Source organism: Phytohabitans maris (genome assembly GCF_031085175.1).
In the GTDB taxonomy this organism is placed as follows: Bacteria; Actinomycetota; Actinomycetes; order Mycobacteriales; family Micromonosporaceae; genus Phytohabitans; species Phytohabitans maris.
The window spans coordinates 55,861-112,293 of sequence record NZ_JAVHUY010000022.1; the positions used below are offsets into that span (position 1 = coordinate 55,861).

The 56,433-nt window shown below is 71.7% G+C and carries 53 protein-coding genes (2 of these 53 cut by a window edge); 33 read left to right on the forward strand and 20 right to left on the reverse strand.

The window, feature by feature from the left end; translation table 11 throughout:
• From RB614_RS23310 to RB614_RS23320, 3 genes are all read left to right on the forward strand, one after another.
• Positions 1–797, forward strand: the 3' portion of a protein-coding gene (locus RB614_RS23310) for an enoyl-CoA hydratase-related protein (protein WP_308714729.1). It extends 403 nt beyond the left edge of the window; only the last 797 of its 1,200 coding nucleotides appear in the window; its start codon lies beyond the left edge, outside the window; it ends in the stop codon at positions 795–797.
• A gap of 152 nt (positions 798–949) precedes the next feature.
• The gene (locus tag RB614_RS23315; protein WP_308714730.1) at positions 950–2,212 is read left to right on the forward strand and encodes a cytochrome P450; all 1,263 of its coding nucleotides are present in this window, start codon (positions 950–952) and stop codon (positions 2,210–2,212) included.
• Positions 2,213–2,224: 12 nt separating this feature from the next.
• Entirely contained in the window at positions 2,225–3,034 is an 810-nt protein-coding gene (locus tag RB614_RS23320) for an SDR family NAD(P)-dependent oxidoreductase (RefSeq protein WP_308714731.1), read from the forward strand.
• Between the two features lie 46 nt (positions 3,035–3,080).
• Here the strand turns inward: RB614_RS23320 and RB614_RS23325 are convergent, their stop codons facing one another.
• From RB614_RS23325 to RB614_RS23345, 5 genes are read right to left on the reverse strand one after another with little or no spacing between them, the layout of a single operon-like run.
• Positions 3,081–3,278, reverse strand: coding sequence for a ferredoxin (locus RB614_RS23325; RefSeq protein WP_308714732.1), 198 nt, complete (start codon positions 3,276–3,278; stop codon positions 3,081–3,083).
• Positions 3,275–4,480 (reverse strand): NAD(P)/FAD-dependent oxidoreductase, encoded by a 1,206-nt coding sequence (locus RB614_RS23330; protein ID WP_308714733.1) that lies wholly within the window; start codon positions 4,478–4,480, stop codon positions 3,275–3,277. Before RB614_RS23330 ends, RB614_RS23325 begins: the two co-directional genes overlap by 4 nt.
• Positions 4,473–5,240: a hypothetical protein gene (locus RB614_RS23335; RefSeq protein ID WP_308714734.1), complete on the reverse strand. Its 768-nt coding sequence runs from the start codon at positions 5,238–5,240 to the stop codon at positions 4,473–4,475. Before RB614_RS23335 ends, RB614_RS23330 begins: the two co-directional genes overlap by 8 nt.
• Complete coding sequence (locus RB614_RS23340) at positions 5,237–6,451, reverse strand: CoA transferase (protein ID WP_308714735.1); 1,215 nt, start codon at positions 6,449–6,451, stop codon at positions 5,237–5,239. Before RB614_RS23340 ends, RB614_RS23335 begins: the two co-directional genes overlap by 4 nt.
• 3 nt (positions 6,452–6,454) lie before the next feature.
• A complete protein-coding gene (locus tag RB614_RS23345) occupies positions 6,455–6,964 on the reverse strand; it encodes a VOC family protein (RefSeq protein WP_308714736.1) in 510 nt (169 codons plus the stop codon).
• A gap of 125 nt (positions 6,965–7,089) precedes the next feature.
• On the opposite strand from RB614_RS23345, the gene RB614_RS23350 reads away from it, so the two are divergent.
• The 6 genes from RB614_RS23350 to RB614_RS23375 all read left to right on the forward strand — a co-directional run bounded on the left by RB614_RS23350 (position 7,090) and on the right by RB614_RS23375 (position 14,343).
• A complete protein-coding gene (locus RB614_RS23350) occupies positions 7,090–8,319 on the forward strand; it encodes a cytochrome P450 (RefSeq protein ID WP_308714737.1) in 1,230 nt (409 codons plus the stop codon).
• Positions 8,320–8,392: 73 nt separating this feature from the next.
• Positions 8,393–10,570, forward strand: a complete 2,178-nt coding sequence (locus tag RB614_RS23355) for an acetate--CoA ligase family protein (protein WP_308714738.1) — start codon at positions 8,393–8,395, stop codon at positions 10,568–10,570.
• Complete coding sequence (locus tag RB614_RS23360; RefSeq protein WP_308714739.1) at positions 10,567–11,856, forward strand: CaiB/BaiF CoA transferase family protein; 1,290 nt, start codon at positions 10,567–10,569, stop codon at positions 11,854–11,856. The genes RB614_RS23355 and RB614_RS23360 overlap by 4 nt, the downstream gene beginning before the upstream one ends.
• Positions 11,853–12,770 carry an enoyl-CoA hydratase/isomerase family protein gene (locus RB614_RS23365; protein WP_308714740.1) on the forward strand — a complete coding sequence of 306 codons (918 nt, stop codon included), beginning with the start codon at positions 11,853–11,855 and terminating at the stop codon, positions 12,768–12,770. Before RB614_RS23360 ends, RB614_RS23365 begins: the two co-directional genes overlap by 4 nt.
• The gene (locus RB614_RS23370) at positions 12,767–13,486 is read left to right on the forward strand and encodes an enoyl-CoA hydratase/isomerase family protein (protein ID WP_308714741.1); all 720 of its coding nucleotides are present in this window, start codon (positions 12,767–12,769) and stop codon (positions 13,484–13,486) included. The genes RB614_RS23365 and RB614_RS23370 overlap by 4 nt, the downstream gene beginning before the upstream one ends.
• On the forward strand, positions 13,483–14,343 hold the full coding sequence (locus RB614_RS23375) for an enoyl-CoA hydratase/isomerase family protein (protein WP_308714742.1): 861 nt from the start codon (positions 13,483–13,485) through the stop codon (positions 14,341–14,343). Before RB614_RS23370 ends, RB614_RS23375 begins: the two co-directional genes overlap by 4 nt.
• 14 nt (positions 14,344–14,357) lie before the next feature.
• Here RB614_RS23375 and RB614_RS23380 read toward each other — a convergent pair whose 3' ends face one another.
• Positions 14,358–14,828 carry a MarR family winged helix-turn-helix transcriptional regulator gene (locus RB614_RS23380; RefSeq protein WP_308714743.1) on the reverse strand — a complete coding sequence of 157 codons (471 nt, stop codon included), beginning with the start codon at positions 14,826–14,828 and terminating at the stop codon, positions 14,358–14,360.
• A 253-nt stretch (positions 14,829–15,081) separates the two neighbouring features.
• Here RB614_RS23380 and RB614_RS23385 point away from each other — a divergent pair, with 253 nt between their 5' ends.
• The 6 genes from RB614_RS23385 (at position 15,082) to RB614_RS23410 (ending at position 20,332) form a co-directional block, all read left to right on the forward strand.
• Positions 15,082–15,657, forward strand: a complete 576-nt coding sequence (locus tag RB614_RS23385) for a hypothetical protein (protein WP_308714744.1) — start codon at positions 15,082–15,084, stop codon at positions 15,655–15,657.
• Positions 15,658–15,666: 9 nt separating this feature from the next.
• Positions 15,667–16,128 carry a nuclear transport factor 2 family protein gene (locus RB614_RS23390; RefSeq protein WP_308714745.1) on the forward strand — a complete coding sequence of 154 codons (462 nt, stop codon included), beginning with the start codon at positions 15,667–15,669 and terminating at the stop codon, positions 16,126–16,128.
• An 11-nt stretch (positions 16,129–16,139) separates the two neighbouring features.
• Positions 16,140–17,369 (forward strand): cytochrome P450, encoded by a 1,230-nt coding sequence (locus RB614_RS23395; protein WP_308714746.1) that lies wholly within the window; start codon positions 16,140–16,142, stop codon positions 17,367–17,369.
• A complete protein-coding gene (locus RB614_RS23400) occupies positions 17,366–18,457 on the forward strand; it encodes an NAD-dependent epimerase/dehydratase family protein (RefSeq protein WP_308714747.1) in 1,092 nt (363 codons plus the stop codon). The genes RB614_RS23395 and RB614_RS23400 overlap by 4 nt, the downstream gene beginning before the upstream one ends.
• A gap of 13 nt (positions 18,458–18,470) precedes the next feature.
• Positions 18,471–19,307 (forward strand): sugar phosphate isomerase/epimerase family protein, encoded by an 837-nt coding sequence (locus tag RB614_RS23405; RefSeq protein ID WP_308714748.1) that lies wholly within the window; start codon positions 18,471–18,473, stop codon positions 19,305–19,307.
• Between the two features lie 152 nt (positions 19,308–19,459).
• On the forward strand, positions 19,460–20,332 hold the full coding sequence (locus RB614_RS23410) for a PaaX family transcriptional regulator (protein WP_308714749.1): 873 nt from the start codon (positions 19,460–19,462) through the stop codon (positions 20,330–20,332).
• A gap of 9 nt (positions 20,333–20,341) precedes the next feature.
• On the opposite strand, the gene RB614_RS23415 is transcribed toward RB614_RS23410, so the two are convergent.
• The 7 genes from RB614_RS23415 to RB614_RS23445 form a co-directional block, all read right to left on the reverse strand.
• Positions 20,342–22,021, reverse strand: a complete 1,680-nt coding sequence (locus RB614_RS23415; RefSeq protein ID WP_308714750.1) for an AMP-binding protein — start codon at positions 22,019–22,021, stop codon at positions 20,342–20,344.
• Positions 22,022–22,116: 95 nt separating this feature from the next.
• Positions 22,117–24,363, reverse strand: coding sequence for a molybdopterin-dependent oxidoreductase (locus tag RB614_RS23420; RefSeq protein WP_308714751.1), 2,247 nt, complete (start codon positions 24,361–24,363; stop codon positions 22,117–22,119).
• A gap of 4 nt (positions 24,364–24,367) precedes the next feature.
• The gene (locus tag RB614_RS23425) at positions 24,368–26,041 is read right to left on the reverse strand and encodes an FAD-dependent oxidoreductase (RefSeq protein ID WP_308714752.1); all 1,674 of its coding nucleotides are present in this window, start codon (positions 26,039–26,041) and stop codon (positions 24,368–24,370) included.
• Positions 26,042–26,101: 60 nt separating this feature from the next.
• Entirely contained in the window at positions 26,102–26,914 is an 813-nt protein-coding gene (locus RB614_RS23430; RefSeq protein ID WP_308714753.1) for a PaaI family thioesterase, read from the reverse strand.
• The gene (locus RB614_RS23435; RefSeq protein WP_308714754.1) at positions 26,911–28,170 is read right to left on the reverse strand and encodes a beta-ketoacyl-[acyl-carrier-protein] synthase family protein; all 1,260 of its coding nucleotides are present in this window, start codon (positions 28,168–28,170) and stop codon (positions 26,911–26,913) included. The genes RB614_RS23430 and RB614_RS23435 overlap by 4 nt, the downstream gene beginning before the upstream one ends.
• Positions 28,171–28,235: 65 nt before the next feature.
• Positions 28,236–29,093 carry an SDR family NAD(P)-dependent oxidoreductase gene (locus tag RB614_RS23440; RefSeq protein WP_308714755.1) on the reverse strand — a complete coding sequence of 286 codons (858 nt, stop codon included), beginning with the start codon at positions 29,091–29,093 and terminating at the stop codon, positions 28,236–28,238.
• Positions 29,090–29,602, reverse strand: a complete 513-nt coding sequence (locus RB614_RS23445) for a nuclear transport factor 2 family protein (RefSeq protein WP_308714756.1) — start codon at positions 29,600–29,602, stop codon at positions 29,090–29,092. The genes RB614_RS23440 and RB614_RS23445 overlap by 4 nt, the downstream gene beginning before the upstream one ends.
• 152 nt (positions 29,603–29,754) lie before the next feature.
• Here RB614_RS23445 and RB614_RS23450 point away from each other — a divergent pair, with 152 nt between their 5' ends.
• From RB614_RS23450 to RB614_RS23460, 3 genes are read left to right on the forward strand one after another with little or no spacing between them, the layout of a single operon-like run.
• Entirely contained in the window at positions 29,755–30,966 is a 1,212-nt protein-coding gene (locus RB614_RS23450) for a TetR/AcrR family transcriptional regulator (protein ID WP_308714757.1), read from the forward strand.
• Positions 30,959–32,110, forward strand: a complete 1,152-nt coding sequence (locus RB614_RS23455) for a phosphotransferase family protein (protein WP_308714758.1) — start codon at positions 30,959–30,961, stop codon at positions 32,108–32,110. Before RB614_RS23450 ends, RB614_RS23455 begins: the two co-directional genes overlap by 8 nt.
• Complete coding sequence (locus RB614_RS23460; protein WP_308714759.1) at positions 32,107–32,634, forward strand: hypothetical protein; 528 nt, start codon at positions 32,107–32,109, stop codon at positions 32,632–32,634. Before RB614_RS23455 ends, RB614_RS23460 begins: the two co-directional genes overlap by 4 nt.
• 10 nt (positions 32,635–32,644) lie before the next feature.
• Here RB614_RS23460 and RB614_RS23465 read toward each other — a convergent pair whose 3' ends face one another.
• A complete protein-coding gene (locus RB614_RS23465) occupies positions 32,645–33,412 on the reverse strand; it encodes an enoyl-CoA hydratase/isomerase family protein (RefSeq protein ID WP_308714760.1) in 768 nt (255 codons plus the stop codon).
• Between the two features lie 186 nt (positions 33,413–33,598).
• On the opposite strand from RB614_RS23465, the gene RB614_RS23470 reads away from it, so the two are divergent.
• Positions 33,599–35,134 (forward strand): class I adenylate-forming enzyme family protein, encoded by a 1,536-nt coding sequence (locus RB614_RS23470; RefSeq protein ID WP_308714761.1) that lies wholly within the window; start codon positions 33,599–33,601, stop codon positions 35,132–35,134.
• 411 nt (positions 35,135–35,545) lie between these two features.
• Here the strand turns inward: RB614_RS23470 and RB614_RS23475 are convergent, their stop codons facing one another.
• Positions 35,546–36,751 (reverse strand): TetR/AcrR family transcriptional regulator, encoded by a 1,206-nt coding sequence (locus tag RB614_RS23475; protein WP_308714762.1) that lies wholly within the window; start codon positions 36,749–36,751, stop codon positions 35,546–35,548.
• A gap of 266 nt (positions 36,752–37,017) precedes the next feature.
• Here RB614_RS23475 and RB614_RS23480 point away from each other — a divergent pair, with 266 nt between their 5' ends.
• The 3 genes from RB614_RS23480 (at position 37,018) to RB614_RS23490 (ending at position 40,551) form a co-directional block, all read left to right on the forward strand.
• Positions 37,018–37,881, forward strand: a complete 864-nt coding sequence (locus RB614_RS23480; RefSeq protein ID WP_308714763.1) for a branched-chain amino acid ABC transporter permease — start codon at positions 37,018–37,020, stop codon at positions 37,879–37,881.
• 76 nt (positions 37,882–37,957) lie between these two features.
• Entirely contained in the window at positions 37,958–39,832 is a 1,875-nt protein-coding gene (locus tag RB614_RS23485) for a branched-chain amino acid ABC transporter ATP-binding protein/permease (protein ID WP_308714764.1), read from the forward strand.
• A complete protein-coding gene (locus tag RB614_RS23490) occupies positions 39,829–40,551 on the forward strand; it encodes an ABC transporter ATP-binding protein (protein ID WP_308714765.1) in 723 nt (240 codons plus the stop codon). Before RB614_RS23485 ends, RB614_RS23490 begins: the two co-directional genes overlap by 4 nt.
• 710 nt (positions 40,552–41,261) lie before the next feature.
• Here RB614_RS23490 and RB614_RS23495 read toward each other — a convergent pair.
• Complete coding sequence (locus tag RB614_RS23495; RefSeq protein WP_308714766.1) at positions 41,262–42,176, reverse strand: SDR family NAD(P)-dependent oxidoreductase; 915 nt, start codon at positions 42,174–42,176, stop codon at positions 41,262–41,264.
• Positions 42,177–42,225: 49 nt separating this feature from the next.
• A complete protein-coding gene (locus RB614_RS23500) occupies positions 42,226–43,386 on the reverse strand; it encodes an acyl-CoA dehydrogenase family protein (RefSeq protein WP_308714767.1) in 1,161 nt (386 codons plus the stop codon).
• 121 nt (positions 43,387–43,507) lie between these two features.
• Between RB614_RS23500 and RB614_RS23505 the strand changes: the two genes are divergently transcribed.
• The 5 genes from RB614_RS23505 (at position 43,508) to RB614_RS23525 (ending at position 48,976) form a co-directional block, all read left to right on the forward strand.
• Positions 43,508–45,163: a class I adenylate-forming enzyme family protein gene (locus RB614_RS23505; protein WP_308714768.1), complete on the forward strand. Its 1,656-nt coding sequence runs from the start codon at positions 43,508–43,510 to the stop codon at positions 45,161–45,163.
• On the forward strand, positions 45,153–46,325 hold the full coding sequence (locus RB614_RS23510; protein WP_308714769.1) for an acetyl-CoA acetyltransferase: 1,173 nt from the start codon (positions 45,153–45,155) through the stop codon (positions 46,323–46,325). The genes RB614_RS23505 and RB614_RS23510 overlap by 11 nt, the downstream gene beginning before the upstream one ends.
• A complete protein-coding gene (locus RB614_RS23515) occupies positions 46,322–46,750 on the forward strand; it encodes a Zn-ribbon domain-containing OB-fold protein (protein WP_308714770.1) in 429 nt (142 codons plus the stop codon). Before RB614_RS23510 ends, RB614_RS23515 begins: the two co-directional genes overlap by 4 nt.
• Positions 46,747–47,598 carry a MaoC family dehydratase gene (locus tag RB614_RS23520; protein WP_308714771.1) on the forward strand — a complete coding sequence of 284 codons (852 nt, stop codon included), beginning with the start codon at positions 46,747–46,749 and terminating at the stop codon, positions 47,596–47,598. The genes RB614_RS23515 and RB614_RS23520 overlap by 4 nt, the downstream gene beginning before the upstream one ends.
• 196 nt (positions 47,599–47,794) lie before the next feature.
• On the forward strand, positions 47,795–48,976 hold the full coding sequence (locus RB614_RS23525) for an ABC transporter substrate-binding protein (protein ID WP_308714772.1): 1,182 nt from the start codon (positions 47,795–47,797) through the stop codon (positions 48,974–48,976).
• A 239-nt stretch (positions 48,977–49,215) separates the two neighbouring features.
• On the opposite strand, the gene RB614_RS23530 is transcribed toward RB614_RS23525, so the two are convergent.
• Positions 49,216–49,794 carry a hypothetical protein gene (locus RB614_RS23530; protein ID WP_308714774.1) on the reverse strand — a complete coding sequence of 193 codons (579 nt, stop codon included), beginning with the start codon at positions 49,792–49,794 and terminating at the stop codon, positions 49,216–49,218.
• Positions 49,784–50,977, reverse strand: coding sequence for an SMI1/KNR4 family protein (locus RB614_RS23535; RefSeq protein ID WP_308714775.1), 1,194 nt, complete (start codon positions 50,975–50,977; stop codon positions 49,784–49,786). The genes RB614_RS23530 and RB614_RS23535 overlap by 11 nt, the downstream gene beginning before the upstream one ends.
• A 182-nt stretch (positions 50,978–51,159) precedes the next feature.
• On the opposite strand from RB614_RS23535, the gene RB614_RS23540 reads away from it, so the two are divergent.
• The 3 genes from RB614_RS23540 (at position 51,160) to RB614_RS23550 (ending at position 53,581) form a co-directional block, all read left to right on the forward strand.
• A complete protein-coding gene (locus RB614_RS23540; protein ID WP_308714776.1) occupies positions 51,160–52,332 on the forward strand; it encodes an epoxide hydrolase family protein in 1,173 nt (390 codons plus the stop codon).
• Between the two features lie 291 nt (positions 52,333–52,623).
• Complete coding sequence (locus tag RB614_RS23545; protein ID WP_308714777.1) at positions 52,624–53,067, forward strand: permease-like cell division protein FtsX; 444 nt, start codon at positions 52,624–52,626, stop codon at positions 53,065–53,067.
• A gap of 10 nt (positions 53,068–53,077) precedes the next feature.
• A complete protein-coding gene (locus tag RB614_RS23550; protein WP_308714778.1) occupies positions 53,078–53,581 on the forward strand; it encodes a permease-like cell division protein FtsX in 504 nt (167 codons plus the stop codon).
• Positions 53,582–53,639: 58 nt separating this feature from the next.
• On the opposite strand, the gene RB614_RS23555 is transcribed toward RB614_RS23550, so the two are convergent.
• Entirely contained in the window at positions 53,640–53,990 is a 351-nt protein-coding gene (locus RB614_RS23555) for a hypothetical protein (protein WP_308714779.1), read from the reverse strand.
• Between the two features lie 212 nt (positions 53,991–54,202).
• Here RB614_RS23555 and RB614_RS23560 point away from each other — a divergent pair, with 212 nt between their 5' ends.
• The 3 genes from RB614_RS23560 to RB614_RS23570 form a co-directional block, all read left to right on the forward strand.
• On the forward strand, positions 54,203–54,520 hold the full coding sequence (locus tag RB614_RS23560; protein ID WP_308714780.1) for a hypothetical protein: 318 nt from the start codon (positions 54,203–54,205) through the stop codon (positions 54,518–54,520).
• A gap of 213 nt (positions 54,521–54,733) precedes the next feature.
• Complete coding sequence (locus RB614_RS23565; protein WP_308714781.1) at positions 54,734–55,903, forward strand: ABC transporter substrate-binding protein; 1,170 nt, start codon at positions 54,734–54,736, stop codon at positions 55,901–55,903.
• Positions 55,904–55,997: 94 nt separating this feature from the next.
• Positions 55,998–56,433 carry the beginning of a carbohydrate ABC transporter permease gene (locus RB614_RS23570; RefSeq protein WP_308714782.1) on the forward strand. It continues 443 nt past the right edge of the window, so only the first 436 of its 879 coding nucleotides appear in the window; the start codon lies at positions 55,998–56,000; the stop codon falls past the right edge of the window.

Genomic DNA, 56,433 nt, shown 5'->3' on the forward strand with positions numbered 1-56,433 from the left:
CGGCCGGGCTCTCGCCGGACAGCGGCCTGTCGTGGATCCTGCCGAGGCTGGTCGGGCCCCGGCGGGCGGCCGAGCTCGTCCTGACCAACCGGACGCTGTCGGCGGACGAGGCGCTCGCCTGGGGCTTGCTGGGCAGCGTGGTCGAGCCCGGAGAGGCCCGCCGCGCCGCCGTGGACCTGGCCCGCCGGCTCGCCGCCGGACCGGACACCGCCCTGGCCAACTCGGTCCGGCTGCTGCGCGACGCGTTCGACCACAGCCTTGAAACGCAACTGGACCGCGAGGCGGCCGCCATCGCGGACGCGGCCGGCAGCCCGTCCGGCGTCGAGGGCATCGCGGCGTTCGCGGCCAAGCGGCCCGCCGACTTCGTCCGGCACCGCCGCCCGCGCGCGGCGGAGGCAGTCGACCCCGGCCGGACCGAGCCGCCCGAACCGGTGCGCCGCTGGCACGAGATGATGCGCGACCGCGACCTGAGCCCGGTCACGCCGATCCTGGCGGAGTCCGTCGAGTTCCGGTCGCCCGCCGTGCGCGCACCGCAGCGGGGCCGGGAGGCCACCACCCGCTACCTCGCCGCCGCGCTCGCGGTGCTCGGCGACGCGATCGGCTACCGGCGCACGTGGCTGGCCGCCGACTCCGCGGTGCTGGAGTTCGCGGCGGTGCTGGAGGGGGTCGAGATCCAGGGCGTCGACATCCTGCGGTGGAACGGCGACGGGCGGATCGAGGAGATCACCGTGCTGGTCCGCCCGCACAAGGCGCTGCGCTACCTCATCGACGCCATGGCGGCGCAGCTCGGCGGCTGAGAACGCCGCGAGGCCTTGCGCCACACGGCTCCATAATGTTTAGTCTGGTTAAAGACTAGGAGCGGGCGTGGGTGTCGAGCCGGCATCTGCGCCTCCCATCCGGGCCGGCCACTATCGGCAAAGGACGCCACTATCGGCAAAGGACGACAGTCATGACGCTGCCCACCGTCTCCGATCTCGCGGAGCAGGTCCTCCAGCTGTTCGCCGGCGACCCGCGGGCACTCGCCGACCCGTACCCGGTGTGGAACCGGCTCCGGGACGAGCTGCCCGTCACGCGGATCGGCGACGCGGTCGTGCTGAGCCGGCACAGCGACGTGAAGGCCCTGCTCGGCGACAACCACCACCTCTACAGCCGGGCCCGCACGAAGCACTCGGCGCGCTACGAACGGGCCCGGGAGACGTTCTCGCCACCCGGGCGGGCCGCTTTCGACCGGGTCCTCAACCACGAGTTCAAGCAGCTGGTCCGGCTCGACCCGCCGGACCACCCCCGGGTCCGCCGGGTGGTCACCCCGCCGTTCTCCGCGCGTGCCCTGAAAAGCGAGATGGCGGAGAAGATCCGCCAACGGGTCACCCAGGCGATGGACGACATCGCCGGCCGGCGTGGCGCCGTCGACTTCAAACAGGTGGCGTACACGCTGCCCCTGCGGGTCCTGGGCGACCTGCTCGGGATCCCGCTGCACGACCTGGACCGCATCCACTCCTGGGCGTTCCGGATCGCCGAGAACAAGCTGAACGCCGACTCGGAGGAGAAGTCGCTGGCCGCGGATGACGCCTACCGCAACCTGATGGGGTACATCGACGAGCTGGTGGAGCGGCAGGCTGGCACCGGAAGCACGACCGGGCTGGTCGCCTCGCTGCTGGAGGCGGAGTCGGGCGGTGTCGTGGACGGCGAGGAGGTGCGGGCCATGCTCGCACTGATGATCTTCGCGGGGCACGAGACGACCAGCAACCTGCTGGCGATCGGGATGATGAGCCTTCTGGAGCGCCGGGACCAGTGGGACCTGCTCGTCGCGGACCGGTCGAGGGCGCCGGCCGCCGTCGAGGAACTGCTGCGGTTCGTCACCCCGGCCCACTTCCTGCAGTACGTCGCCGCCCAGCGGCGCGAGCTCGACGGCGTGGTCATCGAGGCGGGCGACACGGTGATCGGCGTACTCGCCGCCGCCAACCGTGACCCCGCGGTGTTCGCCGAACCGGACCGGCTCGACGTGACAAGAGCCGACTCCCGGTTTCACGTCTCGCTCGGGCTGGGCCCGCACTTCTGTCTCGGCGCGGGGCTGGCCCGGATGGAGGCCGTCGCGCTCTTCGCCGCGATGGCCGAGCGTTTCCCCGAAGCGGGGCTCACCGACGAGGAGATCGTCTGGGGTGGACGGTCACTGCGCACGCCGATCCGCCTACCGATCCAAGCACAGCGCTAGAGAAGGGCTGACATGACGATGAGGATGATCGTGACCGGAGCGGCCGGTGGCATCGGGCGGGCCGTGGCGACGCTGGCCGCCCAGCGTCACGAGGGCTGCTCGCTGGCCCTGGTCGACCGGGACAAGGGTGTGCTGGACGAGGTCGCCGACCGGGTCGGCGCGTTGGGTGCCCGGGCCGTCGCCATCGCCGCCGATCTCGCCACTGTGGACGGTCCCGCCGACGCGGTGCGCGCCGCCGAGCAGGCGTTCGGCGGTGTCGACGCGCTGGTGAGCAACGCGGGCATCGGCGGCCTCGCCGCCCTCAAGGACATCGCGGCTGAAGACTGGGACCGCGTGTTCGCGGTGAACGCGCGCGCCACCTTGCTGCTCGCCCAGGCGGCGTACGGCTCCCTCGCCGCGGTGGGCGGAAGCATCGTCGCGACCACGTCCGTCTCGGCCCGCTTCCCGACGCCACCCATGGGCGCGTACAGCCCGGCCAAGGCGGCCCTGCTGATGCTCGTCAAGCAACTCGCGCTCGAATGGGGGCCGGCCGGGATCAGGGTCAACTGCGTGGCGCCCGGCCCGACGGACACACCGTTGACGTTCACCGCGTTCGGTGACCAGGAAAACCCGAAGGCGGTCGCCAACCGGGCGTTCCGCGAGTCGCAGATCCCGCTGCGCAAGATCGGCCGGCCGGAGGACATCGCGCGGGCCGTGCTCTTCCTCGCCGGCCCGGACGCGTCACACGTGACCGGTACGGAGATCACTGTCGACGGTGGACTGTCGCTGGCCCTGATGCCGGCCACCGGCACGGGAAAGACGCCGCGGCACAGCGCCGACTGACGCCGGAGCGCGTGCCGCCGCCCCGTCGACGGCACGCGCGTACCGGTCAGGCGTCCTCGTCGATCGTGATGACCGCGGCCGGACAGGCCATCATCGCGTTGCGGGCGGCGTCCTCGGCATCGGCCGCCGGGCTCTCCCGCAGCAACACGACAACGCCGTCGTCGTCCTGGTCGAACACCTGCGGCGCCTCCAGGACACAGGCACCGCTGGAGATGCAGGAGTCCCGCTCCGTCCTGATTTTCATGACTGCTCCTCGTTTCCTGACGTCGGTCTGCGGGCCGCGCCGGCGAAGGCCGGGACCAGGCGCCGGTGGGCGGTGAACGCCTTGGCGGAGTTCCAGGCCACCACGCCGGTGACCCGGCCACCGTGCTCGGCTCGGGCCACGAAACGGCCTTGGACGATGTCCCCTTCCACCGGCCGGAGCGTGGCGCCCGCCGGTACGAATCCCGCCACCTGGACGCGCACGTCGAAGTGGTCGGTCCAGAAATAGGGGGTCGGGGTGAAGGCGAGGCCGGCGCCGAGGATGTTGCGGGCCACCGCCTGGGCCTGCTCGGTGGCGTGCTGCCGGTGCTCGATCCGCATCGACCGGCCGAAGCCGTCGTGGTGCCAACGGGCGACGTCACCCACCGCCCAGATCCCGGGTGCGGCCTGGCAGCGCGGGTCGCAGCCGACGCCGTCGCCGGCGTCGAGCCCGTTGCCGGCCACCCAGTCGACCACCGGCCGGCAGCCGATCGCGACCAGCACCGCCGCCCCTTCCAGGTGCGTGCCGTCGGTGAGGTCCAGGCCGTCCGGCCGGCCTCCCGACCGGGTGATCCGCCGGACGCCGGCGCCGAGGCGGAGGTCCACGCCGTGCCCGGCGTGCAGGGCCAGCAGCCGCCCGGCGACCGCGGATCCGAGCCGGCCGGCCAGCGCGCAGGGGTCCGGGTCGACCACGGTCACCGGCACGCCGAGCCGGCGAGCGCTGGCCGCCACCTCCAGCCCGACGAAGCCGGCGCCGACCACGAGCAGCCGGCCGCCGCCCAGCAGGTCGTCGCGGAGCCGGAGCGCGTCGGTCATGGTGCGCAGCACGTGCACGCCGGGCAGCCGGTCACCGGCGAGCCGGCGCGGGGCGGCACCGGTGGCGATCACCAACTCGTCGTACGTGATGTCTCCCGCGACGTCCGTGCGGACCACCCGCCGCCGGCGGTCGAGGGCGACCGCCCGTACCCCGGTCAGATGGCGGAACCCGATGCGGGCCAGGCGTCCGGCCGGGAAGAGCGCCGCCCGCTCGGGCGCCCAGCTTCCGTCCAGGACCTGCTTCGACAGCGGCGGCCGGTCGTACGGGGGGCCGGGCTCCGCCTCCAGCACGGTCAGGGCACCGTCGAACCCGAAGCGGCGCAGGGCTTCGGCCGTGCTCAGCCCGGCGGCGGAGCCCCCGACGACGAGGACGTGCCGCGGGTCAGCCATCCGCCGCCCCGAACCAGTCCCACCGCCACGGCGCTATCGCGTGCATCGGCGACGCGAACAGGATCCGCTCGTGGCTCGACGACGTGTCCCACCCGGGCGCGGCTCGGCGTAACGCCGGCGTCGCCTCGACCGGGTCCCCCTCCAGGTGGACCAGGCGGACGAGCACGCCGGAGTCGTCGCCGCCGGACGCGGTGCCGAATCCGGCGCCGCTGGAGTGGAAGCTGTACGACGAGACACCCGCCACCGCGGGCAGGTCGAGCAGCGCCGGGACGATCTCGCGCTCGTAGCGGGCCAGCCAGGACACCGCCGCCGCGCTGCCCGGTCGCGCCACTCGGGACACCGTCAGGTGTACGCCGCGGTGCGGGCGCATGGGCACGACGTCGGGCGCGACCAGCGCGGCCGGGGCGGAGTGGGCCCGCACGGGGGTGAGGAAGCCGACCGGCCGCCGGTGCGTGTAGGCGAGCTCGGGCCGGCGTCCCCACCAGACGGCGCGCTGGTTGAGCTCCGTCCAGTCCTGTATGGACCGCTCCACGGGGTCGCGGAACCAGTACATGACGGCGTACTGGTACCCGGCCGCGGCCTCCTCGCCGGCGACGTACGGGGCGCAGTCGGGCGAGCACACCCACCGGTCACCCCAGAGCACGCCCGGCAGCGCCAGATTCTCCGGCAGGTGGTCGAGCTGGTGCCACGCGTTGTACTCCCGGTGCCGGGCGGGGTCGTCCAGCCGGGTCAGGGTGAGGAAACAGCGCCGGGCGGTCATCGGCTGACACCCGCCGCGCGCAGGCCGGCAAGCTCGGCGTCGTCGGCCGCCAGCCACTCGGCGAGGACCTGGTCGGTGTGCTCGCCGAGCACCGCGGCCGGCCCCGGTCGCGGCGGGTCCCAGCCGCGGATCCGCGCCACCGGGCGGGGGACCGGGTAGGTGCCGACGCCCGGGTGGTCCACCGCGTCGAACAGGCCGCTGGCGGCCACCGGCGAGTCGGGGCCGAGCTGGAGCTCCTCGACCCGGCGGTAGTCGCCCCAGAGCACGCGGGCCCGCTCGAGCCGGTCGACGGCGTCGGCCCGGACCCGCGCCGCGAACCAGGGGGCCAGGACCGCCGTGACGAGGTCGCGATGCGCGTACCGGTGCCGCTCGTCGGAGAAGTCGACGCCCAGCCGCTCCTCCAGCGCGGAGATGACCGCGGCCGCCTCGGTGACCTCCACCAGCCGCGCCCAGTGCCGGGCGGTGAGCGCGACGACCATGACCCGGTGCCCGTCCTTGGTGGCGAAGTCGCTGCCGTAGGCGCCGTACAGGTAGTTGCCCTCACGGACCCGGGTGCTCGCGTTGATCGCGGTGTCGGCCAGGAGTCCGAGGTGCGCCAGCGTGGTGACCGCGACGTCGGAGAGGTTGATCCGGATCAGCTCGCCCCGGCCGGTGGCACGGCGCTTCCGGTCGGCGGTGACGACCGAGAGCGCGGCGTGCAAGCCGGTGAGCAGGTCCCACGCCGGAAGGACGTGGTTGACCGGGCGCGTGGCGTCCACCGGGCCGGTGAGCCAGGGCAGGCCCACCTCCGCGTTGACCGTGTAGTCGACCGCTGGACGGCCGTCGGGCCGGCCGGCGATGTGCACCATGACGAGATCCGGCCGGACGCGGCGGAGCGTGTCGTAGTCGAGCCAGCGCCGGTCGACGGCGTTCGTGACGAGGATGCCGTAGCCGTCACCCGGCCGCGCGAGCATCCGGCGGACGACCGCCCGGCCCTCCTCCCGGCCGAGGTCCAGGCTCACCGAGCGCTTGTGCCGGTTGAGCCCCGCCCAGTAGAGGCTGCTGCCGTCGGGAGCGAGCGGAAGCCGGCGCGTGTCCGGCGCCCCGCCCAGCGGGTCGACCCGGACGACGTCGGCGCCGAGCTGGGCCAGCACCATGGTGCCCGACGGCCCGGCCACGAACGTGGACAGGTCGAGGACGTGCAGCCCGGACAGCGGGCCGGTGGAGACCACGGCTCACTCGAAGGGGGAGACGAAGGGTACGCCGGCGGCGGCCGCGGCCTCGGCGATCCAGCCGCCGATCTCGGCCGCGATCTCGTGCGAGACCAGTTCGATCCACATGCCGGGCGCTTGCGGGTTGTAGTGGAACGAGGCCCGGGTGATCCTGCCGTCCTCGGGCACGCCGGACAGCTCGCGCCGGTAGCCCTGGGCCTCCAGCGCCGCGGCGGCGGCCGTGAGGTCGTCGGTGTAGTAGCCCAGGTGGTGGATGTACCGGCCGCCGGTGAGGGAGAGGTACGGCCCGGCGTCGATCTGCTCCAGGAGCTCGACGAAGTGCGGCCCCCGCAGCGAGTACGTGAACCGGACGTGGCGGTCCCGCACGCCTTCGGGGCAGAGCAGCGGGGTCTTCGCCTCCTTCGGCGGCGCCCAGAGCAGACCGAGCGCGCCGCCCATCTGGACCATGGCTTTGTCCAGATCGTCGACGATCATGCCGGTGTGGTAGAGCCGCAGCAGTGGTCCGGTGCCCATCTCTCCTCCTCGGTCAAGAGTGATATTACACATCGCTAAGCATTCGCCAAACGCCGTTGACGTGCCAGAACCCCGGATGTACTAATAGTTAGTGAGGTTAAGCTTTGTGTCGGGGAGGAGCAGCCATGCTGGCGGTCCAGAGCCTGCTGGCGCAGGAGACGGAGCGCGACCCGCACGCGTACTACGCCTACCTTCGCGAGCACGATCCGGTCCACTACGACGAGGAGGCCGGGGCGTACCTGCTGACCCGCCACGAGGACGTCGGAGCCGCCTACCGCAACCCGGCGTTCTCCACCGCGAACTACCGCTGGCAGCTCGAACCGGTCATGGGGCGCACGATCCTGCAGATGGACGGCCGGGAGCACGCGAGCGTACGGGGGATGATGAGCCCCTCCTTCCGCGGCCAGGGCCTGCGGGCCTGGCTGCCGCTGATCGAGCGCACGGTCGGGGAGCTGCTCGACGACTCCCTTCGCACCACAGTGGACAGTCTGGTCGGCCGGATGGCGAAGGGCGGCGAGGTCGACCTGGTGCCGCGCTTCAGCCACCTGCTGCCGGTCTACGTGATCGCCGAAGTGCTCGGGCTACCCAGATCCGACCACGAGCTCTTCTACGGCTGGTACCAGGCGCAGAGCCAGTTCCTGTCCAACCTCTCCCGCGATCCGCGGGTCGAGCGCCGCGGAGCGCGGGCACTGAAGGAGCTTCGGGAGTACCTCGCGCCCCTCGTCGCCCGCCGCCGCGCCGAGCCGGGTGACGACTTCGTCTCGAAGCTGGCGCGGGCGGAGGTCGACGGCCGGCGGCTGACCGACGAAGAGGTGATGACGCACGCCACCCACCTGCTCAACGCCGGCTCGGAGACCACCGACCGCACCGTGACCAACCTGCTGAACCATCTGCTCACGGTGCCGGAGCGCTACGCGGCCGTACGCGACGACCGCTCACTCGTCCCGCGGGCGATCGGCGAGACCCTCCGGCTCACGCCACCCTCGCAGATGAACGGGCGGGTGACGACCGAGGACGTCGAGGTCCGCGGGGTGCGGATTCCGGCCGGCTCGTTCGTGCTGCTCGTCATCGCCTCGGCCAACCGGGACGAACGCAGGTTCGCCAACGCGGCGCGGTTCGACATGTACCGCGACGACCTCCGGCACGAGCAGGCGTTCAGCGGCGTCGGGGAGCACTTCGCGTTCGGGTTCGGGCGCCACTTCTGCCTCGGTGCGACGGTGGCCCGAAGCGAGCTGGAGATCTCGCTCAACGCCCTCCTCGACGCGTTTCCCGACATGCGGCTGGCGCCCGGCTTCGTCGCCGAGGAGCGCGGCCTCAAGATGCGCTCGCCGCGGGCGCTCCGCGTCGTCCTCTAGCCGCCTCATCGCCGCAAATATCGAGCCTAGCCAACACGCGCCGGAGCGGGGCGCGAGAGAGAGGAACCTGTCGATGGCAACGCTGGAGTACGACAAGCGCCGTGCCTTGGTGACGCCGGGCCGTCTGCGCCACCTCTTCGGCGCCCGGCGCCTGGCCGTCGTGGGCGCTTCCAGTACGTCCAGCTGGGCGCGGAACCTGGTGCGCAGCCTCAACGCCGCCGGCGGGCTCAAGGAACTCGTCTTCGTGCACCCGAAGTACCCGGAGCTCTTCGGCCAGGCCACCGTGCCCAACCTGCGCGACCTCGAGGAGCCGATCGACCTCGCGTTCCTGATGGTGGGCCCGAGCCGGGTCGACGAGATCATCGAGGACGCCGCGGCCGCCGGTATCCGCAACGCCGTCGTCCTGGCGGCGGGCTACGGGGAAACCGGCCAGGACGGGCGCGCGCGGCAGCTCGCACTGGCCGAGCACGCCCGGCGGCTGGACGTCACCGTGATGGGACCCAACACGATCGGCTTCATCAACGCGACAGCCGGCATCGCCCCCTGGGCCGTCGCCACCGAGCGTCCCCCGCTGAAGGGAACGGTCAGCGCCGTGTTCGAGAGCGGGTCGATGGCCCGCGCCACGCACGAGTTCGCCCAGGCCCACGGCGTCGGCGCGAGCCTCTGGGCCTCGGTCGGCAACTCCGCCGTACTCACCAGCCTGGACGTCCTGGAGTACCTCCTCGAGGACGAGCCGACCAGAGCCGTCGCGCTGTTCCTGGAGACGGTGGGCGAGCCCGACCGGCTGCTCGCGCTGGGCCGGCGCGCCCTGGAGCTCGACAAGCCGATCGTGGCCTTCAAAGCCGGCCGCACCGAGGCCGGCCAGCGCTCGGCCATGGCGCACACCGGTGCCGTCGCCACGGACGACGCCGTCGTCGACGCCCTCTTCCGGCAGGCCGGCATCGTCCGGGCGGAGAGCCTGGAGGAGCTGGTCAGCACCGTCGGGCTGTTCGGCCACTACCCCGAGCGTCCCAAGGGGCGGCGGATGGGCGTGGTCACCTCGTCCGGGGGCGGCTGCAACATCATCGCCGACCTGGCCGCCGCCAACGGCCTCGACCTGCCGGAGTGGGAGCGGTCGACCGTCGACGCGCTCGCCGAGCACCTGCCGCCGTTCGCCTCGATCCTCAACCCGCTGGACACCACCGGGTTCGGTCACGCGCGGGCCAGACCCCGCCCGACCAAGGCCGAAGACGACCTGATGGAGATCGCCGTCAAGGACAGCGGCATCGACTTCATGTTCACGATGATGACGCCGCTTCCCAGCAGCCGGCCGGAGGACCCGGCCTTCATCGAGAGCCGGCTGGAGATCCTCGGCCAGATCGTCCGCGATGCCCCGGTACCCCTGTTCCTCGCCTCCAACACCTGCCTGGACCTGCCCGACTATCCGCGCGGCCTGCTCGCCGGGGCCGGTCTCCACCTGCTGCCGGGCGCGGACCTGGCGCTGAAGTCCCTGGGCCACCTGATGCGCTGGGTGGACCTGCGCGCCAGCGTGCTCGCCGACGAACCCCCCGCCCGGGTATCGCCGGACGGCGGCTCGGGTCCGGCGCTGACCGGTACGTGGGCCGAGGACGAGGGGCGCGACCTGCTCACCGCCCACGGTGTGCCGATGGCGCCGGCCGTCCTGGTGACCGACCGGCGGGACGCCGCCCGGCTGGTCGCCGAGTGGGACGGGCCGGTCGCCATGAAGGTGTGCTCGCGCGAGATCGCCCACAAGTCGGACATCGGCGGCGTGATCCTCGGTGTCGGCAGCCCACCGGCGGCCGAGGCCGCGTTCGACCGCATCCTCGCCGCCGCCGCGACGCACGTGCCAGAAGCCACCGTCCGGGGTGTACTCGTCTCGCCGATGCGCACCGGGGGACTGGAGATGCTGATCGGCGTGACCAGCGATCCGACGTTCGGCGCGGTGCTCGCCGTGGGGCTGGGCGGGATCTGGGTCGAGGTGTTCAAGGACGTGAGCCTCCGGGTGCTGCCGGTGTGTCCGGGCACGGTGAAGGAGATGCTGCTGGAGCTGAAGGCGGCACCACTGCTGCGCGGCGTACGCGGCGTCGCGCCCGTCGACCTCGACGCGCTCACCGACGTCATCATGGCGGTGAGTCGCGCGGCGCTCGCCCTCGGCGACCGGCTGGAGACGCTGGAGGTCAACCCGCTGCGCGTCGACGGCGCCGTGGTGGAAGGGCTCGACGCGCTCGTCGTGACGGGGGACCGGGCATGAGCGGGAGTCGCGAGGCTACGGACATCGACCACGGCGGTGGGCGAGCGCCGAGCGACGGAGCGGGGGTAGGCAAGGGCCACAACCCGCGGGGTGCGCTCGCCGGCGTGCGGGTACTCGATTTCACCCGGTTCCTGCAGGGCCCGTACGCGACCCGGCTCTTCGCCGACATGGGCGCCGACGTGCTCAAGGTCGAGCGACCGGGTGGTGAATGGGACCGGCGGCTGCGGCCGGCGAAGGACGGGTTCACCGGGTTCTTCCACGGGCTCAACCGGGGAAAGCGGTCGGTGGCGATCGACATTTCCATCCCGGAGGGGCGCGACCTGGTCCTCGAACTGGCGCGCGAGGTGGACGTGGTCGTCGAAAACTTCCGGCCCGGGGTCCTCGACCGGCTCGGGCTGGGCTACGAGGCGCTCAAGGCCGTCAACCCGCGGATCATCTACGCCGGTGCCTCCGGCTACGGGCCGGGTGGCCCGCGCAGCGACGAGCCGATGTACGACATGGTCGCCCAGGCGGTCTCCGGCGTGTCGGACTTCATGCGCAGCCCGGAAGGGGTTCCCCGGCTCGCCACCCGGGCGATGGCCGACTCGGCGGGCGCGATGTTCCTGGCCATGGCGGTGGTCACCGCCCTGTACGTGCGGGAGCGGACCGGGCAGGGGCAGCGGGTCGACGCCAGCCTGGTCGGCTCCTGCCTCGGGATGCACACCGCCGAGGTGACCATCGCGCTGTACGAGAACCGGGTCCACCGGCCGCAGGGGCGGGTCACGTCGACCTCCGGTGCGTTCCGGTGCCGCGACGACCGTTGGTTGGTGATCGGTGCCACCGACCAGAAGCTCTGGCGCAACCTCACCCAGGCGCTCGGGCGGCCGGACCTGGTCGACGACGAGCGGTTCGCGTACGGCAAGATCCGCGAGGCCAACCGGGCGGTGCTCGAACCGATCCTGGAGGAGGTCTTCCGCACCGCCGACCGCGACGAGTGGGTGGAGCGGATGCGCGCGGCCGACGTGCCGGTCGCGCCGGTCCAGACCTTCCTGGAGGTCGCCGACGACCCGGATGTGCTGGCCAACGGGTACGTCGTGGAGCAGGACGATCCCGAGTGGGGCAAGGTCCGCACCGTCGGCCACCCGTTCCACATGAGCCTGACCCCCGGTGAGGTGGGGCCGGCGACGCCGGCCCTCGGCGAGAGCACCCTCGCCGAGCTGCGCCGGCTCGGGCGCACCGGCGAGGAGGCCGCGGACCTGCGGGCCCGCGGCGTGGTCGAGTTCCGGGAGGAGGGCGCGGCGGCATGAAACCCAAACGCTGGGGTACGCCGGAGAGCCTCGCGGCCGCCGACCAGCAGGTGCTCTACGACGTCGACCGGGCGGGCGTCGCGTACATCACGCTGAACCGGCCGGAGAAGCACAACGCGCTGAGCGTGCCGATGCGCGAGCGCGTCGCCGAGCTGGTCGCCGCGGCCGACGCCGACGACGACGTGCGGGTTCTGGTCTTCCGGGGCAACGGCAGGTCCTTCTGCAGCGGCAACGAAATCAACGAGGAGTGGGGGCAGCGGCGGCCGCACGAGCGCCGCCGGACCCTCGACGTGGGCTACCGGTACGGCGCCGACATGGCCTGGGGGCGGCTGGGCTTCAGCCAGGCGATCTCCCGGTCGGACAAGGTCACCATCGCTCAGGTCCACGGCTACTGCGCGGCGGCGGCGTACTTCATGATCGCCTGCAAGTGCGACCTCGTGGTGGCGGCCGCGGACGCCCGGATCGGGGCCCTGGAGGCGCGGTTCCTCGGCCCGGCGGGTGCGGTGGCCAGCGTGCACATCAACCGCATCCTGGGCATGAAGGCGGCCCGCCGGACCGGCTTCACCGCCAAGCCGATGAGCGGGACGGAGGCGTACGACCTGGGGCTGGTGTACCGGTGCGCACCGGTCGAGGAACTGCCCTCGGTGACCGGGGAGATAGCCCGCGACATCGCCGCCCGACCCGCGGGCGCGCTCGACTTCCTGGTGGCTCGGCTACGCGCCGCGGAGGGCCTGATGGATACCAGCGTTCCGGCGATCACCGGGCTGCTCGTCTCGCACTTCCTGCAGGCGGCGCCCGACGAGATGGACTTCTGGCGCACGGCCCGCCGGGTCGGCGTGGGCGGTGCCCTCGATGCCGACAAGGCCCGCAAGGGCGCGGCCGACCCGCGCGCGGACAGGAACCCGGCCTCATGATCGACGTCAAGGTGGCCGACTGGGTCGGCACGGTACAGGTGGCGGACTTCGCCGGGCTGTCGCGCTACGACGCGGCGTTCGCCTGGGAACTGCGGGATACCGTCGTCGCCCTCGCCGACGACAGCGAGGTCAAGGTGATCGTGCTCCGCACGGACGGCGGAGACTTCGCACCGGACGTACCCGGGGCGCCGCTCCCGTCGGACCGGTCGGCGACCTGGCGCCGGGTCTTCGCCGGTGCCAAGGGCTTGTACCAGTCGCTCGCCTTCTGCAAGAAGGTGGTCGTCACCGAAGTGACCGGCGCGTGCCGCGGCGCCGGAAGCGCCCTCGTGCTCTGCTCCGATCTGACCGTGGCCGCCGAGGAGAGCAGCTTCGGTTCGCCGTTCCTGGCCGTGCCGGAGTCCAACTTCGTTCTGGCCGCGCTGACGATGAGGCTCAACCGGGCCAAGGCGTGGGCCGTCACCGGCGACGTCCTCGACGCAGCCCGCGCCGAAGAGGTCGGGCTGGTCAACCAGGTCGTCCCGGGCGCGTCGCTCAGAGCCGAGACGGACGCGCTGGCCGCCCGCGTCACAGCCATGCCCCTCGACGGGGTGACCATGTCCAAGATGCTGCTCCAGGCGGTGCTCGACGCCCACGGGGTGGGCCGCGACTTCGACCTCGCGACGCACTACGCGGCCCGCCGGCGGCATGCCGAGAACGCGGGAGGTGGGGCGCTATGACCACGGACGGCGGTGCGGTCGAGTTGGCCCTCGACCACGAACGGCACCAGGCGGTCATCAGGATCCGCCGGGAGGAGCACGGCAACCGGCTGACCCGGGCCATGGCGCGGCAGTTCGTCGCCCACCTCGACGCGATCGACGCCGACGACGACATCAAGGTCGCGGTGATCGAGGGTACCGGCGCGCATCTGTCGTCCGGATGGGATCCGCGGGAGGCGTGGGAGCAGTACGTCGAGGCGCCCGGCGGTGCGGTGAAGAAGCACCCGAGCCAGCGCGCCCGCCTCGTCGCGCTCTCCGACGAGTGGTGGGGACCGAACGGCCTCTACCGGCGCCTGCTGCACTGTCGCAAGGTCACCATCGCGAAGGCGGTGGGGGACTGCTACGAGACCGGGCTGTACCTGACGCTCTGCAGCGACCTCGCGGTCGCCCACGAGAACGCCCGGTTCGCCGTACCGCGGTGGCGCAACGTCGGCGTGGACGGCGACCTGTCGCTGCTCATCGCCACGGTCGGGCTCAAGCGTACGAAGGAGCTCATGTACGCCGGGACGGCGTGGGACGCCGGCACCGCATCGCGTTACGGGCTGGTGGACGGCGTTTCGGCGGCCCCGGACGAGGAGGTGGGCCGGCTCGCGGAGATGTGCGCGTCGATCATGCGCGACGGCATCGTCACCGAGAAGTACGCCGTCTTCGCGTCGCTGGCCAAGATGGGCGTCGACCACGCGTTCGCCGCGGCGACCGTGGTCGGCGCGTCACTGAGCAACATCCACTTCCAGCCGGGCGAGTACAACTTCCTCGCCGACCGGCGCCGGCACGGCACGGCGGCGGCGCTGGAGCGGTCCCGCCGCGACCTCGGATGAGCCGGCGGCCCGGCTCAGGGCAACTCCGGGTCGCAGAGCAGCTCGAGCACGGGCAGCACGCCGAGCAGGGCGTGGAGCTGCTCGTCGGTGAGCCGCGCGAGATGGTCGGACAGCCACACCTCGCGGCTGCGCAGGATCCGCTGCCGCTCCTGCTCCCCGGCCGGGGTCAGCGAGATGACGGCGTTACGCCGGTCGAGGGGATCCGCCTCGCGGGCGACCAGCCCGAGCTCGACCAACCGGTTGAGGCTGCGGGTGACCGACGGCGGGCTCACCCCTTCGCTGGTGGCCAGGTCGCCGGCGGACGCCGGCTGCATGCGGTGGATCGCGAACATCAACGAGATCAAGGCGTAGGACAACCCGTCGTCGGTCTGCTGGCGCAGCACGCGGCCGAGCCGGCCCAGCGTCATCCGGAGCCGGACCAGGTCCTCGTGGCGGATCCGCCGGGCGGTGCGACGTCCACCGTTGGTGGACCGGGTAACTGTCATGGTGATCGGACTCCCGACGCTCTGACCTGTTGCCGAACACGGTCGCACGCCGATGGGCGAACGTGTGAGGCAGTGAGCAATATTTTACCTAGTTAGCTAGTCGTGCGTTCGACGCGGCCGTCCGGTCCAGACCACGAATGCCGGCGGATCGCATGATCGAAGTGGTTGCCAAGGCTCTAGTCGAGGATTACTTTACATGGTTATATATTGGGTCGCCGCACAAGGGCGGGCCGCTCAGGAGGAGGGGACGGCAATGAACGACCTCGTCAAAGACCTCAAGCCGGAACTCACCTACACCAGCTTCGAGCAGCACATGCACAAGGCCCGTACGCCGTTGCAGCGGCAGCACCTGGAGACCGTGGTGCATCACTCGAAGGGCGAGGTGCTGGCGGACCTGGACATGGTGCTGCCCACGCTCAACCAAGACCCGCACTACCACGAGTACGGCGTCATCGCCGGCACCACGGAGGACACCGGACCCAAAGGGCTGGACGCCGTCCTGGCCAACTACACGGAGATGGTCAACAACGGCTCGTACGTGATCGAGTCGAAGAAGACCCGCGTGGTCGTCTCCGACTACGAGATCGTGACCGAAGGCACCTACCGGCAGATCCTGACCGCTCAGGTCGCGCGCAAGATGGGCTACGTCGACGACTCCTCGCCGCAGTCCTCCCACTACGTGCTCGCCGGCCGCACGGTCGTCTTCTGGGAGTTCGACGAGGACGGCAAGGCCAAGGGCGAGGACCGCTACGTGATGAACCACCAGGTCATCCCGATCGGCGAAGAGGACCTCCCGGAGAACTACCCGGCCAAGTTCCGGACCAGGTGAGGAGCCGGCATGACGCAGCGATCGATCGAGGCTCGGCTCGACGAGGTGGAGAGCCGTACGGCCATCGCCGCTCTCGTCGCGGGCTACTGCGAAGGCGTGGACCACGCGAACGTGGAGCTGTTCCTCCGCCTGTGGCACGAGGACGCCTCCTACCTCATCCCCGGTGGCCGCGGTGACTTCGTCGGCATCGACCGGATCCGCGAGTCCCAGGACGTCATCGGCCGCGCGTGGGCGTCGACCAAGCACTGGACGACCAACCACACGGTCACGTTCGACGATCCCGACCGGGCGACCGGGCGCAGCGACGCGTTCGCCATCTGCGAGCACCACGACGGGCGGGTCAGCCTGGTGTCGGCCACGTACGACGACCAGTACGAGCGCCGCGACGGGACCTGGCGTTTCGCGAAGCGGCTGGTGACCCGGTGGTTCGTCAGCGACGGCCAGGACATCAAGCTCCTCGAGCCGTTCTAGCCATGGCGACGATGACGTCACTGCCCGCGCTGCTCTCCGAGGAGGTGGCGCGCGACCCGTACGCGTTCTACCGCCGGCTGCGCCACGAGGCACCCCTGCACTACGACGAGAGCGCCGGCGCGTACCTGCTGACCCGGCATGCCGCGGTCTCGACGGCGTACCGGCATCCCGCCTTCACCACGCGAAACTACGAGTGGCAGCTCGAGCCGGTGTTCGGGCGGAGCCTGCTGCAGCTCGACGGCACGGAGCACGCCAGAAAGCGGGCACTGGTGAGCCCGCACTTCCGTGGCGCGGGCCTCTCGGCGTGGTCCGGCACCATCCACCGCAACGTCGCCGAGATCCTCGACGGCACCGTGGAACGCGTGGTGGACCTGCTGCTGGAGCCGATCCGGCCGGGCGAGGAGTTCGACATCCTGGAGCGCTTCGCCCACCTGCTGCCGGTCTTCGTCATCGCCGACATGCTCGCGCTGCCCAAGACCGACTACCGGCGGTTCTGGGACTGGTACACCGCCATGATCGCCTTCCTGTCCAACCTGGCGCGGGACCCGAACGTGCACAAGCGCGGCGTCGCGGCCGCGCGGGAACTGCGGCAGTACCTCACGCCGATCATCGCCGAGCGGCGCGCGAATCCCGGGACCGACCTGATCTCGGCCCTGGCGACGGCGGAGGTCGACGGGCACACGCTCGACGACGACGAGATCAAGACGCACGTCACGCAACTGCTCAACGCCGGCTCGGAGACCACCGACAAGACCTTCGGCAGTCTCTTCGGCCATCTGCTGACGCGGCGGCAGCGCTACGAGGAGGTCGCCGCGAACCGCGACCTCGTGATCCCGGCGATCAGCGAGACGCTGCGCCTGACCCCTCCGTCGCAGATGAACGGGCGGGTGCTGGCGGAAAGCGTGGAGCTGGAAGGGGGCACGCTCCCGGCGGAGGCGCTGGTGTTCCTGGTGATCGCCTCCGCCAACCGCGACGAGTCGCGCTTCGCCGACGCCGAGTCGTACGACTTCCACCGCACCGACCTGTCCCACGCCGACGCCTTCACCGCCCGCGGGGAGCACTTCGCGTTCGGCTTCGGCCGGCACTTCTGCCTGGGCGCCATGCTGGCCCGCTCCGAGCTCCAGATCGGTCTCCACGCGATCCTCGACCGGTTCCCCAACCTCCGGCTCGCCGACGGGTTCACCCCGCGCCACCAAGGGCTGAAGATGCGGGCTCCCGCCGAGATGCGCGTGGTCGTATGACGGACCGGCGCGTGCTCGTCACCGGCGGCACCGGTCTGATCGGGCGCGCGGCGGTGGACGCGTTCCTCGCCGCCGGCTGGCCGGTCGTCGGGATGTCCCGCGGGGCCTCCGGGCACGCCGGCGAGCGGTACGCCGGCGTGCCGGTCGACCTCCGGGACGAAAGGGCGGTCGCCGCCGCGCTGCGCGACCTGCCCGGCATCACCCACCTCGCCTACACCTCCGTGTACGAGAAGCCGGGGCTGGTCGCCGGCTGGTCCGACCCAGAACAGATGGCGGCCAACCGGGCGATGCTCGACAACGTCCTGCGACCGCTGGCGGCGGCGGGCCACCTCGAGCAGGTGACCATCATGCAGGGCACGAAGGCGTACGGCGCGCACCTGCACCCGATCCCGCTGCCCGCGCGCGAGCGCCACCCGCGGGACCCGCACGAAAACTTCTACTGGCACCAGGAGGACCTGCTGCGGGAGGTCGCCGGCAGCGCCGGTTTCCGGTGGACGATCCTGCGGCCGGTGCAGGTCGTCGGCCCGGCGTACGGCGTGGGTTACTGCACCCCGCCGGTGATCGGCGCGCTGGCCGCCGTCTGCCACGAGACCGGCCAGCCGTTCGGCTTTCCCGGCCTGCCCCTCAGCACCCCCAAGCAGGTCGCGGACGTCCGCCTGGTCGCCGACGCGCTGCTCTGGGCCGCGACGGCCGAGGCGGCGCACGGCGAGCACTTCAACCTGACCAACGGCGAGGTCTTCTCCTGGCTGGAGCTCTGGCCGGTGCTCGCCGAGGAGCTCGGCGTCGCGGCCGCCGAACCGGTCGCCCGCCGGCTCGCGGACTTCCTGCCGGCCCACGCCGAGGCGTGGGCCAAGGTGGCCGCCGCCCATCAGCTCCGCGAGCCCGATCTCGCCGCGGTCCTGGGACAGTCGCACTTCTACGCGGACTACACCTTCGGGTACGGGCTGACCGAGGCACCGCCGCCGGCCCTGGTGAGCACCGTCAAGGTGAAGCGGGCCGGCTTCACGCAGGTCCGGGACACCGAGCTGACCTTCCGCCACGCCATCCGCGAGCTTCAGCGCCGGCGGATCCTTCCCCGGCTGTCATGACGGAGGACGAGTCGTGAGTACGGTGCTCGCCTGGGGGACGGTGCGGCCGGCGTCGTTCCCGGACCGGGTGGCCGCGGCGGCGGCCGCGGGTTACGACGCGATCGGCCTGTCGGTCCCCTACTACCGGCACCTGCGGGAGCAGGGCTGGACCCACGCCGAGATGCGGCGGGTCCTCGACGACTTCGGGATCAGCATCGGCGAGGTCGAGGTGATCTTCGGGTTCTGCGCCGAACCCGGGCCGGCCAACGTCCCCGAGCGCCCGGGTCTGGTCTACGCCGACCCGGAGGTCGAGGCGGTCGTGCTGCGCCTGGCCGACGAGTTCGGGGTGCCGCACGCGCAGGCCGTCGGCACGTTCGACACCGAACCGCCGGGGGAGCGCGCGGTGCGCGCCTTCGCCGCGCTGTGTGACCGCGCCGCGCCGCACGGCCTGTCGATCGCGCTGGAGTTCGTGCCCTACACGAACATCCCGGACGTGGCGACCGCCGCCACGATCGTCTCGGCGGCAGGCCGGCCCAACGGTGGCCTGTGCGTGGACTCGTGGCACTTCTTCCGGGGCAACGCCGATTGGCACGAGTTGGCCAAGGCCGGATCGGAGTCGTTCACGATGGTCCAGGTCAACGACGGACCGGTGGTCGCGGAGACCGGCAACGTCCGGCTGGAGGCCGTATCGCGACGGCGGTGCCCGGGCCAGGGAGAGTTCGACCTGAGGCGGTTCCTCGACGTGGTACGCCCGCCGGGCGACCCGAGGCCGATCTCGGTCGAGGTCTACTCCACCGCGCTGGACCGGCTCCCCTCGGCGGATGCCGCGCGGGCCGCGCTCGCCGGGCTGCCGGACCTGCTGCGCCGCTGATCCCGGACCTCAGGCGCCCCGGCGGACCCGTACCGTGGCGGGCTGTCGCCGGCGCTCGTGGTCTCCCACTCCCCGGTCGCCGGTGTGATCCGGGAGGCGGGCCGGCGTGGCCACTAGGCTGGTCCTCTCGACGACGACCGAGGGGGAAGGGCGTGGCACAGGTTGCGGAGGCGGGAGGCGTTCCGGCCGGCGCGGCGCGCACGACCGCACCGCTGAGCGGCACCCGTCCGTCCAGCGCGCGGGCGCTGCTGCTGGTGGTGCTCGGCGAGTTCGTCTGGCCCACCCGCAAACCGGCCTGGTCGTCGACGCTCCTGCGGGCCCTCGCCGAGCTCGGCATCGAGCCGAACGCGGCGCGTAAGGCCCTGCAGCGGACCGCGGAGTCGGGGATCACCGAGCCCGGCCGGGTCGGCCGCCGGGTGCACTGGACGATCACCGCCAAGGGCGCCCGCGTCATGTCGTCCGGGCACGAGCGCACGTACAACTGGGACGCCCGCCGGACCACCTGGGACGGCACCTGGCTGCTGCTGTCGGTGTCGGTGCCGGAGACCCAGCGCAAGCTCCGCCACCACCTGCAAAACCGGCTCGCCTGGGCCGGCATGGGGTCTCCGGTGCCTGGCCAGTGGCTCACGACGCACTGGGAGCGCGCGGACGAGATCGCGCAGATCGTGCGGGACCTGGGCCTGGAGGAGCAGGCCCACTCGTTCGTGGGCACGCTGGGACCGCTGGGCAGTGAGACCGGCATCGTCGAGACGGCCTGGGACCTCGACGCCCTCGCCGACGACTACCGCGCGTTCGTCGAGACCTACGCGGCGACCCATCCGCACACCGACGCCGAGTGCTTCCGGTCGCGGGTCCTGATGGTGCAGGACTGGCGCCGCTTCCCGTACCTTGATCCCGACCTGCCACGGCGCTTCCTGCCCGCCGGCTGGCCGGGGTACGAGGCGGTCAGGCTGTTTCGGGAGCGCCACGGCGCGTGGGGGGCGCGCTCCGCCGCGTACTGGGAGCACCTCGACGCACAGGAGTGACCGGCGCGGTCATGGCCGGGCGACCTCCCCGCGCAGGATGTACTTCTGGATCTTTCCGGACGGCGTCCGGGGCATGGACTGGCGGATCTCGAGCCGCTCCGGCCAGAACTGCTTGGCCATGCCCGCGGCTTCCAGATGCTGGGTGAGCTCCCGCAGCGTGGGCGGCGCGCCCTCGGGCACGACGACGGCGCAGCCGCGCTCGCCCAGCCGCTCGTCGGGGTAGGCGACCACCGCCACGTCCCGGACCTTGCCGTGCTGGGCGAGCAGGTTTTCGATCTCGACCACCGGCACGTTCTGGCCGCCGCGGACGATGATGTCCTTGCTCCGGCCGGTGATGCGGATCCCGCCGTCCGGCATCCGCTTTCCGAGGTCGCCCGTCTCGAACCACCCGTCGGGCGTCTGGGCGTCCGTCGTCAGCTCGGCCTGGTCCCGGTAGCCCAGGATGATGCTCGGGCCGCGCGCCTGGAGCCGGCCCTCGGTCCCGTCGGGGACGGGCCGGAGGTCGTCGTCGACGATCCGGAGCCCCATGAACGGCACCTGCATGCCGTCGCTGGCGGCCAGCGTCTCCAGCGGTGACCCGAGCTCGTGGATGCTGCAGATGCCCACCTCGGTCATGCCCCACAGCGACACCAGGTCGACGCCGAGGTGCTCCTGCATCGCGGTCGCGGCGGACGGGGGGATGGGCGCGCCACCGCAGGCGAAGGCGCGGAAGGAGGACAGCGGCCGCGGCTGCGCCTTCTGCGCCTCGATCATGTCCATCGCGAACGGCGTCGCCGACAGCGTCCAGGTGATGCCTTCCCGGTCGATGATGTCGACCAGGCCGCGGGGATCCCACTCGTCCTGGTAGACGACCTTCTGCCCGGTGGACAGCGGCAGGTACGTCCCCCAGAAGAAGCCGGTGAGGTGGCCGACGGTCGACGCCATGAAGCAGACGTCGTCGGCGGCGAGCCGCAGCGCCTCGGGCAGCGGCCGCCCGGCCGACCACGCCGTGTTGTGCGAGTGCAGCGCCGCCTTGGGCTGGCCCGTGGTCCCCGACGTGAACATCAGGAACGCGGGGTCGTCCGGCCCGGGACGGCGCGTCTCCAATTCCTGCCGCAGGCCGTCGTCGTGCTCGTGCAGGGGGCGGAGGAAGAAGTCGGTGAAGTCGATGCTGTCGCCGGTCGCCGGCCCGCCGATGGTGACCAGGTGCTCCAGGTGGGGCAGCGACGGCTTGAGCCGGAGCCCGAGGTCGCGGTAGGAGAACCTGCGGAACTCCGACTGTACGATGTAGACCTTCGACCGGGCGTGCCGGAGCATGAAGGAGAGCTCGCGCTCGCGGTAGATGTGCGGCACCGGGTTGGGGACGGCGCCGGCGCGCATCGCGCCGAAGACGAGGGCCGGAAACTCCCACGTGTTGGGGAGCTGGATCGTGACGACGTCGCCCGGCTCGACGCCCAGTTTGACGAACGCTCCGGCGAACCGGTCGATCATCGTGCCGAGCTGCCCGTACGTGACCACCGTCGGCAGCGGGTCGCCTTTGCGGTAGCAGACCACGGCCGCCTTGTGCGGATGCCGCTGGACGGCGCGCAGCAGCTCGTCGAGCCCCGTTACGTCGCGCCACCAGCCTTCCGCACGGAAGTGGGCGGCGTCCTCGGGGTCGACCACTCGTCGCCAGTCCTCCGGTATCGGGGTTGTCGTCGCCTGGCTCATCGGAGCTCCCTCTGTCAGTCGACACAAATTTGGAGCGACGTGATTTCACGTACACTATTTTTCGTTCACATAAGTGTCAACGGGTTGATCGGTTGTTAATGTTCATCCGCTGGCAGGGCGGTGACCCGCACCGGTATGCCGTTGAGCACCGCGTTGCCGGACGGCACGTCCAGTACCAGCTCGTCGGCGAGGCGGTTGCTGTTCACGCCCGGCCGGGCCCGCGCCGTGACCAGCTGGACGCCGTCGGGCTCGTGCAGCCAGCCGTGCGGCAGCGAGACGACCCCGGCCGGCACCCGCTCGGTCACCTCCGCCGGGGCGTGCACCGTGGACACCCGGGTGGCCACCGCCACCAGGTCGCCGGTGCCGACCCCGAGACGCTCGGCGTCGGCCGGGTTGAGCCACAGCGTCGAGCGCGGCCGGCCGGTCATCAACGAGGGCACGTTGCCCATCCACGAGTTGTTGGAGCGCACGTGCCGGCGCCCCACCAGCACCAGGCCGCCGGGCGGACCGGATGTGACCGCGGCGCGCAGCCGGGGCAGGTCGTCGACGACGAGCGGGGGATCCAGTACGACCGTGCCGGTCGTGGTGCGCAGGACCTCCGGGAGCCGCGGCCGCAGCGGGCCCAGGTCGACGCCGTGCGGCCGGTCCTCCAGGACGGCGAGGGTCAGACCGCCCGGCCGGCGGCCGAACCCGTCGCCGTACGGGCCGGACCGGATCATCAGGTCGAGCAGGCGCTCGGGCCCCACGCGCGGAGCGACCGCGGCCATCAGCTCCTCGACGGTACGGCCGCTGACCGGCGAATGGGCGTCGGAGACCGCCGCGCGTGCCGTCGACTCGGCGTGGCGGCGGTCGATGTCGGCCTCGGACGCTCCCCGACCTTCGAAGGCGGCGGCCAGCCGGCACATGATCTGCCATTCCTGCGGCTGACCGGGGTCGAGGTCGAGGACGGCGGGACTGTAGTTCGCGACGTTCCGGACCGCCCACGTCGAGAAGTGCACGTCGTAGTGGGAGCGCTGCAGCGGACCGGGCGGGGGGAGGACGACGTGCGCGAACCGGGTCGAGTCGTTCACGTACGGGTCCACGGCCACCAGGGCGTCGAGCGAGGCGAGTGCCCGCGCGGTCCGCGCCGAGTTGGGCGCGGACACGACGGGATTGCCGCTGACCAGCAGCAGCCCTCTGAGGCGCCCGTCGCCCGGCGTGTCGATCTCCTCGGCCAGGCACGAGGTGGGCAGCTCGCCGAAGCGCTCGGGCAGCCCGCGTACCCGGCTGGAGAACCGGCCCAGGCGCGGGGGTGGCCCGAACCGGGGCCGCCCTCGCGTATTGACCGATCCGCAGGCCGGCAACGGAAACATCGCGCCACCGGCCCGGTCAAGGTTGCCGGTGAGGATGTTGAGCAGGTCGACCAGCCAGGAGGTCAGCGTGCCGAACTCGGTCGCCGTCGTGCCGATGCGGCCGTAGACGCACGCCCTCTCCGCGGCGGCGAACCGCCGGGTCAGATCCCGGACCGACCGCGCCGGTACGCCGGTGAAGTCCGCCACGCGCTCGGGCGTGAGGTCGACCAGCGCCCGGCCCACGCTCTCGACGCCCGTGACGAACTCGCCGAGCCGCCCGAGCCGGACGAGTCCCTCGTCGAAGAGCACGTTGACCATCGACGCGAGCAGGGCCGCGTCCGAGGCGACCCGCGGGCGGATGTGCTCGTCGGCCAGCTCGGCGGTCCTTGTGCGTACCGGGTCGACCACGACCAGCCGGCCGCCGCGCTCCCGGATGGCGCGCAGCCGCCGCGGCCAGCCAGGTGCCGTGGCCAGGCTGCCGTTCGACTCCACCGGGTTGGCGCCGACGACGACCAGGAAGTCCGTGCGGTCCAGGTCGGGCACCGCCAGCGTGAAGCGGTCGCCGTACAGCAGGGCGTTGACGAGGTCCTTCGGGCGCTGGTCCAGCGACGAGGCGGTGAAGAGCCGAGGTGACCCGAGCGCCTTGAGGTAGGTAGGGGCGTAGAGCAGCCCGCCGAGGTTGTGCGAGATCGGGTTTCCGAAGTAGGCCGCCATGGCGGCCGGACCGCTCTGCTCGACCACCGTGCGGACCAGGCGGCCGGCCAGCTCGAACGCCTCGTCCCAGCTCGCCTCCACCAGCCGGCCCCGGTGGCGGATCAGCGGGCGCCGGTGCCAGTCCGGATCGTGGTGCAGCTCGCCCAGCGTGGCGCCCTTCGGGCACATGAAGCCCTCGCTGAACACGTCCCGCTCGTCGCCCGCGGTGCGCAGCACGCGGTCGCCGTACAGGGTGAGCACGAGCCCGCAGGTCGCCTCGCACAGCGGACAGGTGCGGATCGCCGTTCGCGCCGTCATCGCCTCACCCCTCCCGGCCGGTGATCCGCCACATGTCCGGGAGGGAGGTCACCTTGACGCGCGGCCGCGCCACGGCCTGCCCGGCCGCCCGCTCGTGCCGGTCGAGGCGGGTCCAGCCCGCCCAGTCGGTGAGGCGTCGACAGCGCTCGGCCAGCAGGGCGTCCAGCCACTGTGGAGGCTCGACGGGCGGCGCGAGCCGGCCGGCGGACGCGTCGGACCGCAGGTGCTGGACCGTCGCCGACGCGCAGTGCTTGTTGGTGCCGATCACGCCGTTGGGGCCGCGTTTGGCCCAGCCGACCACGTACGCCCCGGGCACCGGCCGGCCGTCCTCGTCGACGATCCGGCCGTCGGCGTTGCGTACCACGCCGCGGTCGCCGTCGTACGGCAGGCCGGGCAGCGGGACGGTGAGGTAGCCCACCGAGGTGAGGACCAGCCCGGCGCCGACCGTCTGCGCCGCGCCGGCGGGCCGGAACGTCACCGCGCCATCCACGTCCCGTTTCACCTGCCGGCGCAGCCGTACGCCGGTCACCGCGGTCGAGCCGAGGATGCGTTCCGGGCGGGCGAGGAAGCGCAGCCGGATCCGCGGGCGCGCGGGTCCGCCCGGGGATCCGGTGGCCAGCCGGCGGAGCGCGGCGTACCGGGCGCGCAGGATCGGGTCGGCGGCCAGCGTGCGCTCCTCCGCCGGGGTGAGGTCGAGCCCCTCCCGCTCCGCCACCACGTCCACGCCGGGCAGGCGTTCGAGGGCGGTCAGCTCGGCCGTCGTGAACGCGGCCTGGAGTGGGCCGCGGCGGCCGACCACCAGGACCTCGCGGATCCCGCTCCGGCTCAGCGCCTCGACCGCGTGCTGGGCCATGTCGGTCCCGGCCAGCAGCGCGGGGTCGGAGACCAGGAGGCGGGCGACGTCGAGGGCGACGTTGCCGTTGCCGATGACGACCGCCCGCGGGCCGGACAGGTCGATCTCGCGGGCGCCGGCGTCCGGGTGGCCGTTGTACCAGGCGACGAACTCCGCGGCGGCGAGGCTGCCGGGCAGGTCCTCGCCGGGGATCCCGATCGTCCGGGCCCCGGCGGCGCCGACCGCGTACACCACCGCGTCGTAGGCCCGGCCGAGCTCCGCGGGGGTGAGGTCGGACCCCACCTCGACGCCGAACCGGAACCGCAGGTGCGGACGGCCGGCGTGGGCGGCGAACGCCTCGGCGGCCAGCTTGGTCGACGGGTGGTCCGGTGCGACGCCGTACCGGATGAGCCCGCCGGGGGTCGGGAGGCGGTCGTAGACGTCCACCGCCGCCCCGGAACCGCCGGTCTCCAGCAGGTCGAGCGCCGCGTAGAGCCCGGCGGGTCCGGCGCCGACCACCGCGATCCGCAGCCGCCGGTCGAGGGCGAGGCTCGGCGGGAGCACCGACCGCGGTGGCACCGGGCCGGGGCGCCGGCCCTCGAAGTAGGCCGCGTTCAGCTCCGCGAAGTGGTGCAGCGACGGCGGGAGGTCCAGGTCCGGGCGGATCGCGTCGACCGGGCACTCCGGAACGCAGCACCCGCAGTCGATGCAGGTAGCCGGGTCGATGTAGAGCATCTCGGCCGCGGCGAACCCGGGCGTGCCCGGCGCCGGCTGGATGCAGTCGACCGGGCACACCGCCGTGCACGCCGCGTCGTCGCAGCAGGACTGCGTGATCACGTGGGTCACCTCGGGTCCTCCCCGGTGGCGCGCCATTCGCTCGTCGGAGCGCTATTTCTATGTCCAGTGTTAGTCGTCGACGCGCCGCATCGTGACCAGGCCCGAGGCGGTACGCCCGAGCGGTGCCCTGAACTCGACCCGGAGCCGCAGCAGGTTGCGGGTCCGGCCGTCGACGGCGACCAGGACCGTCAGGCCCGGCCCACAGGCCGGCATCGGCGCCAGGTAGGCCAGAGTCGCGTCCAGCGGGCGCCACCGGTCGGGCTCGGGCCGGCAGAACTCCTCGGCGGCCACCACCAGCAGCGAATGCTGGGCCCCGCCGTGCATCACACCGAACGGGTTGCCGACATCCGGGTCACCGGCGACCTCCAGCAGCCCGCCGGCGCCGGTACGCTCGCGCCACGCCAGGCCGAAGAGATCGGGCAGGGAGCGCGTGGTGCGGTGGTTGCCCGCCTCGACCGTGTACATGCGGATCTGGTCGGGGTGGGCCGGCACCAGCCGCAGCCGTCCCACGCAGCGGGCGACCGGGCGGCCGTCCGGCGCCTCGATGATGGCGTCGCAGAGCGCGAAGCCGCCGTCGAGGTCGCGCAGGACGCCCCGGCCGACGACGCTGCCGGCGGGTGGGTCCGCCGCGGTGAGGAAGTCGATCCGCAGGTCGATGGTGCGGCAGCCCATGGGGGCACCGTCGAGGCTCATCGCCGCGCGCGCCAGGAGCACGTCGGCGAGCGGCCCCAGCCAGCCCGAGCTGTCGCTGGCCGGCGGCACCACCGTCGTGGCGTGACACCGGCCGTCCCCGAGCGCGGTCACCCGCGTGCCGAAGGCGTTCTCCGCCGCGTTGCTCGCGATGAGCACCTGCTCGCGGGCGGGTGTGTCGCTGGCGGTCAACGCTGGCCCGCGCTGACGACCAGGGAGGCGTTCTGGCCGCCGAAGCCGAACGCGTTGACCTGCATCCACTCCATCGACCGCTTGCGCGGCTCGCCCAGCACGAGGTCGAAGCGGATCTCCGGCTCGGGGTCGGTGGTGGCGCCCGTCGGGGCCACCTGCCCGCGCCGGAAGCCCTCCAGCAGGATGGCGAGGCCGATGGCGCCCGCCCCGCCGGCCGGGTGCCCGAGGGTGCCCTTCGGGGAGGTCACCGACAGTTCCGGGGCGTGCGCGCCGAACAGGTCGTTGACGGCGCGGATCTCGGCGACGTCTCCCTTGGGGGTGCCGGTGGCGTGCGCGACGAGCACGTCGACGTCGCCCGGGGCAATCCGCGCCTCCTCGATGGCGAGGGACATCGCCAGCCGCTCCCACTCGCCGGAGGGGTCGGGGGTCGACGGGTGGTACGCCTCGGACGCGGTGCCCCAGCCCTGGATCCAGGCGTGGACCCGGGCGCCCCGGGCGCGCGCGTGCGCGGCGCTCTCCAGCACGAACATGCCCGATCCCTCGCCCATCACCATGCCGGCCCGGTGGACGTCGAACGGCTGGCAGGCCTTGCGGTGGTCGGTCACCCGCGCCGAGCCCATCCCGTAGCTGTAGCGGGCGTAGCCGCTGGCCGGCACGAACTCGCCGTCGACGCCGTAGGCGAGCCCGCCCTCGGTGCCGCCCACCAGCGCGACGTCCACCTGCCCGGAGGCGACCAGCCGGGCGCCGAGACCGATCGCGTCCAACGACGACGCGCAGGCCGTCGTGATCGTCAGGCACGGCCCGTGCAGCTTCCACCGCATGGCGATCTGGGCGGCGGCCATGTTGGGCCATACCTTGATCATCATCTTCGGATCGGCGGCCGCGCGGCCGAGCCGGTCCACGTCGTACTGGACCCGCTCCATCGTCTGGGTGCCGTTCTTCGACGTACCGACCACGACGGCGGTGCGCCGGTCGTCGAGCGCGGTGAGGCCGGAGTCGGCCAGCGCCGAGGTCACCGCCGCGCCCGCGTGCCGGGCGAAGGGGTCGATGCCCTCGAGCTTTCGCGCGTCCATCCAGGACGGTGGAACGAAGTCCGCGATGGGGGCCCAGTACTCGAAGCGCTCGGGGTCGCCCCGCGTCCACGGTGTCTCCTGGAGAGCGGAGTCGCCCGCCACCAGGCGGTCGAACAGGTCTCGTGGTGCGTGACCCAGCGCGGACACCACGCCGATCCCGGTGATCGCCACGTCAAGGCTCATATCCGCTCCCCGGTGAGGCTGATGTTGGACACAGATTAGGCTGAGCGACGAGCCAGTGTCTAGTGTCAGCCGGCGATGACGCCGCGCCCCCAGGAGTCGGGATGGGTCGGCTGCATCACGTCCGCCGTCAGGGCCGCGGCGAAGTCCTCCCGCCGCCAGGCCCCGAGATCGCGCGTCCAGGTCGCGGCCGGTGCCGGGTGCGACCAGACCGACAGCCGCCTCCCGTCGAACGAGACGACCTGCCCGTGCAGGTGGCTGGCGGCCGGACTGGCCAGGTAGCTCACGACCGGGGCCACCATCTCCGGCGGCGGAAAGGTGGACTCGTGACCCACGGCGGTGGCCGCGTCGGCGAAGACCGCGGTCATCCGGGTGCGGGCGACCGGGTAGAGCACGTTGCAGCGGATGCCGAACCGACCCAGCTCCATCTCCAGCACGCGGTTGAGCCCCACGATGCCGGCCTTCGCCGCCGCGTAGTTGGCCTGGCCGAACATGCCGAACAGCCCGGCACCGGACGTGACGCTGAGGATGTGCCCCCCGCTGCCACGCATCGCGCGGGCGGCGGCCGCGCTGCAGGCCCAGGTGCCTCGCAGGTGAACCGCGAGCACCTCGTCCCACTCCGGTGCCGTCATCTTCACCACCGACCGGTCCCGGGTGAGGCCGGCGTTGTTGACCAGCAGGTCGATACGGTCGAACGAGTCCACGCAGGTGTCGACGAGCCGCTCGCAGAAGTCCGCGTCGACCAGCGAACCCACCTGGCACACCGCCGTGCCTCCCGCGTCCCGGATCAGCCGTACGGTCTCCGCCGCCGCCTCGGCGTCCGTGCCGTTGACCACCACGGCGAACCCGTCGGCGGCCAGAGCCATCGCGAAGCTCCGTCCAAGTCCCCGCGAGGACCCGGTGACGACGGCGGCCCGCCGGCTCATCGGGACCCCGCGTGCAGGAGGGAGAGCAGGTAGGCGCCGCCGATCCGGTCCGCCCGCGGGGGCAGCACGTCGAACTGGGACATGATCTGCACCAGGTCGTACTGCGCCAGGTAGCGGGAGAGCAGCCCGTCCTTGAACGCGAGCAGGATGTCGCATCCGTACGTGGTCGCCGTCTTTGCGGTGCCGAGGCTGGCCGGTGCCGAGCAGGTCTGCCGGAAGAGGAAGAGCGCCCGCCCGTCGGCCGGCGCGGTGAAGGTCTGGACCTCCTCGAAGCGCACGTCCGGCATCACCCGGTAGATGGCCTCGACGTACTCGCGGAGTTCCGCGTGCCCGTGGATCAGCCGCGGCCAGAACACGAGGTCTTCCCAGACGATGTCCGGATGCATCAGCCGCATCACGGTATCGATGTCGAGCGAGTTCCACGCCGCGGCCCACCGGTGGCAGAAGTCGCGCAGGAACTCCTCGGTGACGGTGTCGCCCTTGGGTATCACGGTCGATGCTCCCTCCATGGGCAGGGTCGGCGCCAGTGAACGATGAATAGGCTGCTGGTGTCAAGGCTGCCTCCCGTGCTGACCCTGCAACCGGACCCTTTGGTGAACAGTCGATAGGGCGTATGTTGATAACCTGCGCTAGATTCCACAGCGAACGAGGGGAAGCCACGGTGGGTGGTGCGGGGCCCGCGATACCCAAGGGACGGGATGTCACGCCGCGCCGGGACGCGCAGATCGCGCAGGTCGCCGGCCAGCTCTTCCAGAAGCGTGGCTACGCCAACGTCGCGGTTCGCGACGTCGCCGCGGCGGTCGGCGTGACCGCACCCGCGGTCTACCGGCACTTCCCGGGCAAGCAGGCGCTGCTGCTGGCGGCCATCGAGTCGGGCCTGGCCCTGGTCGACGAGTCGCTCCAGGAGGCGCGAGCCGGTTCCGCCGTCGGCGCCCTGTCCCTGATGACGCCGCTGTCGCGGGTCGCGGTGGAGCGGCGCGACCTGTGGCTGCTCGTCCGCCGGGAGTCCAGGCACCTGCCCGACGGCGACGCCCGCCGGGTCAGGGGAGTGTTCAGCGCCCTCGTCGCCCGGATGCGGGCGCTGATCGCGGCGCAGCGGGCCGACCTGTCCCGCGACGACGGCGCCCTGCTGTCCCATGCCGCGCTGGCGACGCTGGAGGCGCCGTCGCAGTACCCGCAGCGGCAGGCCCGGGCCGCGCTGGCCCGGGCGCTGGCCGAGGCGGGCGCGCGGGTCGCCGCCTTCTCGTTCGGTGCCTTGCCCGCGTTGCCGCCGCCCGCGTCCCAGGAGGGCATCGCGCGCGTCGCCAGTGACGGCGCCCGAGCCAAGGCGATCTTCGCGGCGGCGGCGAAGCTCTTCGCCGAGCGCGGCTATCCCGAGGTGAGCCTCGACGACATCGGCGCGGCGGTGGGCATCAGCGGTCCCAGCATCTACCACCACTTCTCCAGCAAGTCGCAGATCCTGGCCCGCCTGACGCAGCGTGCCTTCGAGGCGATCGAGCTCAACCGCACCCACGCGCTGCGCCGCCACGGCGAGCCGCGGCGGATCCTGCGGCAGTTCGTCGTCGACCAGGTCGCCCTGGCGCTGACCCACAACGCCCTCTACCGTGTCTTCACCGACGAGTCGATCCACCTGGACAGCGGCCCGCGCCAGCGATTCCTCACGGCCCAGCGCTCGCTCTTCGACCACTGGGTCAGCATCCTGGTCCGGGCCCGGCCGGACCTGACCCCGGCCGGGGCGTACGTCCAGGTCTCGTCCGGGCTCTGCGTCGTCAACGACATGGCCCGGTCGCGCCGGCTGAAGGCACAGGACCGCATCCACCCGCGGGTGGCCGCGCTCGTCTGCCACCACCTGGGGGTCGACGGCGATGGCTGAACCGTGCGTGGCCCGTGGGCGGGTGGAGGGCGCGCTGCTCGAACTGCTGGCCGAGCGGCGCCGCCTGCGCGACGCACCGCCGCCACACGCGCGGTTTCGCGCCCCGGAGGTGGTCCGGGCGGGGCTGCGGCGGTGGATGAGCGACGAGCACGGCCCGCACGCCAGGGTGAGTGACCTTCGCCGCCTCTCCGGCGCGGGCACCAACGAGCTGTACTCCTTCACGCTGCACCGCGACGGCGCGCAGGAGAGCCACGTGCTGCGGGTCAAGGTCCCGGGATCCGGGGTCGTGACCCACCTGGGGCGTGAGGTGCAGGCCATGCGGGCCGTCGACGGGCTGATCCCGGTGCCGCGCCCCCGCTGGCTCACCCACGACCCGCGATACCTGGGCGCACCCGCGGTCGTCACCGACTTCAGCCCCGGCGTGCAGGCGCCGCGCGGGCAGGAGACCCGGGCCAGCGGCATGGGCACCACGTACCCCGAGCCGCTGCGCTCGAGGCTGGCGCCGCAGTTCGTCTCGTACGAGGCCCTGCTGCACGCCTTCGACTGGAGCCGCGCCGGCCTCGACCAGTTCGAGCCGCCGCGGGCCGGCACCACCGACGCCGTCGACTGGCGGCTGGCGTTCTGGGACCGGGTCTGGGACGAGGACCGGCTGGAGGAGCATCCCTCGATGGCGCTGGCGCGGGACTGGCTCTGGGAGCACCGTCCGGTGGTCGACGTCGCGTCCCTGCTGCACGGCGACTACCGCAACGGCAACTTCCTCTTCGACGAGGAGCGCGGCGTGGTCACCGCCGTGATCGACTGGGAGATGACCTGGATCGGCGACCGCCACGCCGACCTCGCGTACACGATGTTCAAGTCGTTCGCGCACGTGCGGGACGGCGTGACCCTGGTGGCCGGGCTGCTGGACGCCGAGCGGTTCGTCGCGGCGTACGAGGAGGTCTCCGGGCTGCCGGTCGACCCCGAGCGGCTGCACTACTACTTCGTGTTCAACATGTACTGGTCCAACGTCTCGCTGCTGGCCACCGGGCTGCGCAACGCCGCCGCCGGCATGACCCAGCTCGACGTCATGTACCAGGCGATGGCCGGCAAGGGCGCGATGTCCTGCGCCGCCCTCAACAAAGTGCTTTTCGGAGGCGCCCGATGATCCCGTCGGTCGACCGTCACCTGGAGGCGATCCGGGAGCGTCTCGCCGAGACGATCTTCCCGATGCTGCCGCCCGAGGCGGAGTTCGCGCGCGAGCAGGCGTCGTTCGTCCTCATGGCGCTCGACCTGGTCCGCGCCGCGCACCCGCACGCCTACCGGTACGAGGTGGTCGAGCGGCACGAGTACGCGGCCGCGGTCGGCGACCTTCTCGCCCTGGGCGTGAGCCCCGGTGCCGAGGCCGAGGCCCGCGACGCGCTGGCCGCCCCCGAGCCGCGTGCCGACGAGGCCAGCATCCCACTGGCCGCGCTGATCGAGGGCAACCGCGCGCTCAAGACGGTCGTGACCCGGCTGTTCGAGGCGCTCTGCGCGGAGGGCGGAGAGACGGCGGACAGCGCCCGCGAGGTGCTGCGCCGCCTCGCCGTGCGGCAGGTCGCCCGCGAGCGCGCGCTCTTCGCCAGCACCGGCTACACGCGGAGCGAGACGAGCCTCGCCGAGACGCTGGCTCAACCCGGAGCGGCCAGCTGACCGCGCGCCGTCAGGGGGCCGAGCGGATCCGGTCGTACGCGGCGCCGACGCGGGCGACCACCTCGGGATGCCAGATGATCTCCCGGTACGCCAGCGTCTCGTAGGTCAGCGCCGAGATCGGGTCCATTGCCGGCGCCCGCAGGGCCATCTCCTTGTTGTTCATGGCGGACTCGGTCGACGTCTGGGCGATCGACTCCGCCAGGGCGGTCGCGGCCCGCACCACCGTGCCGGCCTCGACCAGGCGGTCGAGCAGCCCGATCCGCAGGGCCTCCGCCGCGTCCACCTTGTCGCCGGAGAACGTGAGGAGCTTGGCCTGGCTCAGCCCCACGATGCGCCACAGCGGCGAGAAGTACGGCGTCAGCCCCATCTTGATCTGCGGGTAGCCCATGACGGCGTTGGTCGCGCCGATCCGGATGTCACAGAAGACCGCGATGTCGCAGCCCCCGCCCAGCGCGGGCCCGGCCACCGCCGCGACGGTCGGCTTCGGGTAGTCCAGGAGTGTGCCGTAGGCCCGCATACACGCCTTCGAGTACGCCTCGCGCTTGCTCTTGTCGTCGAAGACGGACTGCAACGCGAGATCGAGGCCGGCGCAGAAGACGTCTTCGCCGCCGGTGAGCACGACGCAGGCCACACCGTCGTCGTCGCGCCAGGCGTCGAGGCAGTCGCTCACGTCGGCGAACAGCTCGAGGCTGAGCGCGTTACGCCGGTCGAGCCGGTCGAAGGTGATCCTTCCGACGCCGTTCTCTACGGAGGTCTTGATCTCGGTGAAGTGTGGCATGGGACCCCTTCGTCGCGGAACGCATCCGCCGGCGCAGTGCCGGACGGGGAAATATGTGAACGACCACTTGGCTGAGCCTATCGAACCAAAAGTCCCGCAGAATCGTCAATCCCAGCGTTGTTTCGCTAGCTCAGGGCGGCTATGGTTCATCGTCACTAGGCTGCTCCACGGCGCAGGGAGGCGACGATGGTGACGTTGGCGAGCGCGCTCGAAGGCTCGGCGGAGCGAGTGCCCGAGCGGACCGCGCTGGTGTTCGGAGACCTGCGGCAGACCTACGCGGAGCTCGACGCGACGGTCAACCGGGTCGCCGCGGCGCTCGCGGACGCCGGTCTCGGCGCCGGCGACCGGTTCGCCGTGATGGGCGTCAACACGCCCGGCTTCGTGTACGCGCTGTTCGCGACCGCCAAGCTCGGCGGGATCTTCGTACCCGTCAACCCGCGGTCCGCGCCGCCCGAGGTCGCGCACATCCTGCGCGACAGCGGCGCCCGCGTGCTCCTCGTCGACCCCGCCCTCGTCCCGGTCGCCACGTCGGCGATCGCGCAGCTCGGCGCCGAGACGGACCGGCCGGCCCTGCTCTGCCTCGGCCCCGCCGAAGGGCACACCGACCTCCTCGCCGAGGCGGCCGCGCGCCCCGCGGAGCGGCCCGCGTCGACCGTGACCGAGCAGGACGACGCCATGATCCTCTACACCAGCGGCACGACCGGGTTCGCCAAGGGCGTGCTCATGGACCACCACCGTCTGGTGTGGACTGGCGTCACCATCCCCATCGGCACCACGGGCATGACCGAAGGCGCGTCACTGGTGCACGTCGCCCCGCTGTACCACTCGGGGGAGATGACGATGATGCTGATCCCGGGCGTACTGGTCGGCGCCACCCACGTGCTCCTGTCCCACTTCGACGCGGCGACGGTCCTCGACACGATGGAACGCGAGCGCACCACGATCTTCTTCGGCGTCCCCACGATGTACCAGATGATGCTGGCCGAGCACCTGAAGCGCCCCCGTGACCTGACGGCCTGGCGCTCGGCGATCTACGGTGCGGCGCCGATGCCGCCCGAGGTGGCCGCGCGGCTGCAGGAGACCTTCAGCGGCGTGCGGCTCTTCTCTTGCTACGGTCCGACCGAGGCCGGGCCGAGCGGGTTCTTCTCCAACCCGGAGGAGGCGATCCGGCGCCCCGAGGTGACCGGCTACCGGGCGTTCCCGCTGATGCGGGTGCGCGTCGTCGACCCGGCGGGCAAGGACGTCGAGCCCGGTGCGGTCGGCGAGGTCCTGCTCGCCGGCGAGACGGTGATGAAGGGATACTGGCGCAACCCGGCCGCCACCGAGGAGGCGTTCCTCGACGGCTGGCTGCGCACCGGCGACCTGGCCCGGCTCGACCCCGACGGCGCCATGACCATCGTCGACCGCCTCAAGGACATGATCATCAGCGGCGGCCGCAACATCTACTGCGTCGAGGTCGAAAACGCCGTGGCGAGCCACCCGGCCGTGGCGGACTGCGCGGTGGTCGGGCGCCCCGATCCTGTCTTCGGGGAGACGGTGGTCGCCTGCGTCACCCTCGTCGACGGCCAGCGGCTGACCCTGGACGAGCTGCGCGCGCATTGCGCCGAGCTCATCGCCGACTACAAGCTGCCGCGCGAGCTCGTGTTCGGTCCCGTGCCCCGCAACCCGTCGGGAAAGATCCTCAAGCGCGTCCTCCGCGACAACCTCTCCCCACCGAGCTAGGGCCTGTATCAGATTCCTTGCCGGGCTGCGCCGGGCCCAGGCGTCAGGTGGTGGCGGGCGTAAGGCCACATACAACACCGGTATGCGACCTTGCGCCCGCCCCACCTGACGCCGCCTGGACTCCGGCTCGCACCGACAAACTCTCTGACCCGGGCCCGGATGAGTGGGCAATGTCCCCGACATCGCCCACCGAGGCTCCGGGCTGGGCCTAGCCGCTCACGGGCCGAGCCGCAGACCGATCAAGGACACCCCGGGCGGTCGTCGAGATCGTGGTACGTAGGTGCCTCGGGAGGGGCACGGGAATACCACGATCACGGCGCGTCGACCGCTTTGGGGCGGGCCGGGTACCGAGGCCGGGCGTGCGAGATCACGTCGGCCGTCAGGAGCGGGCGCTGCTTTGGATCTGAGCGGTTACGCCTTCGGGCGCGCGGTGTCGCGGGCCACGTCGATGCAGCCGAAGGCCGCGTGCTCCAGGCGGGCGCGGAACGCCGGATGGACCCGCATGTGGGCCGAGCCGGCCAGGTCGTTGATGACGCAGAGCGCGGAGAACACGTGCACGCGCGCCTGTGTCTCGGTGTAGTCGGGGCGTGCGGCCCGGGCGAGCTCGACCCAGCGCTCCATGAACGCCTTGTGCGAGCGGGTGACCCAGCTGTGCTCGTCGGGTGGGAGCTGGATCGATTCGTTCTGGTAGACGCGGAACAGGTCCCAGTGGGTGAGCGCGAGGTCGACGTGGTCGGTCACGAGCTGGCGCAGGACGCGGACCGGGTCGTCGTGGGCGGTCAGCGCGGAGTGCAGGTCCAGCTCGATCCACTCGGCGGCCCGGCGCAGCACGCCGACGAGGACGTCGATCTTGCGGTCGAAGTGGTGGTAGAGGCTGGGGCCGGCCATGCCCGCGGCCGATCCGATGTCGGTGAGGCTGACCTCCTGGTAGCCGCGCTCGGCGAACAGCCGGGCGGCGATGCCCAGCAGCTCCTCCCGGCGGGAGAGCCCGCCGTCGAACGGCTTCTTGGGCAGGACGTCGGGCGCCAAGCGGTCGTCGCCGACGTCGAGGTTGACCACGTGGATGGCGACGTCGCCCATCGTGGTCGCCAGGATCTTGGGGTCGAACCGGTAGCCGAACTGCGACGGCACCGCCAGCGCGGCCAGGGCCGACCGCGCGGCGAACTCGAGCGAGTCGGCGTCGAGGTGGGGACGCCGGAGCGCCAGCCGCTCGCGCAGCGTGCCGAGGATCCGGGCGAGCCGCTGCCGGATCGCCTTGCGCTGTGCCGGGGTCAGGTGGCGCAGCTCGCGGCGGACCAGGATCCACACGTCTTCGCGCGCCACGGCGGCCTCCGCGAGCGCCCGCAACGCGTCCTCCAGCGAGTCTCCGGCCTCGCGCAGGGCCTCCTCGACGACGTCCAGGCCGGAGGTGATGGCGGCGTGGAGCAGGTCGTTCTTGCTGTCGCAGTGGCGGTAGAGCGCCGAGGCGGTGATGCTGAGGGAGGCGGCGACGTCCTTCATCGCCACCATCGGGTAGCCACGCCGCTGAAACAGCCGGGCGGCCGCCCGGACGACCTGGTCACGCCGCTCGGGAATGGGCGGCCTGCCGCGGCGGCGCGGGGCGTACGTCCCTGGCATCGGACCCCTTTCCTGAACGCTCAAACAGGACCACGTTACTTGCCGGCGTCCCATCCTCCGAGCGGCAGCCCGGCGGCGAACTGCTTAGTCAGATTAAGTGACCGATGGGTAGACGGCGCTCGGGTTCTCCGACTACGGTCAGGCGACCAGCGCTTCCGGGACGCCGCACCCCCTTGACGTAGGGGCAGCGTGACGTCAGTCTCATATTGGTTAGTCATGTAAAGGATCCCCCCAGAGGCCCCCACGCCTCGTCGAGGAGGTCGGCAGTGATCTCACTGGCCATTACCGCGCTGTCCACGACAGCGGTGCTGGTTCCCCTGGTGATCTCGGTGAGCCTGCTCTTCCGGGTCAGCGGAGTGGTGAACTTCGGTACCGGCGGGTTCTGCGTCTTCGCCGGCGCCGCCTGTGCCACCTGGAGCGCGTCGAACGCGTTCACCGGCGTGGTGTTGACGCTGCTGGCGGGCGCCGTCCTCGGCGGGCTCTGCTACCTGGTCGCCATCTACCCCGCGCAGCGCCAGGGAGTGCCGGCGATCGGCCTCACCCTCGCCACCCTCGGCGTCGGCCTGCTGCTCACCTTCCTGACGCGCACCTGGTTCGGCGGTGAGCCCTCGATCGTGCAGCCCTGGCTCTCCGGATCGGTGACGATCGGGGACTACCAGACGGCGCGGCAGCGGCTGCTGGTCATCGTCCTCGCGGCGCTGCTGGTGGGCCTGCTCTACCTGCTGTTCGACCGCACGCTGATCGGCCGCGCGCTGACCGCCGTCGCCCACGACCCCGAACTGGCGAGCATGTACGGCATCCGCGCCCGGCGGTTCGAGATCCTCGCCTGGGTCGTGTCCGGCGTGTGCGTGATCATCGGCGGGATGTTCCAGGCCACGCTGGCCAGCGTCTCCGTGGACGTCGCGCCGACGCTGCTGGTCTACGCGCTGGTCGGGGCGGTGATCGGCGGACTGGGCAGCCTGTTCGGCGCCGTCGGCGGCGCGCTGATCGCGGGGATCGGCATGACCCTGACCGACGAGTACATCCAGACCGGTTACCACCTGACGGCGCTGTTCGTGATCTTGTCCCTTGTCCTCGTGGTGCGGCCGCAAGGCCTCTTCACCTTCCGCGGAACGGCGGAGCGGGTATGAGCGAGCGAAGCGAGCGAATCATCAGACAGAGCGCGTGCGGTGCCTCATGCCCGCCCGCAGCGAAGCGAGGACGGGCATGAGCTCTACTGTCAACGAGTCCAAAGCCGATCTGGCGCCACTGCGCACGGTCAAGCGCGGCGGCGGGCGGGCGGGCGTCCCGCGCTCGTGGCCGCACGTCGTCGGTCCGCCGTTGATCCTGGTCGCGGCCGGGCTGGCCACCTCGGGCAACGAGTACTACCTGCACCTCGCCACCGCGGCCGCCATCGCCTACGTCCTCACCGCGAGCTTCAACCTGATCTACGGGTACGGCGGCATCTTCAACCTGTCGATCATCATCACCTACGGGCTCGGGGCCTTCACCAGCGTCTGGCTCGAGGTCCGGTTCGACATGTCGTTCTGGCTGGCCACCGTCCTCGCACTGCTGGTGACCGCCGCGCTGTCCGTCCTCATCGCACTGCCGAGCAGCACGCTCAACGAGCTGTTCCTGGCGATCCAGACGCTCGCCTTCGCCCTCGCGCTGGCCGAGGTCCTGAGCAACTGGGACGAGTTCACCGGCGGGACGGTCGGCATCTACCTGATCCCGTCCCCCTCCTTCTTCGGCACCGACCTCATCGGCGGCCTGCCGGCGTTCTACTGGCTCACCGCCGTGGCGGTCGGTCTCGTCGCCGAGCTGATGCGGCGCATCCACCGCTCGGGAGTGGGCCGGCGGCTGGTCGCGCTGCGCGAGGGCCCGCGCGTGCTGGCCTCGGTGGGCGTCTCGCCCGCTTCGACCCGGCTGCTGGCCTTCGGCCTCTCCGGCGCGATGGCCGGCCTCGCCGGGGTACTGTTCGCGCACTTCCAGCTGGTCATCGAGCTGGAGACGTTCAACTTCAACCGCCTCGCCGCGCTGCTGCTGGCGACGATCCTGGGCGGCGCCGGCTATCTCTACGGGCCGCTGTTCGGCGTGCTGGCGCTGATGGTCATGGACGAGCTGTCGCTGGCCACCAGCCAGGCACAGGACCTCATCTACGGCGTCGGCGTGCTGGTGCTGGTGCTGGCGACCCGCGGCGGGATCGCCGGAGCGATCGAACGCCTGGTGCGGCGGCTCACCGGACGGCGCCGCCGCCCCGAGCCCGAGCTGACCGCCGACGGCCACCCGGCCACGCCCATCCGCGCGGCCGCCCGGGACGCCGCACCACCCGGCGGCCCACCCCGCGAGCTGGAGGTACGCGACCTGCGCGTGGCGTTCGGGGGCACGGTGGCCGTCGACGACGTCAGCATCGCGGTGCGCACGGGTGACGTCGTCGGGTTGATCGGACCCAACGGCGCGGGCAAGACCACCCTGCTCAACGCCATCACCGGCGACGTCCGGGTGGCCGGTGGCAGCCTCACGCTCGACGGTGGGAGCCTGCTCGGGATGCGGCAGCAGGACGTCGTCCGGCGCGGCGTGGGCCGGACGTTCCAGAGTCCCAAGGTCATTCCTGAGCTCACCCTGCTGGAAAACCTCATGATCGCCGGTGATGCGCGCGGCGGGGCCGGATGGGTGCGCCAGGTCGCCAACTCGCCCAGAAGCCGCCGGATCGAGCGGGAGACGCGCGAGCGCGCGCTCGGCCTGCTCGCCGACTTCTCGCTGTCGAGCCGGGCCCACCACCGCGCGGCCGACCAGCCGTACGGCGTGCTGCGGCTCGTCGAGGTGGCCCGCAACCTGATGCTCGATCCCGCCTTCATCCTCCTCGACGAGCCCGGCGCCGGCCTGACCGAGTTCGAGCGTGAGGAGATCGCCGCGACGATCCGGTCGCTCAGCGAGCGGCAGATCGGTGTGGTGCTGGTCGACCACAACATGCTTCTGATCACCTCGGCCTGCGACCGCGTCTACGTGCTCGACGCCGGCAGGGTCATCGCGGAGGGGCCGCCCGCCGAGGTGTTCGCCCGGTCCGCTGTCCGCGCCGCCTACCTCGGAGCCGTCGAATGAGTACCCCGCTTCTGGAGGCGCGCGACCTCTCCGTCTCGTACGGACGTCTCGAGCCCGTCCTGCGGCACGTCAGCCTGGCCCTGCGGCCGGGGGAGATCCTGGGTCTGGTCGGCATGAACGGCGCGGGCAAGACCACGCTGATGCGTGCCCTCTCCGGAGGTCTGAAGGCGCGCTCCGGTGAGGTGCTCTTCCAGAGCGCGAGCATCCAGGGCCGTACGACCGCGACCCTCGCCCGCGCCGGCCTGGTCATCCTCCCGGAGGGGCATCGCGTGATCCGTCCCCTGACCGTCGACGAAAACCTCGAGCTCTCCACCATGTCGCTGGGTCGGGGGCGGGTCAGGGCGAGGCTGAACGCCACCCGCGAGCTCGTCTACGGGCTGTTCCCCATCCTGCGGGAGCGCCGGCACCAGCTCGCCGGGCTGCTCTCCGGCGGCGAGCAGCAGATGCTCTCCCTGGCCCGGGCGATCGTGCAGGACCCCAAGGTGCTCCTGCTGGACGAGCCCTCTCTCGGCCTCGCCCCGATGGTCATCGACCGGATCTACGAGTCGCTCGGGTCGCTGCGGGACAAGGGAATCTCGATGCTCATCGTGGAGCAGAACAGCCAGCGGGTCGCGAAGACCTGCGACCGGCTGATCGTGCTCCGGGAAGGTGTGATCGCCGCCGAGGGAAGCCCGGACATGCTGGCCGGCGACCGGTTGCAGGCCGCGTACTTCGGTTGAGGCGGCCGCCTTCACGGGCGCGAAAACCCAATTCCTCAGGGATTTTCGAGCTACCGCGACGCCCGTCGTGGTCCAGACCGTCGCTCCCGCGGCCTCACCGTCCGCCGCTGGTCACGCTCGTGAGCGCCAGACCGTCGACCGGCCCGGGCGCGCCGGGCGGCTGTCGAGATCGTGGTATCTAGTGCCCTTTCGGGGTCAGGGTGATCAAAGCTCCCTTCAAGTCGTTCTAGCGACTTGAAGGGAGCTTCGATCACAGGCGGGGTGGACGCGCCGGACCCCGACTCCCTAGGGGTTTGGTCCAGATCGCGGGCTCACCCGTCCGCCGCGGTCACGCTTACTCCGTTCAGCCCCCAGACGGGATCCGGGCAGGGATGCGCGGCCCGCGCGGTGCCTGGGCCCGAAACGGGCCCGGCCCATCGGGCCTGGGCCCTGCGGATACATCGACCGTCGAGGGCAGGTGCCGCGCGTCCCGCTCGCCGCAGGCGCAGGGGTGACGCGGCCAACCGCGGACGGTGAGGCCGCGGGAATGCACCCCAAGAAAACGCTCCGCTGCGCTCCACGTTTCCCCGGGGACCCCGCGCGACGGTCCGGACCACGACGGACGTCGCGGTAGCCCACTGTCCCGGGTTTTGATCATGGCGAAAGGTTTGCGTCCTGGCCGGGCGACGCGCGCCGTGGCCACCCTGATCCAACGGTCTCCAGCGGCTCCATCAGGCCAGGCGGTCGCGCAGCTCCAGGAAGTCGCCGATCCGCATCGTGTCGCTCCCGGCGCCGAGCCGCGCCACCGCCGCGTCGAGGGAGTCGTGGTCCCAGTGGACGTCCCGCCGGATCTGGGTGAGCGGTCGCCACGACTCCATCCGCTTGACCGTGTTGCCGTGCACGACGAACACCTCGCCGCTGATCCGGCGGGCGCCCGGTCCGGCGAGGTAGACGATCCAGGGAACGATCCCCTCGGGGTCCCACTCGTCGACCTCGCCGGGGAGCGGGTCCATGTCCAGACCCACGCCCTCGGTCATCGGGGTCCGCGCCCGCGGGCAGATGGAGTTCGCCGTCACGCCATAGGCGGCGAGCTCGCGGGCGGCGACCTGGGTCAGCGCGATGATCCCGGCCTTGGCGGCCGAGTAGTTCGCCTGGCCGAAGGTGCCCCAGAGGCCGGCCTCCGACGACGTCGTGACGATCGCCGCGTCGACGGGGCTCCCGGTCTCGCGGGCCCGCTCGCGCCAGTGGACGGCGGCGAAGTGTATCGGGACGAAGTGCCCGTGCAGGTGCACGCGGACGACGTCGTCCCACTCCTTCAGGTCCATTTTGGCCAGTGTCCGGTCGCGGACGATACCGGCGTTGCACACCAGCACGTCCAGCGCGCCGGAGCGGGCCAGCGACTGCTCGATCAGCTCGCGCCCGCCGTCCCAGCTGGTGATGTCGGAGTGGTTCGCCTCGGCCGAGCCGCCCTCCGCCCGGATCTCGGCCACCACCCGGTCGGCGGTGCGCACGGTCGGGTCGCCGGGGGCGCGGCCGACGTCGTTGACCACGACGTGGGCCCCGGCCCGGGCGAGCGCCCGGGCCTCCGCGCGGCCGATGCCCTGGCCCGCTCCGGTGACGATGGCGACCTTGCCGGACAGTGTCATGCGGGAACCCTCCTCGGGAGTCAGTTGCTGGAACGAGCGGGGGAGGCTGCTAGAACGAGCGGGGGAGGCCCTGCGCCTCCGCGACCATGTTGCGCGCCATCTCGCCGGTGATCGGCGCGATGCGGTACAGCCGGGAGTCGCGCCAGTAGCGCTGCATGTCGGTCTCCATGGAGTAGCCCAGGCCGCCGAGCAGCTGGATGCCCCGGTCGGCGGCCTGGTTCGCGTACTCGGCCGACACGTAGTGGGCCAGGGTCGCCTCGACCCCGCAGGGCCGGTCCAGCGACTGCAGCCAGGCGGCCCGGCGCACCAGCAGCTCCGCCTGCTCACGCCAGGCGACCATGTCGGCGACGTAGTGCTGCAGCGCCTGGAACTGGCCGATCGGCTTGCCGAACGCCTGGCGCTCCTTGACGTACTGCAGCGCGTCCTCCAGCACCGCGTCGAGAACGCCGAGCGCGGACGAGGCGGTGATGATCCGTTCGTTGTTGAGCGTCGGCAGGAGCTGGTGCCAGCCTCGACCGCGCACCCCGATCAGCATCTCGTCGGGCACGACCACGTCGTCGAAGAAGACCTCGCAGGCCGCGAAGCTGCGCATGCCGAGCTTGGGGATGCGCCGGATGTCCAGTCCGGGCGTGGTCGTGGGGACCAGCACGGCGGTGAGCGCAGACCTGGACCGGCCGACCTCGTGGTCCTTGGCGAGCACGACGAGGTAGTCGGAGGTGTTGGCGCCCGAGGACCACACCTTCTGGCCGTTGAGCCGCCAGCCACCGGGAACCTTGTCGATCCGGGAACGCATCGCGCCGAGCAGGTCGGTGCCCCCGCTCGGCTCGGTGATCGCGATGGAGAAGCGGATCTCACCCCGCGCCAGCCGGGGAAGGTACTCGGCTTTCTGCTCCGCCGTGCCGTACGTCGAGAGGGTCTTGCCGCCGGCGAACGACGAGACGCCCCAGACGCCGGAGAGCCCGCCGAGGTTTCTGGTCAGCTCCCTGGCGAGGATCGACTGGGTCACCACGTCGCCGCCCTCGCCGCCGTACTCCGGGTCGATCCCGATGCCGTGGAATCCGGCCTTGGCCATGTCGTTCCAGAGGTCGACGGGGAAGACGCCGTCGGCCGCCTCGATCGCCCGGCACCGCTCTTTGGGGTAGTTGTCGTCGACCCAGGACCGCACGAGGCGGGTGAAAGCGACCTGCTCGGTGTCGAGGTCGAAATCCATCTCGGCGCTCCCTGGGGCGGTCCGCACAGCTGGTGGTAACCCTTGCGAGGATTTCATTAACCATGCAAACTATCAAGAGTTTGGCGGCGTCAAAGGCTTTCGCGCATCAGGGAGGACGGTCGTGACGACTGTGACCGAGGATGCTCGGGACGAGGCACGAGCCCAGCGTGAGGCGGCCTACGTCGATGCCGGTCTGTGGGACGACGAGCGGCTCGGTTGGCTCGTCTACCGGGTGGCGCGCGACTTTCCGGACCGCGAGTTCCTCTGCATCGACGAGCTTCGTCTCACCTACGGCGAGTTCACCTCCTGGGCCACGGCGATAGCCACGGACCTCGTCGCCAGGGGAGTGCGGCGGGGCGACCGCGTGCTCGTCCAGCTCGCCAACCGCGTGGAGGCGTTGCTGGCACAGGTGGCCGCGTTCCGGATCGGTGCGGTCTCGGTGCCCGTGGTCCCGATCTACCGTGAGCACGAGATGCGCCACATCGTCGCCGACTGCCGGCCGGCGGTGGTCATCGCCGGGCAGGACACCGCGACCCGGCGCCCCTGCGCGGAGTTCGAGCGGCACCTGGCCGGCGCCGGCCTCGACGGCACCGTCCGATACGTCGTCGGGGAGACGACCGTGCCCGGGTGGGCGCCGTTTCCGGCACGGCCGGACGGGCCGCGCGAGGAGGCCGGCCTCCCGGATCCGCTGGAGCCGGAGGCGTGCGCGCTCATCCTTTACACGTCGGGCACCACCTCGGCGCCGAAGGGCGTGATGCTGACCGGCCGGGCGTTCGTGGCCAACAACCGCAGCGTCGGCGCGCGGATGGCGTGGACCGAGGACGAGGTGTTCTTCTGCTGCGCGCCGCTGTCGCACCTGGCCGGCTTCGTCAGCGGCTTCGCCTGGCCGGTGAGCGTCGGCGCCCGTGTGGTGATCATGCCGAAGTGGGACGGCGACGCGGCCGCCCGCCTGATCGAGCGGGAGCGGGTCACGTTCACCACCGGCGCCGCGGTGTTCCTGCACGATCTGGTCCGCGGCTACCGCGACGGTCTGGGCGCGTCGCACCGCATCACCCGCTTCGTCAGCGGCGGCGCCGCGACACCGCCGGGCCTGATCCGGGAGGCGGACGCGCTCGGCGTGCACGCGATGCGGGGCTACGGCATGACCGAGACCGGCGGCGGGATCACCTTCCCCGGGCTCGACAGCGACCTCGAACGGCGGGCCGACTACGACGGGCGGCTCATCGACGGCACCGAGCTCGAGGCGGTCGACGCGTACCGGCGCCCGCTGCCGCCCGGCGCCGAGGGAGAGCTGCGCACCCGGGGGCCGCAGAGCCTCATCGGGTACACCGATCCGGCCCTCACCGCCGCGCAGGTGGACGAGGACGGCTGGTTCTACACCGGCGACGTGGGCACGGTCGACGCCGAGGGCTGGCTGCGCGTCACCGGCCGGATCAAGGACATCATCAACCGGGGTGGGGAGAAGTTCTCGGCGCGCGACATCGAAGAGGCGATCGTCGCGCATCCCGACATCGACCGCGCGGCGGTGGTCGGCGTGCCCGACGAGCGCTTCGGCGAGGCCGTCGGGGCGTTCGTCACGCTGGCGCCCGGGGTCACCTGGACCGGGCCGGAGAGCGTGCTCCGGCACCTGGAGACGTCGCGGCTCACCAAGCAGAAGTTCCCCACCGAGTGGTACGTCCTCGACGAGCTCCCGGCGACCGCCTCCGGCAAGATCCAGAAGCATCTCCTCCTGGAGCGTCGTTCCGACCAGAAAGGGAAGTCCACGCGTGGCACGTGAGGATCGCACTCCCGTCATCTGTGGCATCGGGCTGTCCGACTACCCGAAGGCCCCTCACCTCGACGCCCGGGGACACCAGGCCCAGGCCCTGCGGCGGGCGCTGGCGGACTCGGGTGTCCGCAAGCAGGACATCGACGGTCTGGCCGTCGCCGAGGCGTGGATCCCCGGCGTACCGGGCTCGGACCTGCCCGAGACCGCCGAGTTCCTGGGCATCGACGCCAGGTGGCTCGACGGCACCTACACCGGGGGATCGGCCTACGAGTTTCAGCTCCAGCACGCCGAGGCGGCGATCCGGGAGGGTCTGGCCCACACCATCGTGCTCGTCTACGGCAGCGACCTGCTGACCCGGCTGGGCCGGTCGCTCGGCACGGCCTACGGCCGCCCACCCATCGGGGCCCAGCAGTACGAGGCGCCGTACGGGAACCCGACCGTGGCGGCGTACGCGATGGCCGCCCAGCGGCACATGTACCAGTACGGCACCACGGCGGAGCAGCTGGCCCAGATCGCCGTCGGCGTCCGCGAGTACGCCGCCCTCAACCCGAACGCGATGTACCGCGACCCGATCACCGTCGACGACGTGCTGGGCTCCAGGATGGTCGCCGATCCGCTCCACCTTCTGGACTGCTGCGCGATCACCGACGGCGGCGGCGCGGTGATCGTCACCACCGAGGAGCGGGCGCGCGACCTCAGACAGCCGCCGGTCTACATCCTGGGCACCGCGGCCCGCCAGACGCACTGGTCCGTGAGCCAGGCCCCCGACCTCACCACCACGGCCGGCGCGCTCGCCGGCCCGGACGCCTTCGCCCGGGCCGGGCTCGCCCCGAAGGACGTCGACATGGTGATGCTCTACGACAGCTTCACCATCACCTGCCTGCTCCTGCTGGAAAGCCTCGGGTTCTGCGCTCCCGGCGAGGGCGGCGCGTTCGTGGAGGCGGGAAACCTGCGCAAGGGAGGTGCCCTTCCGATGAACACCGACGGGGGCGGGCTCTCCTCCTGCCATCCCGGGCTGCGCGGCATCTTCCTGCTCATCGAGGCCACGCGGCAGCTGCGCGGTGCCGCCGGCGACGCACAGGTACCGGGCTGCGAGGTCGCGCTGGCCGCCGGTTCGGGTGGCTGGCTGTCCACGATCGGTGTCTCGATCCTCGGAAGGAGTGCGCGATGACGCTCGAAGTGATCGATGTCGAGGACTGGGACCGGCCGCTGCCGGGAAACGACCCGCTCGCCAACGAGTACTTCCGGCTCTGCGCCGCCGGCACGCTCACGATCGAGCGCTGCCCGCAGTGCCGCTCCGCCCAGCACTACCCGCGCGGCATCTGCATGAGCTGCGGCGCGACGCCCGTGTTCGAGGCGGTCTCCGGCCTGGGCACGGTCTACACGTTCAGCGTCGTCCGGCAGAACGGCGTGCCGCCGTTCAAGGGCATGGTCCCGTACGTGCTGGCGCTGGTCGACCTGGACGAGGGTCCCCGGCTGATGGGAAACATCGTCGACTGCGAGCCCGGTGAGGTGGCCGTCGGCGCCCGGGTGCGGGCGTTCGTGATGCGGGCCAACCCGGACGTCGGCATCCCCCAGTGGCGCCTGGCCCGATGAGTCTCGACGTCGGGGTCGTGGGCCAGCCCTGGCCGCCGGAGCCGCGCACCTGGTCGAGCAGTGACGCCCTGCTCTACGCGCTGGGCGTCGGCGCGGGCTCGGACGAGCGCTTCGACGAGCTGGCGTTCGTCACGGAGAACTCCGCGGGCCGGCCGCAGCAGGTGCTGCCCTCCTTCGTGGTCACCCTGGCGTCGCTGGGTCTCGACCCGCGCCTCGGCGGCTTCGAGCTGAGCCAGGTGCTGCACGCGGGGATGGAGATCGAGCTTCGGGCCGCCCTGCCGCCGGAAGGGTCCGTCGAGGCGGACACCGTCGCCGAGGCGATCCTGGACAAGGGCCGAGACGCCATCGTGGTGCTGCGTACCACCCTCCGCGACCCGCACACCGGCGCGCCCGTGGCCGTGACCCGCAGCACCAGCCTCGTGCTGGGCGAGGGAGGTTTCGGCGGCGGGCGCGGCCCCGCGCCGGCCGAATGGCGACTGCCGGCCCGCGACCCGGACGCGAGCCTGCGGATGGAGACGCGCGTCGAACAGGCGTTGCTCTACCGGCTCAGCGGCGACCGCAACCCGCTGCACTCCGACCCGGTCGCCGCGGCGCGGGCCGGGTTTCCGCGGCCGGTACTCCATGGACTGTGCACGTTCGGCGTGGCCGCCCGCGCGTTGCTGCACGCCTACGCGGGCGGGGATCCCGGCCGGTTCGGCCGGATGGGCGTGCGGTTCACCGCGCCGGTGTATCCGGGCCAGGACCTGTTGGTGAACGTGTGGAAGACTGGCGGCGGCGTCCAGTTCCAGGCCCGCGCCGGCGACCGCGTGGTCCTCGACCGCGGTGTCTTCGCGCTCCGCGCTTCCTGAGCCTGTGTGAAATCCGGGTCACGATCCGATGACAGATCCTTGACGTGACCTGTGACCTGTGCAACTGTTTTGCATTGTTAAGTGATACGTGGATAGGTGGCGTTGTGAGCGCCGCGATGCCGGCCGGACCAGCGCGGCGGCTTGGGGACTGGGGCCTCTCCTCTCATCGGATGACATCGGCGAAGGGCACATTCCTGTGAAACGAATCCACGCGACCGCGGCGGGCATCTCCGCCCTCCTGCTGCTCCTGACGGCCTGCGGCGGCGGCGACGAGACCGGCCAGGGCGGCGAGGGCGGCGGCGAAGACCTCGTGGTGGCCGTCCCGGTCCCGCTCACCAGCGGCAACAGCGCGGCCGCCCAGATGATGCTCAACTCGGCGAAACTCGCGGTCAAGGACATCAACGCCGGCGGTGGCGCGGGCGGGCGCAACCTCGTCGTCAAGGAGTACGACGACAAGCTCTCCCCGGACGAGTCGGTCAAGGTGGCCCAGCGCGCGGTGACGGTGGACAAGGCCCAGGCGGTCGTCGGTGCGTACACGACGATCGAGGGACTGGCGATCCGCCAGGTGACCGAGCCCCGCAAGATCGTCTTTCTCGGTCCGTCGACCATCTCGCCGGCGTTCCTCGACAAGGCGGTCTATACCTACCGCGTCGGCCACGACCAGCGCGACTACCCGGTGCAGATGATGGAGCTGCTGACCAAGCTCGGTTACAAGAAGCCGGTCGTGCTCGCCGACGACGGGCCGACGGGCGCCACGCTGTTCGGCCCGATCGAGGAAGCGGCCAAGGCCGCCGGGCTCCAGCCCGCCGCCACCGTGAAGTACGCCCTCAACGCGACCGACCTCTCCGGCCCGATCGCCGAGATCAAGCGCTCGGGAGCCGACTCGGTGATCGCCATCGGCAGCTCCGCCGCCGACGCCGGCCTGGCGATGAAGACGATGGTGGAGCAGGGCGTGCAGACGCCGGTGCTCGGGTTCAGCTCGCTCATCGCGCCGGACGCCCTCAAGATCGGCGGCGACGCCTACACGAAGCTGCCGGCGATCTACACCTTCTCCAACATGCAGCCGTCGAAGCCGCAGTACCAGGAGTTCGCGAAGAAGTACGCCGACGAGTACAACAACGGCACGGAGGTGGCCCTGGTCGAGCAGGCCGGCGCGACGTACGACGCGTTCATGATCCTGGACAGGGCGCTCGACAAGACCGGCGGCGACACCGACGGGGAGAAGCTGGCGCAGGCCCTGGACGGCATGGAGCCCGTCGAGGGTGTGAGCGGCAAGCAGGGCTGCCAGATGAGCTACAAGGAAGGCCACAGCGCGTTCAAGCTCTGCCTCGTCGCCTTCAAGTTCGAAAACGGCAAGCCGGTCGAGCAGGCCGGCTGACCGTGCTGGCCGTGCGAGGTGTGCCCCGTCGGGCCGGCGGGGCACACCTTGTCCGCACCCGGAAGAGCCGCGTACAGCCGGCACCGGCGCCACGCCTTTCGCGTCCCGAGTCCTGCGTGGCGGGCTGCCCGCCGGCAGCGGTGTCCACCGTGGACATCCGGTCGGGAGGGCGGCTGCGGCGCGGCGGATTGGCCTTCGTGACGTCCGGGCCCGGCTCGCGCCGGTCGCCGGAGGTCCGATTAGGACGGTGCGGTGTCCAGGTAGGCGGATCCGTGGCGGAGCAGGGTGTGCAGCGCCGGTAGGGCCTGGGCCGCGAGGGGGGCGGGGTCGGCGCCGGGCGCGATGGTTTGGCAGGTGGCCCAGAGGTGGTCGTGTTCGGCGCCGAGCTGCCACAGCCGCGCGGTCAGCCGGTCCACGCGAACCCCTTGCTGGGTGTTGGCCAGGCCGATCCAGTAGCCGTCGAGGTCGTCGGGCTTGTTGCCGAGTCCGGCGCGCAGCGGCAGTAGCCGGTGGGCGCGGGCGAAGCCGGCCAGGTTCTGCGGTGGCACCTCGGCGGCCAGCCCGCTGGCCAGGAGCGCCTCGATCACGCCGGCCGTGGGCAGGCCCTGGGTGCGCAACGCGGCCTGGACCGTGCGGCGGGTCGGTGTGCCGCCGTCGGGTGTGCCGTGGGCGAAGACCCAGGCGGCGTACTGCCGGACGTCGTCGAGGCGGACGAAGCCGCGCCCGATCCGGATCTGCTGGTACCGGAACTCGCCGCGCGGGGAGAAGAACTGGCCGCAGTACTGGCCGACCGGCAACAAGGGCGCCTCATCGGGCATCGCTGGCCTCCTCGTGGCGGGGCGCCCGCGGGTCGGGCGCGTCCAGGTGAGCGGCTTCGACGGCGAGCAGCAGGTGCAGCACGTCGAGCAGGGCGTCCAGCAGCCGTTCGGGGTCGGTCTCGAAGCCCGGTGCCGAGTTGCGGGCCGCGCGGGTCAGGCCCTGGCAGGCCGACCAGAGGTCGGCGTGGATGGGCAGGCGGATCCAGAGCTGGTACACGTTCGAGTCCACCTTGACGAACGGGTTGGCCGGTGGCCCGATCCGGTGGAAACCAGGCTCCTGCGGGGTGTTGCCGAGCCCGGGTAGCTGCGGCACCACGCGGTGGCGGGCGGCGAAGTCGACGGCCTGCGACGTCCCGCGGCGCACGTACGTGACCAGCCCTTTGCGTCGCAGGCCGGCCAGCTGGGCGCGGGCGTCGGGGAAGTCGTCGCGTTCGGCCGCGGCCCCGGCGATGGACTGTGCCGTCCACGGGCGGTCCCGCCACCGCGCCTCGGTGGGGCCGTGCGCCAGCCGCCAGATCACGTACTCGTCCGGGCTCGTCATGTATGTGCGTCCGGCCAGCCGGATCCCGACCTCGGCGGGTGGCCCGGCGGCGGTGAACAGCGGCCCGAGCATCCGGCCGAGCGGCAAGACCAGCGGCTCCGGCTCCACCGCGCCGCTGGGCAGCGCGCGGTCCAACCGCTCCTCGTACCAGGTGAGGAAGTCCGGCTGGGGATGGATGCGCGGCGGCTGGCCGTCCCGGTCGAACTCCAGCACCCGCCCGCGGGCCGGCCCGGAGACCACGAGCAGCAGGTAGAACGTGCCGCCCAGGTGCGCCAGGGTCAGCGTGCCGGGCAGCAGGTCGTCGTCGCTGTCCTCGTCGGCGGTGAGGTAGCGGTCGATCCAGTCCTGGCCGAAGTCGACCCCGAGCGGGAGCGGGCAGGGCGCGGCCATCCCGCCGGGAGAGTCCCACCACAGCCCGCGGTCCCACTGCTCCAGCGGCAGGATCGGGTTGTCCGGCGCCCAGCCGCCGTTGCCGATCTCGGTCAGGAAGAGCCGGTACGCCTCGGGCAGCCGCACCCCGTGCTGGGCCTCGAACGCCGCGACCTGCTCGGCGGAGAGCGCCGGGTTCATCCGGCGCAGGCCGGCGGCCTCGGGTAGCCAGGCGAGCTTTCGCTTGATCCGGTCGACTTGATCCACGTCCACCCGGGTGAGGCTAACCCGGGCCGGCAAGATCCGCCCGCGACCCGCCCTGTTCCAGCCGACTCCTCGGGCCGCCGGCGCGGCCGGGTTCTCGCAAGCCAGGAAAACGGCGGAGCTCGGCCGCCGCCTGCTCGTAGCCTGAACCACCGTGCGCCAACGCCGTCCGAGCATCCAGGAGAGGTCCCGTGTCCATCCACATCGAGCCCTTCCGGGTACAGGTGCCGGAGTCCGATCTGGTCGACCTGCGCGCCCGCCTGGCGCGTACCCGCTGGCCCGAGCCGGCGCCGTCACCCGGGTGGTCACACGGCGTCCCGTTGGAGGTGATGCGGGACCTGTGCCGGTACTGGGCCACCGACTACCGGTGGCGAGCCGCCGAGACGCGGCTGAACGCGGTCCCGCAGTACCGCGTCGACGTGAACGGGGTGCGGGTACACGTGCTGCACGCGCGATCGGTACAACCCGGGGCGCTGCCGCTGGTCCTCACCCACGGCTGGCCCGGCTCGGTGCTCGAACTGGTCGGTCTCGTCGGGCCGCTGACCGACCCGGTCAGCCACGGCGGTGCGCCGGAGGACGCCTTCGACGTGGTGATCCCGTCCCTACCCGGGTACGGCTTCAGCGCCAAACCGACCGGTCCCGGCTGGGGCATCGAGCGCATCGCCACCACCTGGGCACAGCTGATGGCCGGCCTCGGCTACACCCACTACGGCGCGACCGGAAGCGACTGGGGCACCAGCGTCTCCAGCGCACTCGGCGCGCTGGTTCCCCACCAGGTGGCCGGCGTCCATCTCGTCCCGCCCCTGGCCGGCCCGGACCCGACGACGACCGGCGACCTCACCGACGCCGAACGGGACGCGCTGGCGCGGATGCACGAGCGCGGACGAACCTCGTCGGCGTACTCCGAGATGCACCGCACCGCACCACAGACCATCGGCTACGCCCTCCTGGACTCCCCGGCCGGCCTGTGCGCCTGGATGGCGGAGAAACTGATCGCCTGGAGCGACCACGCTCTGGGACCGACCGACGATCTGCCGGGGGCGTTGTCCCGAGATCAGATCCTCGACCAGATCACGCTGTACTGGTTGACCGGAACCGCCGCGTCCTCGGCACGGCTGTACGCGCAGAGCATCGAAAGCGTGTCGCGCTGGATCAGCGGCGCGTACGCCGAGCCGGTCCGCGTGCCGGTCGGCGCCTCCATCTTCCCCGCCGAGGTGCCGCGAACCTCCCGACGATGGGCCGCCCGCCGTTACCCCGACATCAGGTACTGGGCAGAACACGACCGCGGCGGCCACTTCCCGGCGCTCGAGGTGCCCGACCTGCTGGTCCAGGACCTGCGCGCCTTCTTCCGTCCACTCCGCTGACCGGCGCTCGATCGCGAGGGTACGGCGGATGCCAACCGCGGGCGGTGAGGCCGCGGGAGCAACGGTCCGGACCACCGCGGACGTCGCGGTAGCTCATGTCTTGGGATGGATCCTGCCCTTCGGAGTGGGCAGGGTGTCCGGCCGAACCGGTCCAGGTGCACAAGCGGCGCCCGGACGGGTCCGATGGAGTTGGCATGGTAGTAGACAATGGCGGCCGTGTCTGACATGTCTCCAGCGGCCGTTTCGCCGCCTTCCGCCGCTGGCCGGCCCGCGCCCTGGCTACGTTGGGTCGTGCTACCGGCCGTGGTCGTGGCGGCGATGCTCTGCGGGGCGGGTGCCGCCACCGCGGTGACACTCCTGGTCGTGCGCGACGAGCAACCACAGTCCACGCGCGAGTACGAGGTGAGGGTGATTCTGGACGTGGACCTTCCCGCTGAGCAGAAGGCGGCCGTCGAATCCGCGCTCTCCTCGCGATACCCCGCGGACACGATCGGCTTGGAAACCCGCGAGGAGGCGTACCAGCGGTTCAAGGAGACCTACAAGGACGACCCGGACCTGGTCGAGAGCGTTCGGCCCGAGAGCCTGCCGGAGTCGTTCGTGGTGACGACTACTGTCGAGGCGTTCGACTGCGCGGCACTGTCGCCGGTGGAGCGGATGGACGGCGTCGAGGCCATCCGAGTCTGGCAACCGGCCGCTGCCGGGCGCCCCTGCGCCGTGCTACTGGACTGCCCCTAACATGTCGACCATGCCCCTTGAGCCGCCGGCAGGCGCGCCCCCGCCCGGCGCACCGGCAGGCTGGTCGGCGCCGTGGCTGCGCTGGGTCGTGTACGCGGCCGTCGTCGTGGCCGCGTTCGTGGGCAGCGCGGTCGCCGCCACGACGGTGACGCTCCTCGTGGTGGACGACGGGCCGCCGGACGGCTACGTCGTGACCGTGTTTCTCACCGCCGAGATCACGACTGAGCAGAAGACAGCGGTGGAGTCGTCGCTGTCCCGTCTGTATCCGGCCGACAGCGTCCAGGTGGACAGTCGCGAACGGACATTGGCGAGGCTTCGCGAGGTCGGCGGCGACTTGGGCCTCGCCGACGAGACGGCGGCGGTAGCGGAGTCGTTTCGCGTCGAGATCCCCGACCGATCGATTGACTGCGCGGCACTGGCTCCCGTGGGGAAGCTGGCCGGGGTGCGATTGGTCATCGTGGTCCAGCCACGCGCCGAGGGCCGTCCCAACGCCCTCCTCCTGGACTGCCCCTAGCCAGGGGAGTGGGCGCGGCGGACGTGCAGACCCGCCGCAGAGGTTCGAAGGCGGCGGGTCAGGCGTGGTCCCAGCGCTCGGCGTCGGCTCCCCACCGGGACGGCGCTGCCTGACGTGCGTCGTCTGGGCTCACCACCTGCAGGTCGGCCGCGCGGACCTTCACGACCGGTACATCGAATGCGAACTCCACGTTCGACCCGTCCGCGAACGAGACCGTCACGTGGGTGTCGGGACCTGCCGGGTGGTCGTCCATCCATTGCACGTGGACGACCTCAGCCGTCAGGGACCCGTCCGGACGCACCAACGCGAATCCCTCAAGGTCGCCCTGGGCAACGTCCGGATGGAGCCGTCTGCGTCGTTCCGCGAGCTGCTGCTCTCGCCAGCGCCGTCGTGCGTCGGTGTTCGCCACGCAGAGCATTCTTCAACGGGCCGCGCAGGCCGTAAACCCCGCGGTGTGCACGTACCAGTCGTGGCTCTCGCGCGACCACAACCGCCGCAGTGTGCGGCCGGCGTTGGGGTTGCGCGCTCGCTTCCGGCCTGGCGAGATTGCCGGCTTGCGGCTGACCAACTCCGGTCTTGGCCCCGGCGGTACTCACCGGCACCGCGGTGTGGTTGGACGGTGTGCCCGTCGGACCGTTCGACCAGCAGACCTCCAACCGTATCCGGGGTGAGGCGCGGCCCCGCCCGTCCGCGCACACCTTCTCCGGCCGCGACGTGCTGGCCACCGGCTACGACGACTATCTGCTCTGGGTCCCTGACTACGACCCGACGGTCGACTGGCACGCCGAGTTCGCCACCCTGCTCCAGGAGCGGATGACCGTGGAGATCCGCTACACCTCGCTGTACGGGGAGAGGACGTGGACGGCCCGCTGGCCCGCGTCCGGACGTGCGGCTGACGAGCCGGACCTCGGCGGCTGGTCTCAGTATGAAAACGAATGAATGCAATCGTATGCGCAGCCGAGTATGGTCCGGTCAGGCCGGGTGGAACTCGATGTGAGGGAGCGAGGGATGAGGACCCGTCTCAGGTGGCCCGTCCTAGCGGCCACGGCGACTCTGGTCGTCGCGGCTTGCAGCCCAGGGGCCGATGATTCCAGCGACGACCAGGCCGTCGCGGCGGCTACCACCGGATGCGCCAGCAGCGGCGAGTTGACGATGTGGGAGCGCTCTGGCGGCAACAAGCAGATGGTCGACATGCTCGTCGAGGCATGGAATGTCAAGAATCCCGACTGCCGGATCAAGCTGACCTACATCCCGCACACGGAGATGGTCGGCAAGATCGCTCAAGGTATCGCGTCCGGTGAGGTGCCCGACCTGATGGGCATGGACCTCATCTACGCGCCGCAGTTCGAGAAGGCGCAGCAGCTCGTCGACCTCACCGACCGGATCAAGGAGTGGCCGGAGCTGAAGACGGCGAGCAAGGGGCACATGACGGTCGCGACGTACGAGGACCGGCTGTACGGCGTGCCGCTCTACGCCGACGTGTCGGCGCTGTTCTACAACAAGGACCTGTTCACCAAGGCTGGTCTGGATCCGGACAAGCCGCCGACGAGCCTGACCGAGCTGCGCCAGTACGCGGACAAGATCACCGCGCTGGGCGGTGACGTCAAGGGGTACTACCTGCCGGGCAACTGCGCCGGCTGCAACATCTTCACCGTCGGGCCGCTGATGTGGGCCTCGGGCGCGACGATCGAGGCGAAGGCGAAGGGCGACGAGCCGCTGGTCGGCGACGGGGTCAAGCAGGTGCTCCAGTTCGCCCGGGACATGGTCCAGGCGGGCAACGTGCACAGCGGCGACCGCACCGAAAACGGCGAGACGTTCCACCTCCAGTTCGGGTCCGGCAAGGTCGGCATGATGGGCACCGGCAACTTCAACATCACGCTGGCCCGCCAGCAAAACCCGGGCATGAAGTTCGGCATCGCGCTGCTGCCCGGGATGGCGCCGAACTCGTCCGCGTCGTTCATCGGCGGCGACCTGGTGGTCGTGCCGCGCGGCAGCGAGCGGGTGGCCGACGCGGTCAACGTGATGAAGTTCCTGCTCTCCGACGAGGTGCAGGTCGAGGTGTACGCCAAGGCGCTCAACCTGACCACCCGCACCGACATGGTCGACAACAAGTACTTCCAGGCCGAACCGCTCGTGCAGGACGTGGCGAAGGCGCTCGAGGTCGGCCGTACGCCGTACACGCTGACGTTCTTCGAGCAGATCAACTCGCCGCAGGGTCCGTGGCTGAAGATGCTCCAGCGCGCCTACTACACGGACGACGACCTCGACACCGTCATCGCGGACGCCAAGAAGGCGATGAAGGACATAGCCGGCCAGTCCTGACCGGCCACGCCGCCTGACCGCCACACCCACGTGGCCGCGCCCCATCGGATCCCCGCCCCGGTGGGCGCGGCCGCCAACCCCGTGGAGGAGCCGCGTGTACCGCAGCAAACGGGGCCGGCTGGTCGGGTTCGCCTACCTGGCGCCCGCCCTGGCCTTCGTCCTCGTCTTCACCGTCTATCCGCTCGGCCAGATGATGTGGATGTCCCTGCACAACTGGTCGCTGCTCACACCGCCGGTCTGGGTCGGGTTCGACAACTACGAGCGCGTGTTCGGCGATCGCCAGTTCTGGGTCTCGTTCCTGTTCACGCTGAAGTACACCGCGCTCATCACGCCGGTGCTGATCGTGGGTGGCTACCTGCTGGCCCTGCTGACCGCGCACAACTCCCCGCTGCGCAAGGTCACCCGCACCGTCGTGTTCGTCCCCGTGGTCATCGGCCTCGGCGTGTCGAGCCTGCTCTGGTACTGGCTCTTCAGCGCCGACTTCGGCCTGGTCAACCGGGTGCTCATGGACCTGGGCCTGGTCTCCGGGC

Excerpts from the sequence above, each read along its gene's own strand:
- RB614_RS23530 (WP_308714774.1), bottom strand. The coding sequence starts at position 49,794 with ATGCCCGATGAGGCGCCCTTGTTGCCGGTCGGCCAGTACTGCGGCCAG.
- RB614_RS23520 (WP_308714771.1), top strand. The coding sequence starts at position 46,747 with ATGAGTCTCGACGTCGGGGTCGTGGGCCAGCCCTGGCCGCCGGAGCCG.
- RB614_RS23375 (WP_308714742.1), top strand. The coding sequence starts at position 13,483 with ATGACCACGGACGGCGGTGCGGTCGAGTTGGCCCTCGACCACGAACGG.
- RB614_RS23355 (WP_308714738.1), top strand. The coding sequence starts at position 8,393 with ATGGCAACGCTGGAGTACGACAAGCGCCGTGCCTTGGTGACGCCGGGC.
- RB614_RS23440 (WP_308714755.1), bottom strand. The coding sequence starts at position 29,093 with ATGAGCCGGCGGGCCGCCGTCGTCACCGGGTCCTCGCGGGGACTTGGA.
- RB614_RS23565 (WP_308714781.1), top strand. The coding sequence starts at position 54,734 with ATGTGGGAGCGCTCTGGCGGCAACAAGCAGATGGTCGACATGCTCGTC.
- RB614_RS23470 (WP_308714761.1), top strand. The coding sequence starts at position 33,599 with ATGGTGACGTTGGCGAGCGCGCTCGAAGGCTCGGCGGAGCGAGTGCCC.
- RB614_RS23345 (WP_308714736.1), bottom strand. The coding sequence starts at position 6,964 with ATGGGCACCGGACCACTGCTGCGGCTCTACCACACCGGCATGATCGTC.
- RB614_RS23495 (WP_308714766.1), bottom strand. The coding sequence starts at position 42,176 with ATGACACTGTCCGGCAAGGTCGCCATCGTCACCGGAGCGGGCCAGGGC.
- RB614_RS23330 (WP_308714733.1), bottom strand. The coding sequence starts at position 4,480 with ATGGCTGACCCGCGGCACGTCCTCGTCGTCGGGGGCTCCGCCGCCGGG.
- RB614_RS23315 (WP_308714730.1), top strand. The coding sequence starts at position 950 with ATGACGCTGCCCACCGTCTCCGATCTCGCGGAGCAGGTCCTCCAGCTG.
- RB614_RS23335 (WP_308714734.1), bottom strand. The coding sequence starts at position 5,240 with ATGACCGCCCGGCGCTGTTTCCTCACCCTGACCCGGCTGGACGACCCC.
- RB614_RS23415 (WP_308714750.1), bottom strand. The coding sequence starts at position 22,021 with ATGAGCCAGGCGACGACAACCCCGATACCGGAGGACTGGCGACGAGTG.
- RB614_RS23460 (WP_308714759.1), top strand. The coding sequence starts at position 32,107 with ATGATCCCGTCGGTCGACCGTCACCTGGAGGCGATCCGGGAGCGTCTC.
- RB614_RS23320 (WP_308714731.1), top strand. The coding sequence starts at position 2,225 with ATGACGATGAGGATGATCGTGACCGGAGCGGCCGGTGGCATCGGGCGG.
- RB614_RS23370 (WP_308714741.1), top strand. The coding sequence starts at position 12,767 with ATGATCGACGTCAAGGTGGCCGACTGGGTCGGCACGGTACAGGTGGCG.
- RB614_RS23365 (WP_308714740.1), top strand. The coding sequence starts at position 11,853 with ATGAAACCCAAACGCTGGGGTACGCCGGAGAGCCTCGCGGCCGCCGAC.
- RB614_RS23350 (WP_308714737.1), top strand. The coding sequence starts at position 7,090 with ATGCTGGCGGTCCAGAGCCTGCTGGCGCAGGAGACGGAGCGCGACCCG.
- RB614_RS23360 (WP_308714739.1), top strand. The coding sequence starts at position 10,567 with ATGAGCGGGAGTCGCGAGGCTACGGACATCGACCACGGCGGTGGGCGA.
- RB614_RS23465 (WP_308714760.1), bottom strand. The coding sequence starts at position 33,412 with ATGCCACACTTCACCGAGATCAAGACCTCCGTAGAGAACGGCGTCGGA.
- RB614_RS23550 (WP_308714778.1), top strand. The coding sequence starts at position 53,078 with ATGCCCCTTGAGCCGCCGGCAGGCGCGCCCCCGCCCGGCGCACCGGCA.
- RB614_RS23380 (WP_308714743.1), bottom strand. The coding sequence starts at position 14,828 with ATGACAGTTACCCGGTCCACCAACGGTGGACGTCGCACCGCCCGGCGG.
- RB614_RS23385 (WP_308714744.1), top strand. The coding sequence starts at position 15,082 with ATGAACGACCTCGTCAAAGACCTCAAGCCGGAACTCACCTACACCAGC.
- RB614_RS23325 (WP_308714732.1), bottom strand. The coding sequence starts at position 3,278 with ATGAAAATCAGGACGGAGCGGGACTCCTGCATCTCCAGCGGTGCCTGT.
- RB614_RS23475 (WP_308714762.1), bottom strand. The coding sequence starts at position 36,751 with ATGCCAGGGACGTACGCCCCGCGCCGCCGCGGCAGGCCGCCCATTCCC.
- RB614_RS23420 (WP_308714751.1), bottom strand. The coding sequence starts at position 24,363 with ATGACGGCGCGAACGGCGATCCGCACCTGTCCGCTGTGCGAGGCGACC.
- RB614_RS23490 (WP_308714765.1), top strand. The coding sequence starts at position 39,829 with ATGAGTACCCCGCTTCTGGAGGCGCGCGACCTCTCCGTCTCGTACGGA.
- RB614_RS23390 (WP_308714745.1), top strand. The coding sequence starts at position 15,667 with ATGACGCAGCGATCGATCGAGGCTCGGCTCGACGAGGTGGAGAGCCGT.
- RB614_RS23445 (WP_308714756.1), bottom strand. The coding sequence starts at position 29,602 with ATGGAGGGAGCATCGACCGTGATACCCAAGGGCGACACCGTCACCGAG.
- RB614_RS23395 (WP_308714746.1), top strand. The coding sequence starts at position 16,140 with ATGACGTCACTGCCCGCGCTGCTCTCCGAGGAGGTGGCGCGCGACCCG.
- RB614_RS23400 (WP_308714747.1), top strand. The coding sequence starts at position 17,366 with ATGACGGACCGGCGCGTGCTCGTCACCGGCGGCACCGGTCTGATCGGG.
- RB614_RS23515 (WP_308714770.1), top strand. The coding sequence starts at position 46,322 with ATGACGCTCGAAGTGATCGATGTCGAGGACTGGGACCGGCCGCTGCCG.
- RB614_RS23500 (WP_308714767.1), bottom strand. The coding sequence starts at position 43,386 with ATGGATTTCGACCTCGACACCGAGCAGGTCGCTTTCACCCGCCTCGTG.
- RB614_RS23485 (WP_308714764.1), top strand. The coding sequence starts at position 37,958 with ATGAGCTCTACTGTCAACGAGTCCAAAGCCGATCTGGCGCCACTGCGC.
- RB614_RS23455 (WP_308714758.1), top strand. The coding sequence starts at position 30,959 with ATGGCTGAACCGTGCGTGGCCCGTGGGCGGGTGGAGGGCGCGCTGCTC.
- RB614_RS23435 (WP_308714754.1), bottom strand. The coding sequence starts at position 28,170 with ATGAGCCTTGACGTGGCGATCACCGGGATCGGCGTGGTGTCCGCGCTG.